Here is a 56,678-nt window from a genome sequence, read left to right as displayed (position 1 = left end):
CGCCCCGCGTGAGCGTCATGCGTCATCCATGGTGATCCGGTGCGTGCGCGCACCAAGCCAGAGCAGCGGCGCACCGGTCGCACACAGCAAAACGAGCAATACCATGTACGCCAGGTAGAGCACGGCGCCGATCGGGAGACTCTCGTTGCGTCCCACGCCGACCACCACCAGCGCCAGCGCCCACCACGTGGCGTGCGTGCCAACGCCGGCGAGACCTTGCACCGGCAGGACGCGCAGCAGGAGATAGACGACAAAGATCGCCAGCGCGCCGCTAAAATCCGTCGGCCGATCGACCCCGGCCAACAACACGCGCAAGCTCTGCAGATTGGCGAACTGACTCGCGGCTGTCGTTATCACCAGCAGCAACCAACTCTGCGGCGCTAGCGCCACGGCGGCGAAGTCATCGAAAATGTGCAGCACGGCAGCCACGGCGTTCCGCAGCGGCGCGGGCGCGTTGGCCGCCTGCTTCCAACCCCTCAGCAGCACGCGGGCACGAGCGGCGAGATGGGAACGGAATGTCACGGCGAGTGCGACGATGCCGATGGCCACGAGCGCGATCGCCACCAGCGCGCGTTGCGCCGACCCCACCGCCACCGCACCGGCCACGAACGCTGCCAGGAACATCACCAAGAGGATCGTGATGTCGAGCACGCGGCCGATCAGCAGCACCGCGGCGGCGCTGCCAACCGGTACCGCCAAGCGGCGACCGAGGAACCAAACGCCGAACACTTCGCCGAGCCCGGTTGGAATGACGGCTGTGCCCAGGTTGTAGATTTGATTGATCGCGTACGCGGTGAACAAAGGCGGACGGGTGGGCAGCATCCAGCGCAAGCGCACCGCGCGCAACCCGCCCGCCACCACCAGCCAGGCGAACGCGAGCGCGACGGCGGAGCCGGGAAGACGGCGCAGCAGACGCGGCACATCGTCGAGCGCCCCCAGCCAGATCAGCCCGGCGACGAACAGCGCCGAGGCACCGAGCGCCGCGACCCACCGCCGGATCTCTGCTGGCGGCCGCACCTATCGCAACCAGGTACTGAAGATCGCCCGCGCGAACCCGACCCCGTACCAGAACGAGCCCGGCTTCTTGCTCTCCCCGCTCAGTCGCCGGCTGACCGTGATCGGCACTTCGACTACCCGCAGTCCCTTCTTCAGCGCGTCGATCAACACCTCCGACGTGTGGAACTGGCGCTGGCGCAAGTCGAGGCGCACGAGCTGGGTGGCGCGAATCGCACGGAAGCCGTTCGAGCAGTCGGTGATCTTCGTCATCGTGAGGAGACTCACCAAGCGATTGAAGAACACCACGCCGGCGGCACGCACGACGCTGTCTCTCTCGTAGACCCCGAGCACGCGCGAACCGTTCACGAAGTCGGCCCGGTCATCGACGATCGGTTGGACCAATCGCGGCAGCTCTTCGGGCGAATGTTGTCCGTCGGCGTCGAGGGTGACGACGATTTCCGCGCCGGCCTCGAGCGCCACATCGTAGCCGGCCTTGAGCGCGGCCGCGCCGCCGCAGTTGATCACTTGCGTCAGCGCTGCTTTGTTCAATCGCCTCGCGACGGCCTCGGTGCCGTCGGTGGCGCCATCCACGACCACCAAGGTCTTCACCGGCAGTCCACACACTTCGCTCGGAATCCGCTGCAACACCTGCTCGATGTTGGCTTCCTCGTTGTATGCCGGAATCACGACGTACACCGGCGCGGACGAGGGGTCATGGAGCTTGCGGAACTCGCGCTTGGCCAGCTCGCGCACTAAGCGATCGACATCGCGTTCGAGTTGGCGATTGCGGGCCAGCGCCAGGTATACCAACGCGTACAAGCTCAACACGGCGAAGATGAGCAGGCCGATCAAGCGCTGGCCGCCGCCCTTTTCGAACGACAGCAGATCGAGCAGGAAATTGAGCGAGTCGGGGAACAGTCCGAGCAGCACGAGCGCGGCCGATACCGAGCTGCCCATCAGCCAATCGAGATTGCGCAGCCGGCCGAAGCCAAAGCGCGCAACGCTGATCCAGCCCAGTCCAACCAGGCCCGCGAGAACACCGACGACGCGGAGCAGGTTCATCTCCTCTATCCTCAGACCCGCTCGCTTCTACTACGGAGTGAGACGAAGCGGCAACCTTACGGCGACGCGATAACGTTGCGCTTGAGATGGCAGCGCAAATCGCCGACCAAATCGACGAACACCAGCCGATCGGTGAAGTGCCACGTGTGCGCCGCCGGGTCGCGCGCGAAGCGGTCATGATAGCGTCCCGCGATGATGACTTGCAGCGGCAACTCGGGTCGCGCCTGCAGCACCGTGTAGTACGACCGCGCGGTCGCCGTCGCGCGCGCCGCATCGACTTCGACGATCAGATTCGTCGTCACGTGCTTGGTACAAGGCGAGCCATCGTAGACCGCGACAGTGTCGCCATACACCGCCAGCACTTCGTCACGACCGCGCCGGACTTCAGGGCGGCGATCGCTGCGGAAGGTCGCACGCGCAAACAAATCCGCGACCCCTTCGAAGTCGCCAGCATCGAGACGCTCGGCGTAGGTGTAGATCAGCGTGCTGAGGTCTTCATGGTCGGTAGCCATGCCGCGCCGCATACACCCTGTCGATGGGCAAGAAAAGGATGGAGGGTCTCAGATGGACTTGTCTCGGGCATCGGTCTCCGCCATACACCAGCGATCGCTGCCGCAAAGGAGATCACCAATGGCCAAACAGATCATCAACCCGACGAACATGGCGAAGCCGACCGGCTACTCATACGCAGTGAAGAAGAGCGGCACCCCGGTGTTCATCGCCGGGCAAGTCGCGCTCGATGGCAGCGGCAAGCTCGTCGGCGAAGGCGACGCCGCCGCGCAGGTGGAGCAGGCATTCCAGAATCTACGAATCGTAGTCGAGGCCTGCGGCGGCTCGATGGACGACATCGTGAAGCTGACAATCTACGTAACCGACGCCGCGTACCGGCCCGCGATCGCCGCCGCACGCCAGCGGCACTTCAAGGAAGGCCAGTACCCGGCGAGCACCTACCTCGTCATCTCGGCGCTCGCCGTGCCGCAGTTGCTAGTCGAGGTCGAAGCGGTGGCGATGATCGAGTAGCGCCACGCGATCCGCCGACGTGGCGCCGAACGTGCGCTGTCGGGGCGATCACAGCGGTCGGGGCAGGAGACTCAGAGGTCGCTTGCTAGCTTCCGACGATCTCATTGAGTCCATCGACGAGCCGGTCCAACTCTTCGGGCGTCACCCGGCCCAATTTCCTACCAAGGCGTTCCACCGAGAGCGTGCGGATTTGACTGATCTTGACCCAAGAACGTTTGGGCAGCCGCACCTTCGTGAGTTCCATCGTGAGCGGAAAGCCAGCGCGCTGCGCTTGGCTTGTCACTGCCATCGCGATGACCGTTCCGGATCGCTCGTTGAAGATGTCGTGACTCACAACCACCACTGGCCGCATCCCCGCCTGTTCGTGACCTCTAGCCGGGCTGAGTTCAGCCCAAACAACATCACCTCTCAGTATTCCGGCCATTCGGCCAGCTCTCCCGACAGCCCTTCGTCTGCGAACGCTTTCTCGACCGCTGGGTCGAGTTTGGCGCACTCCCGGGCGAGGTGCGAGCGATCGAGACGTTCCAGCTTTTCCTTCACGGCCTGTTCGATCGCCTTGCTGCGGTTCGGAAACGCCCGCTGCCGCACAAGACGATCCAGCCGTGTGAGAACACCCTCGTCAAGAGAAACGGCTACCTTTGCCGACGCCATGGACTCACCTCTGGTATGATCGGCTATCATACCGAAGATTCGTGCCGCAAGGAGTGCCGCTGACGTGCGGCGGCGACCGCGGTAGGCGGCGTCGCTGGTCGAGGTCGAAGCGGTGGCGATGATCGAGTAGTCGGTTGCTTGCGCGCGCTCAGCGTGCGCGCAGCCACCGCACGAAGATACCGGCAAGCACCAAGTCACCGCTGGCGGCCAGTACGCCGCGACCCGATGCTTCACCAACAAGCCAGCAGGCGAGAATGATCCCAAACGCTCCCGCCTTGCCGATCGCGGCGAACGCAACCAGCGGCCGATTGAAAGTTGGTTGGCGGGCAAGCCAAGCGTAGGTGCCACCGAAGAGGACGACGAAGAACGCCATGAGCGCACAGTAGAGCGGCGGCACCGACGTGGGTAGACCCGCGAGCTGTCCGAGCACGGACGACGGGAAGGCAAAGAGCAGCGCCCCGCCGAAGTTGTACGCGACGCTCAGCCAGAGGGCGCGCCGCATGAATTCGTCTCGGTCCAAGGTTCCTCTCAACTGCTCACGTTCGCACGGCTAGGCCAATGGCCCCCCGACGTCAAGACCGCCCCGCCCTGTGGCAGCGGCGCGCCTTGCCTTGGCCGCTTTCTTCGGTCATGCCAACGCGAAGAGCTGATGACGCGCGCAAACACCGCAGGCGAGCTCAACAACAGGTCGGATCTCCGCGGACGCTACTGGCTCACGCGCTTCGTCTTCCTGCGGTGGCTCGGATTGATCTACTTCGTCGCGTTCCTCTCGCTCGCGCAGCAGGTGCGGCCGCTGATCGGCGCGCACGGATTGCTGCCGGCCGCGAGCTACCTCGACCGCATCGGTGAGCGCACGGATCGGCTCTCGGCGTTTCTCGCGCTGCCGACGATCTTCTGGGCCGATTGCTCCGACAGCCTGCTCACCACGCTCGCCTACGTCGGAGTCGGCGGGTCCGCTTTAGTGCTGTTGGGTTTCGCCAATGTCCCGCTGCTGGCGCTGCTCTGGTTTCTGTACCTGTCGTTCGTTCACGTCGGTCAGCTCTTCTGGGGCTACGGTTGGGAGATCCTGCTGCTCGAGGTCGGCTTCCTGGCGATCTTTCTTTGTCCGCTCCTCGATCCACGGCCGTTCGCCGACCGACACGCGACGCCGGTCGCATTGATCTGGCTGATCCGCTGGATGCTGTTCCGCCTCATGCTCGGCGCCGGTCTCATCAAGTGGCACGGCGATCCCTGTTGGCACGATCTGACCTGCATGCTGCACCACTACGAGACCCAGCCACTGCCCAATCCGCTGAGCTGGTACTTCCACTTTCTGCCGCCTGCCGTGCATCGCTTCGAAGTCCTCGTCAATCACTTCGTCGAGTTGCTCGTGCCGTGGACGCTGATCGCGCCGCGCCGCATTCGTCAGCTCGGCGGCGGGTTCTTCATCGCATTTCAAGTGCTGCTGATTCTCAGCGGCAACCTGGTCTGGCTCAACTGGCTGACGTTGGCGCTGTGCATCGCCTGCTTCGACGACCAGGCGCTGGCGGCGCTGCTGCCCGCGCGCTGGCGCCGACGCGTGGCGCAGGTCGGACGCGAGCACTCATCGCGTCCGCGGCAGGTCGTGACCTTCGCCTACGTCGCACTGGTCGCGTACCTGAGCATCGGCCCGATCAGCAATCTGATCGGCTCACGTCAGATCATGAACGGCTCGTTCGATCGGCTGCACCTCGTCAACACCTACGGCGCTTTTGGAAGCGTCGGCAAGCAGCGCAACGAGATCATCCTCGAAGGCACCAGCGACGAGTCGCCGAGCGAGTCGAGTCAGTGGCTGCCGTACGAGTTCAAATGCAAACCGGGCGACGTGACCCGCCGGCCGTGCGTAGTCGCGCCCTTTCACTACCGCATCGATTGGCAGATCTGGTTTGCCGCGATGGAAGATCCGCGCGCCAATCCTTGGCTGATCCACTTCATCTATCAACTGCTTCAGGGCGACGCCGACGCGTTGAGCCTGCTGGCGGTCAATCCGTTCCCCGATCGTCCGCCGCGCGTGATCCGCACCGAGCTCTACCAGTACGAATTCACCAAGCCTGGCGATATGTCGGGCGCCTGGTGGCAACGCCGATACGTCGGCAGCTATTTTCCTCCGCTATCGCTCGACAACGCCGCGCTGCGCCGCTTCATCGAGTCTTACGGGTGGCCAACTGACTGATCGGTCAGATGCTCCGGACAAAGGTGGCTCAGTTGTCGTCCACTCCCGGTGGCAGCGTGACGCTCAACACTCCGCTTTGCGTGAAACTTCGAACGACGCGCGGCACGCGCAAGCGCGCGTCGCCTTCGTACAGCGCGCGCAATTCGGTGAAAGCGCCGTCGCCTGCCTGCGTCAGCGCGGCGATCCGATCGAGGTACGTCGCATCGTCCTCGCTGAGATCGCTGTCGACGTTGGACATCATCCCCCACGCATCCCACGGCAACAGCTCGACCCGATTGAGCGCGGCGAGATCGCGCAGCAGGTTGCCGCGGATGAACCACAGGCCGCGCATGTCGAAGATGCCGAAGCGTTGCGGATCGGCCTGTCCCGCGCGACACCGCTGCCACGCCTTGCCGGCAACCAGAAACTGATCGCCGGGAACGTCGAGCGGATCGAACGGGAGCTGCAAGCTCTGGCGCTGCAACGCATCGAGTTGCGCGTCGACCATCACCCAGCGCGCCTGTGTCGGGTTCCAATATTCGGACACCCAGTGGTCGGCGAACTCGCCCGCCAGGAAGTACGCACCGAAGCCGCAGCGCGCACGCGCCGGTACGCCTTGGTGGCGCAGCATCGCACAGAGCAGCGTCGAGAAGTGGCGGCAGTTGCCCACCAACCGCCGATCGACCGGGCGCGCGGTGTTCAACGGACTGGGGTCGAGTTCGCCAATGCGGCCTAGCATCTCGCTCGTCGATCGGAGTTGCACCTCGTGCTGTCGCTCGGGCGGCAGCGTGACGCCGTACCGCTGCGCCCAGTGTACGTGCAGCAAGACGCCTTGCACGACATCACGCAGCGAGGCAACGCCGGCCGGCAGATCGCGAAAACGTTCCGCCAGCGGTCCCGGATCGGTCATCACACCCGGTCGCGTGTAGTACGCCTGTACGTCAGTCATGGGCGAGCACCTACCGCCAACAAGCGTCGCGATGCAAGCAACGCCGCCTCACGATGCGGGCAGGCACGGCTGCAAGTCTTCGTAGTTGCGGAGCGGATAGTCCGCCGCTCGCGGGACGTGCCCGCCCTGACTCGCGAGCTGTCGCGCCGCGTAGGCGCGGAGGACGAGGTAGTCGGGATGCGGCGGCGCATCGACGCCGTTTTGCAACGTCGCCGGCGGCATTGGCGTCTTCGGGCGCTGCGCGGAGGGGAGCTGCCACATGTCCAAGCGCGCGTAGATCCGCTCGGCGCAGTGCGCCAGCTTGGCGCGCACTTGCTCGGCGGTGCCGGTTAGAAAGTTCGGCGGCAGGCGAGCGCTGCCCTGGTGACAGAACGCGCAGTGCGAATAGAACAGCGCCAGCGCGGGCTCGGCGGTCGCGCCGAAATCCGGCGGGCGCGGGACGCCGTCGTTGCCTGTCTCCATCTGAGCGGGGGGCATCCCGGCAGCGTCTTCGCAACACCACGCGCGAGGCGACATGCCGAGTTCAGCTTGCAGCGAGCGCACCACGGTGGCGCGTCGAAACGGCTGTGCCGACAACGCGTCGGAGCTGCCCGCGCGCGCCTGCTGAACCAGCCGCGCCACGGCGGTAGGCACCGTCGCAAAATCCTCGACGATCACCACGGTGGCCTGACCCAAGAAGCTGAACTCGCCAGGAGCGCTGCTCGGCAGAGTGGCCGGCCATTGCAACTCGATCCGCTCGACCGCGTGGCCATCGCTGCGACGCACGTGCAGGCCAGCATCCTCTGATGCGAGGTCGAGCCTGACGATGGATTCATTGCCGCGACGCTCGACAGCCCCAGTGGCCACGCGGACATCGCGGATCTCCTCCGCCTCGGGCATAGTGACGCGCGTCAGCGTGCCGCTCTTCACCGCGTCGTCATCGAAATAGAGCCGGCCGTCGATCTGCACGCGCTCGCCCTCACAGAGCACCTTCATGCGGCCGAGCGCGGAACCCTTGCACGTCGCAGTGAACAGACACGGCGTGGTGTAACGGTGACGGGCGGCACCGTGGGCTTTGCTGGCGAGCGCCTCGTCCAAGGCGCGCACATCGGCGACGGTGAGGAATTCGGTTAGTCCAGTGATCAGACGATCGCTGGCCTCCGCGCTCCATCCCTCCAACGGCGCACGCGGATTGAGCGGGTCGAAGGGCGCAGCCACATTGGCCGCTCGCAACATCTCTGTTCCGACGTCGGCAGCGTCAGCGAGAACGAAGCCCTGCAATGGATTACGATTGGGCAAATCCGGATTCGGAATCTGCAAACCGCCGGGCCAACGCGTGTCAACTTGGTGCGCCACAACCGGAGCGAAGTCCTCGCGGTAGGCACGCGCGCGGCGATCGAATCCGCGGCCGCTACTAAGACGATACTGCAGCGCACCGATCAGTGCTGCGGCACGACACGCGACCGCCGCGTCCTCCGTTTCGCCACAACCTTGCTGCCACAGCCGCTGCACCGCCGCGAAGCGGTCGGCGCGCTCGGCGGCATTCTGAATTGCCAACGGGATGTCGACGCCTTGATCGATCGGCACGGCGTAGAACTCACGCCGCACGCCGTGCAACAGACTCGCTATGGCGGGATTCGCGTTGGTCTCTTGCCACTCGGCGCGCGAGAAGATCGGCGCCTGATTCTGATGACAGGCGGTACACACCGTGCGATTGGCGTAGAACACCTGCGGCGAACCGCCGGGGCGATAGTCCTTCACTACTTGAAACTCGAAACGCGCAGCCGCCTCGTTGTAGCTGATGACTTCCACGACGCTGCCTTTCTCTTGGTAGCCGAGATAGACGCGATCCTTCAGTAACATCCCAGACTGCCCCGGCGGCGCCACTCCCTCACCGTCGACAGCGACGACGACGCGCGGGAAGGCGAAGAATTCGGGCGCCGCCGCTAGCCGTTGCAACGAACGACCAAGCGGAATCAACACGCGCTTGAGGGGCGATGGTCCCCCGGCCGGATGTTCGAAGCGCGCATCGATCGTCGCCAGCAGCGCGTTGAACGGAAACGGGACGTTGTAACGAATCGTGGGTCCGTCCCGCTTGGTGACGAGAAAGTCGAACAGCGAGCGGCCGACGGGCGGCAGGTTGTCGCCCGGTTGCATGGGATCGACTGCCCAGTGCGACGGCTCGGCGGCGCTGGCGGGAGAGCGCAGCCCGAGCAGGGCAACGCCCACCAACACCGTGATGGTCATCCTGAGCGAAGTCGAGGGGCTCAGAATGACAGACACAGCTATTCGCTTCTCACGCACCCTGCGACGGCGCCCTGTTACTTTGCGGTGGCCACTGGCACCTGTGTTCCCATCCAGCAATCCTCGGCGATCGCTTTGTTGTCGTCGAACGCCGGGCCGTCGCGCTTGGCAAGCTCCTCGTTGTAGAGGGTGAAGTTCAGCGCAAACACGCGGCCGAGATAGGCGCGACCAAGGTAGAAGCCCGGGCGTACCATGCGAATTTCATCGCGCACTTGGAAGCCGTTGCGCCCTGCGAGCTTGTCGGGCATTTCGCGATAGCCCTCGACCTCGTCGGTAAACGCGTAATCGATGATGATCGACTCACGTCGGCTATCGAGCAAGCTTTGCCCGCAGTACAGCTTCGCCGGAAACAGCAACCAGGCGTCCTTCCCGTTCACGCTGATCTTCGCAATGTTTTTGAGGTCACCGAGATCGCCGCCAAGCAGGGGGGTGAGCAGTGCGGTGTTCTCGATCCGGTTCCGCAACACGCGTTGATCGCGGTAGAAGACCTTGCCTTGCCACAACGTCTCCGCCAGATGCTGCAGCGCGCCGGCTTTCAGCTCGATCACGGCACCCTTCAGTCCACCGACTTGTTCCGCGATGGTGTCCAAGCCCGTACCCTGCGCGAAGTAGACGCCGCCATCGAACGGTCCATCCGGAATCGGGCCGGCGGTCAACCGCGCGTAGATCTGATCGATCTCCTCCTGGGTGAGGGTCTTGAGATTTTGCGGCGTGAGTTGGTTGCGCTCGGCGCGACTGAGCGGCTGCGTCTGCTCGACCTTGGCGAGATCCATCTTGTCATGGTAGCCCTTGCCGTCGCCGGACGGCGCGAAGCTGACCGCCGGCCGACTGGGTTCGGGATGGCAGCCCATCAACACCGCGCAGACTGCCGCAACTACAAGCAAGTGATAGTGCCCGATTGAATCGACTCGCATGGCTCCCTCCTGTCCGGCTACAGCGTCGCCAGGAACGCGATCAGCGCGTTCTTGTCCGCGTCGGGCAGATCCTCGCCGAAGCGATGGCCGTCGTTCTCCACGCTATCCGTACACGACGAGTACAGCTCCAAGAGCATCGGCAAGCGCGCCGCGACGATGTCGATCATCTTCGTCGGTGCTTTGACGACTTCGAGCGCGATCGCATGGATGTCGTCGGCATAGGTCCTGGCCTTGTCCGGCCCGACGCGTGTCGCCAACCTGGTGCGCAGTGTGTCCTGATTGGTAAGCGCCAGCACCAGATCGATGACGAACTGCTTGTGTTGGAAGTTGCCCATCAACCCGACGTTGGTGCCTTGCGGGATGCGGATGGCCATGCCCTCCGCGTGCTGCGCGCCGAAGATCTTGGGACCGAAATCGACGATGATGTCGGCGTCTAGCTTCATCGTCTTCGGAATGCGCTGCTTCGGATACAACAGCTCATGCATCGAGGCTTTGTAGAGTTTGTAGCGACCCGCGACGCTCGGGTCGTACGGCCAACACGCGGGAGGGTTAGCCAGCAGCTGGCCTTGCGCATCGACATAGGGCGATCGATACAATTCCTCGCTGCCGCAGATTTCGGGTCCGATGCCGTTGTTGTGCATGAACGGCGCATGCGCCCACACGCTCACCAACGAGACGTTGCGATAGTAGCTGCGGCCACCGTCGTCGGGCTCCTTCAGATTCGGGTCGGGCGGCCGCGCATGGTAGGTGTCGGAGGCGTACTGATCCCACACATGGCCCTTCATGTGATTCGAGTGCAGCGCGCGGCAGCGGTTGGTGCCGATCTCGGAGACCAGCAGCGGCTGATCGGTGCTGAGGAAGTCTTTGCGAATGTTGCGGCCATCGAGCGCGACCGTTTCGCGGAAGTCGCGATTGTCGAACGGCTCCGGCTGTGACGAGTGGCAGCGCGCGCAGTTGGCTGCAAACACATGCTTGCCGCGCGACACCGCACCGGCGCCGAACTCGCCGTCGAGCTGCTCGACGAGGTCGCCGGCATCGGGCAGGCCGCGCGCTTCGTAGAGTTCGTTGGCGCGAGTCAAGAGCAGGAAGTTGAGGATGTCTGCCAGCCGGTCTTCAATGGCGCGAAAGTTCGGGCAATCGCGTCGACACTGGCCAATCTCGAACGGCGTCTGACCGAAGTTGCGCTGGGCCGGATCGAGCTGCCGCAGATCGGTGAGGTGATTGAGCCAGCACTGCTCGGAACACGAACCGATGTTGATGTAGACGCGCTGGAGCGCTTCGAGCGGGCCGATGCTGTCCGCACCGTCCTTCAGAATGTGCATGACGGCTTCGGTTTGCGTGCTGCGCAGCCAGCACTTGCCGGTGCGCCCGGGCTCGCACCAACAATCGTCGTTCGCGCCCGCCGGGCACGCCTGCACCTTGCGCCACTTGGTCACCTGTTCCTGAAACGTCGGCCGGCGCGGCAGGTCGAGTAACGCATTCATGGTGCCGGCGTTGTCGATCTGATCGTTGGGCTCGGCGGAGGTGTCGACGGTGCCCGGCCGCGCGTGCGCGAAGACTTGCCATTCGAGCGCGTGCTTGGTCATGCCCGACGCCAGAATTTCGGAGATGTGAAGGTACTGATTCCCGACCGCCGGCAGAATGTTCGCCCACCGCGGATGCGCCGGATCGCTCGGCGGGTGGACCGGATCGAACGCGATGTGACAGGCGCCGCACGCCATGCCGACCAGGAACGGCGGCTCGATCGACCCGTCCGCCATGCGGCTGATGCGTGAGTCGGGGTTGCTCTGATCCGTGCTGAGTTTGCGGTCGAATCCTTCCCAAGTTCCGGGGTGGCCGTTGACCTTCGTCCACGCCGCGGGATTGAAGCGCGGATTGGGAAACTTGCGGAAGCCGAGTGCGCCAGTCGAAGTACCGAACGCGAGGTCGCAGGGATTCTGGCGTTGGTCAGCCGGGCCGTGCGGATCATCTTTCGCGAGCGGCACATCCTTGAAGTCACACGCCGGGTCGCGGTAGCCCGGCTTGCCGACGAACTTGAGGAGATCCTCATCACCGGGACACCAATCGAAGCCGTAGGTTTCGTCGAGGCTCTTGGCCGGACAGTTGGGCGTGCCGGGCACGCAGCAATCCGGGTCGTTGATGAGTCCCCACGTCTTGAAGCGCTGATCGCGCGCGGCGCTGTGCAGCACCAGGAACCAATCGACGAGCACACCGATCCGCTGTTGGAACGTATAGGTGTGAAAGCGTTGATCACCGGCGGTGGCGTAGATCCAGATCCGGCAGCCGGCGCGTTCAGACTCGCTGAGACCCGGCGTGGTATCGCACACGCTGGACTGCGTCGCCGCGAAGCTGGTACGCGCGGCGATGACCAACAACATGATCGCAACCGAAACGATTGAGCGACGTGTCATGCTCCTCTCCTCCCCTGAGGTCCCTCACAGTGTCTTGAGATACTCGATCAACGCATCCTTCTCGTTGGTCGGAAGCTGTGTACCGTACAAGTGCCCCTGATTGCCATTGCCCTTCACCTGGGTATCGAAGCGGACACCGACACGCTCGGCCTCGGCGCCGGTGCTGATGAAGCCAACGTCGACCGGATCGAGCACGTCGTAGCCGCGGTAGAAGACGGTGGGCCGTTGCGCCGGTGGATCGAGCAGCGCACGCAGCGTCGGCACCGAGCCGTTGTGGAGATAGGGCGCGCGCAGCCAGATGGCGTCCATCGGATGGCCGATATAGCCGTTGGTCTTGATCATCGGCGAGCGATCGATGCCGAAACTCTTCACCGTGTTATTGGCGCCGTCGGCCGCCGCCTGCGTCCAGGTGTCGAGGCGATTGCGATCGGTGCCGATCTCGTTGATGTCGATCACCTTGCGCGTGCGCGGGCCGTCTTCGGCGTGGCACTCCGCGCAGTAGCGATCGTACACCGGCTTGCCGCTCGCCACGCGCGTCGGGTCGATCGGCAGTGGATACTTCGGCGGCGGCAACGTGCGCAAGAAGTCTTCCAGCCACTGCATCTGTTTTAGAAACGCATCGTGCGGCGGCGCGCCTAAGCCGAGGGCCGAATCGATGATCACCGAGCGCGCGGAGGTGGTCGCGCCATCCCAGTTCAGCAACTGATCGGGGCGCGCGTGCAGGTTCCAGATCGCGGGAAAATCAGCGGCGCCCACGGTGTCGTCCATCGGCAGGTGCAACATGAAATACTTCGTCAGGTTCATCGGATCGTCGCGACCCGGCGCCCAATCCGGCCAGCCGGGGCGGTTCATCCAGGCGAAACTCTCGCCGCGTTCGATCAGCCGCTTCTTGGTCAGCGGGATGATGACGAAGCGGTACAGCACGCGATCGATCCAGCCCAAGTGGTAGTTCTGCTCGATCTCGGCCAGCAGCGTGTTGGCGCTGAAACGTGGATCGGCGGCGCAGCGAGTGAGGAAGCGCAACAGCGCCTGCGCGTTCGAAGTGTGCGAGGGCCCCCCGGGCACGAAGTGCGGCGTCTCGTCCGGCTGCGTGCGATAGGTCGCGGTGTGGCAGACTGCGCAGTTGTTGCCGACGCGCGGAAATCCGATGATGCGTTTCGGAAAGCCAACCGGGAGTGCGTGACCCTCTTGCCACGGCAGCCCGAGCGCGGCGTAACCGCCGGCACGGGGTAAGTACTCTGGGAACACGCGCGGCAACACCACGAAGATCCAGTACGGAATGCCTTGATCGTTCTCCGCTCCCAGCGAGCCATACATGAAACGCTCGGCGTCGCTGCGGAACGCGTACTTCACCGGCACTTCGCGCAGTAACTTGTACCAGCCGACGTATGCCAACCCGGCGACACCAACGCCGAGCACCGCGAAGATCACCATCGCTACACGCCACCGCGATCGAGTCGGTTTGTCCATCACGTCGCTCCGTGTTCAAAACGTCTTCAAGTATTCGACCAGCGCGTCCTTGTCGGCAGCGCGCAGTTCCGTACCGAAGGCCGCACCTTCGTGCCCAAAGTTGCCATTGCCTGGTTCGCCGGTATCGAACGGGAAGTAGCGATGACCGTTCTCCGCTCCGACATCGGAACGGAAGCCGACGCGGTGAGCATCGTAGACATCGTCACCGCGATAGAAGAACTCTGGCCGCTTCGCGCTCGGTTCCAACAAATCGCGCAGCGTCGGCACCGAACCGTTGTGCAGATACGGGCCGCGCAGCCACACGCCATCGAGCGGCGTGTTGGCGTAGCCGAACGTCTTGCGGAAATGCCGGAAGCGCTCGGCGCCGTAGCCGGCGTAGAGTTGGCTCTGATTCAGCGCCAGCTCGTAGGTGTACGAGTTGAGTCGCCACGGATCGGTTTTGATCGCGGCGATCGGCTCAACAGTGCCGACTTTGCCGTCGCCCGGTCGGAAGTGAGTGCCGTCGGTGGCGTGACAGCCCGCGCAATATTCGCGATAGAGCAGCTGCCCGCGCGCCGCGAGCCCTTGGTTGATGGGATACGGATACGCCGGCGGCTTGGCGTCGAGCAAGTAGCGTTCGACGCGGGCGAGGCTGGCGCGATCGAGCGTCGGCGGGAACGCACCGGTTCCGAATGCGGCGCTGCGGTCGCGCTCGTCGACGATGCTGTTGTTGCCGTCCCAGTGAAGCCGCATGCCTTCGCGCGGGCGTTGATTCCAGACCGACGGAAAGTCGTTGTTGCCGATGAGTTCTTGCGGCGGCGCGTTGTCCATGCGGAAGTTGAGCAGCGCCTTCGGTTGATTGAAAGTGTCGACGCGCCCCGGGCCCCACCACGGCGGATGGTTGGTGAACTGCAAGCGGCTGCGCAACATCAGCAAGCGTTCGCGCACGAGATACACGGCGAGCGGATAGACGACGTAGCGGTCGAGCAGCCCAAGGCGTGCCCCGAGCTGATCGATGGTGAGCATGAAACGTTCGGAGTTGAACTTCGCGTCGAGCGCGATCGTGAAGAGAAAATCTCGGAAGGCGCCAAGATCGAACGTGTTCGCCGGCATTCCCGCGATCACGCGCGGTGGGCTGGCCGGCGTGTCGCGAACGCGCCCGGTGTGACATGCAGCGCAGTTGAGATACACGCGGTCGATCCCCCGATAGTGTCGTTTCGAGATCCCCACCGGCAGACTCTTGTCCGGCAAGTCGTTGCGGTCCTCAAAGATGAACCCCAACGACGCGTAGCCACCGCTTGGATCGGGGAGATACTCGGGAAACAATTCTGGAATCGCGCGCCAGATCCAATACGGCAACCCGGACGCGCGCTCACCGCCGGTGGAGCCGTACTTGAAGTGATCTTCCTCGCCGGCGTAGTCGACCGCCACATCGCGCAGAAACATCCAGGCGCCGTAAGCGGTCGCAAGCGCGAACACGGCCGCCGCGGCGAGCAGCCCAGCTCGGCAACGGGGTCCTGACTTCGTTGTCATGAGAGACCCGGCATCACGTCGGGCACGAGTGGCCGACGAACCAACCACAGCTCGCTCGTCGCGTAACGCCGGCTTTGCCTATGTATATGTAATGGAGCGATCTTCCGAATCGTCATTCCGGCGAACGCCGGAATCCAGGCTCGATCACTCGCCCCCGCATGGATGCCGGCTTTCGCCGGCATGACGGAACCACTGCCGGGACTTCCTGGAAAGAGGCCGTCTCGCGCGAGCGACAGCGGTTCGGGATCGAGTTTCATTGTTCGAGAGTCGCGATCGGTTCGCACCATAAGCGACTTGCCTCCCGTGTCATTGCGATCGTCGAGCGCTCGCCTTCTACTTCGGCCGCCCCGGTCACCGCAAGAGAAGATTCGCCGTGGTCTTAGGCCCAGAGCACGTATGGCATCCGCGATCTCGCCGATACACCCCTCGCGCTTGTCTCGGCCGCTGTTCGCCTGCCGCGAGGAGGGCGTTGACAACTGCCGCTTGTCACCTTCATGATGGTCCGTGATTCAAGGCTTCAGACATAGGGGCCTCAAGCGGCTGTTCGAGAACGGGGAGACCAAAGGCATCCGCCCGGATCACCTCGAGAAGGTAGAAAACATCCTGGCTGTTCTGGATCGCTCCCGTCAGCCTGAAGACATGAACCTGCCCGGCTTCCGACTCCACCCTCTGAAGGGAGATCTCAAGGGCTTTTGGAGTGTGACTGTCCGAGCGAACTGGCGCGTCATCTTCCGATTTCGGGAAGGCGACGCTTACGATGTTGACCTGGTCGACTACCACTAGGAAGGAAAACGGCCATGCCCATGAAGAACCCACCGCACCCCGGCCGGATTGTCCGGCAAGAGTGCATTGAACCGCTGGGCCTCAGCATCACTGAGGCGGCCGAGCGACTCGGCGTGAAGCGTCAGACCCTCAACAATCTCGTCAACGGCAAGGCCGGGATTTCTCCGGAGATGTCGATACGCCTATCCAAGGCCTTCGGCAGCCGCCCAGAGGTCTGGCTCGGCCTTCAGATGCAGTACGACCTCGCCCGAGCAGAGAAGACCGCTCACCGCATCAAGGTCCGCCGGATCACAGCCCCGCCAGCCGGCGCAGAGCGCGCGCTGGCGACGCACCACTGACCTCGTGTGATGATGAAATCATCATGCAAACGGATCACACCGACACCTGCCGCTGAGGGATCGCGGAAGCGCGGTCACCTCGGTGCCCGAACTGCAGCGGCGTCATCTCGACGATTCGATACAGGGCCTCGAACTCCCTGCGGAACTGGCCAAGGGGACACAGCGAAGGGGCGTGGGTCGTGACGTCGCCAGCGCGCCGCTGTGGTTGATAATTTAGACCCCTCAACTCACGGCGATGGCTTACAGACCAGGGTCAGCGTATCGCTGTCGCTCTTCGTGTCCGAGCGCGTGGCCTTGAGGCTGAGCGTCTCGTAGCCGGCGGAAAAGCCCGTCGTCGTTTGCCGCAGCGGTACGGTGATCGACGCGTAGGCGGTGCAGGCATTGGTCGTCGTGAGCGACGGCTGAAAGGCCACGAAGCGGCCTGTGCACACGCCTTTGCCGCTCCCGGGGGTGGAGTCGCAGTCGCTGTTCGCGGTGCAGAATTCGCCGTGGTGCGGCCCGGAGTTCGAGCACGCGCCGCGCACCACGCCACCGATTCCAGTCAGTGCGGCCTCCAAGGCGTCGCGGTTGCCTTGGTCGATGGCATCCTTCGGCTTGACCTCTTTCGGTCGCTGCAGTTGCACGCGCGTGACGTCGGTCGGCGTGCAATTGAAGCGCTGTTCAGCGGCATTGAAGCAGAGTGCGACCTGAAAGGTGCACGCCTTGTCGCCGGTCGCTGTGCCAAAGTCGCAGCCGGGGACGTCGTCGGTGCACTGTAACTGGTTCTTGGGAATACTCTTGCGGTCCCGCGCCGGAACGGGATTCGCCAACCACTCCTGCGTGCAATCCGTACGGGCAACGCCGCCGCCGGGAATCAGCTCGCTCTGGCAGGTCGTTGAGCAACCATCGCCGCTCACAGTGTTCCCGTCATCGCATTGCTCGCAGCCGGGGGCACGTGCCCCGTCACCACAGACTGCAGCGCTACTGACGCTACAATCACTTGACACGAACACGTCTACATGACCGTGTGTGTCACCGGCAACGAGGCTGACATACGACTCGAAGGCCACGTAACGACCGTCGGCACTGATTGAAGCGGCGTTGCCGTAGCTGTTCCGCTACGCACCGGTGCTGTTGACGCTCACCGACGTGGTGGCTCCGGTCATTCGGTCGTGGACGAACACTTCTTCGGAACTGTTTGTGTCACCAGCAACCAGGTTGCTCGCTTCTGACCCAAAGGCCACGTAGCGGCCGTCGGCACTGATTGAAGCGGCATAGCTGACGCCGTTGCCCTGCACACCGGTGCCGTCGACGCTCACTAACTCGGTGGCGCCGGTCATTCGGTCGTGGACGAACACGTCTCCATTCGCGTTTGTGTCACCGGCAACGAGCCTTGCATCCGACGCGAAGGCTACGTAGCGGCCGTCGGCACTGATTGAAGCGGCATAGGCGGTGCCGCTCCCCGCCGCACCGGTGCTGTCGACGCTCCCTAATTCGGTGGCACCCGTCATTCGGTCGTGGACGAACACTGCTACGTAACCATGTGTGTCACCGGTAACCAGGTTGCTGGCCCCCGACCCGAAGGCCACGTAGCGGCCGTCGGCACTGATTGAAGCGGTATAAGTGCGGCCGTTGCTCTGCGCACCGGTGCTGTCGACGCTCACTCGCTCGGTGGCGCCGGTCATTCGATCGTGGACGAATGCGTCTGCAAAGCCGTTTGTGTCACCGGCAACGAGGTTGCTGGCATCCGACACTAAGGCCACGTAATGGCCGTCGGCACTGATTGAAGCGGCATAGCCACCGCTGTTCCCCTGCGCACCGATGCTGTCGACACTCACCCGCTCGGTGGCGCCGGTCACTCGGTCGTGGACGAACGCGTCTGCAAAACCGTTTGTGTCACCGGCAACCAGGTTACTGGCATTCGACGTGAAGGCCACGTAGCGGCCGTCGGCACTGATTGAAGGGCTACCGCTGGAGCTGTTCCCCTGTGCGCCGGTGCTGTCGACGCTCACCCGCTCAGTGGTGCCAGTCACTCGGTCGTGGACGAACACGTCGAGAGAACCGTTTGTGTCACCAGCGACGAGGTTGCTGGCACCCGAATTGAAAGCCACGTAGCGGCCGTCGGCACTGATTGAGGCGGTATCGCTATCGCTGTTCCCCTGCGCACCGGCGCTGTCGACGCTCACCCGCTCGAGGTTGAAGGCGCGCGCCGGGTGCCCTGCCGCCAATACCAGGAGGCAGAGTACCAACTTGACCGCGCCCCCCGAGCGCGGCCACACTCTCCGCCAGCTAGCCGCACGCCCGCGAAGCGCCGTGGTAGGTGGCGGGACCATTCCTCTGCGTGCGTGTGAAGCCTTCGACTCAGTCATCGCCGCCTCCTCTCATTCCGGACAACGATCATCGTGTTCTGTTCAGTCCGTTTCGACCATTGAATCGGATCCGTAAATCATTCGGCTTGATATGTAGCGCGCGGCCTTGTCGGCCGTCAAGATGAAACTACGGGTGTGAGCTACGGATGAAGCGCCAACGTCGTTGTGCGGCAATTCAAGGCTACACACCCGCACCCCATCGAGACTCACGACGCGCGGGGCACCAAGTAGGGCAGGGTTCCGGAAAGCGGCCGGTTGTTGTACTCGCGGTAGCCCTCCAAGACCGCGTTCGCACGCTCATCCGGTCCGTCCGACTCTTCTGCCGGCGGGGCGGACAGAACCACCGAGCAGTTAACCCCGACATTTTCCCTGAGCATCGACACGCGGGGGTGCCAGCATTGAGTCGCGCAGTGCGCGCGTGGTAGTCGCTGCACGAGCATGCTGGGTATCGGCTTCGAGGGTCTCAGAGCCACAACGTCGTCGGGCTCGCCGTGCGCCGCCGCTGTCGCTGCGGGGCGTGCGGATGCGGAGCGTTAGTATGCGCCGGCTGCGCGGGCACTGGTTGCGCCTGACGGATACGCACACCGACGCCCTGCTGCTGATCCTGATCATCGTCGCATTTGTTCCGTTGGTGTTTCTGCGCAATGGCAACGAGCTGTTGCGCGGCACTGACTACGAACAGATGATCGGGTTCAGCCGCCGCTTTCTGTGGCGGACGATCACGCATGAACACACGCTGCCGTTGTGGGCACCGTGGAGTTTCTCCGGCCGGCCGTTTCAAGCCGACCCGTCGTCACAGGTGTTCTATCCGATCGAGTGGTTCCTATTGCCGCTGCTCGAAGGGCTGGGGTTGGTTGTCAGCACCATCATCCATCTTGCCATCGCCGGTACCGGGGTGTTGGTGTTGGGGCGCGCGTTGCGGATGCGACGTTCGGGAGCGATGTTCGCCGCCATCGCGTTCGCGTGCTCGGGCTACTTCGTTGCGCGCGCCTTCGTCGGACACAGCATGTTCGTGCAATCGGCGCCGTATCTACCGTGGGTGCTCGCCGGCATCGAGGTGGGCACTCGCGACGGGAGCTGGCGACCGTATCGGCGCGCCGGCGTCGCCTTCGCCCTGCAGATTCTGACCGGTTGCATTCCGGTGGCGTGGATGACCGGCTTGGCCGCCCTGCTCTATCAGGTCCTGCGCATGCCGTTACGCCGCGAAGTCACACCCTGGTGGCTTGCCGCGCGCGGCCTGTTGATAGTGTTCGGTGTCGGCGTGGGTCTATCGGCCGTCCAGTTGCTGCCAACCGCCGAACTCGCCCGACTCAGCATTCGGGCCGCGGCCGGTCCGGAGTACGCGGCAGAAGTGGGATTTCCGCCGAGTCACTTTTTGCTGTGGCTGTTTCCCAGTCTTCCGCTCAGCGGCTTCGGCTTTCGCTGGGAGACGAATTCGTACGCCGCCGTGCTCACGATCCTCGCCGCGCTCTGCGCATTGCCGCAGTGGCGCGACCCGCGCGTGCGCGCCTTCGGCGGACTGTTCGCGCTCGGCACCGGCCTCATGCTGGCCGACGCGACGCCGTTGTTTTGGCTTTGGTACTACGCGGTGCCAGGCTACGCTTCACTGCGCGTCCACGCGCGTGAGGCCCTGATGTGCTGCTTGGCGCTGTGCATCCTTGGCGGTCTCGGCTTCGATCGGCTGCAACACCGGGAGGTTGGACGTTGGGTGGTCGTGCTCGGCGGTGCCCTCGCGATCGCCGGCCTGATAGCCGGCATCCCCTGGTGGCAGGCGGCGCTGTTGGTTCTCAGTCCGCTGGTGCTACACGGGTTGCGTCGACGTCCCGCGTGGCTGGTGCCTGGTGCTCTCCTGCTGCTGCTTGTCGATCTCACCGCCAATGCGCTGCACTTTCCGACCCTGTTTCAGTTTCTGCCGGGCAAGCCCGAACGCGAAGCCGCGCTGCTGCAGCAACTCACCGCCGACGTCGATCTCTATCGCGTATGGCTGCCACCGGGGGTGATTCACCGCAACGCCGGATATGCGATCGAGCGCTCGACCGTCGACGGCATTGCGCCACTGGTCCTACGCGACTACGCCGATCTCATCTCGGCGCTCACCGCTACGCCGTGGTATTCGGTGTCGCCCAACTCCATTCCGGACGCCGCGTTCACCTCGCGCCCGACTCCATTTGTGCTATCGCTCCTCAACGTCCGCTACACCATGACTCGCGACCCCACCGGCTGGCGGTGGGAGTTCCTCAGCGATCCGAACGCGTCGGGTCCGGTGATGCAACCCGGAGATTGGCAAGTACTACCCGATCGCGACGCCGTCATTGCCGCGCTGCGCAGCGGCGACTTCGATTCCCGTCAGCGCGTTCTGTTCGAGGAGGCGCCGTTCGAACAGCCGCCGCGCGCGTCCAGCAGTATTGGCTCGGCGCGCGTGACTCATTACGGCGCCAATTCGATCAGTGTCGACATCGACCAGACCCGCGACGGATTCGTGGTGCTAAGCGAGATCTTCTACCCCGGGTGGCAGGCCGAATTGGACGGACGACCGACTCGCATCTATCGCGCCGATGGCGTACTGCGCGCGGTCTTCGCTCCGGCGGGACGGCACGAATTGCGATGCGTATTTCGCCCGGTGCCGCTGCAGATCGGCGCCGCCATCACGCTGGTGGCATTGCTGGCTCTGGCCGGCTCGTACCGTTGGCGCGAGATCAAGCAATGAGTTGTCGTGTGCGGCCACAGCGCCTATAACCAACCCGCATCTCCTGAGGAGGAGCAATGACCACGGACGACAAGTTGCGACTAGCGGTGAGCGTGGCGCGCGCGGCCGCGCACTCGGGCGAGTATCGCCGACTCGACAAATTGATCGAGATCGTGTTTCGCAAGCTCAACGAACTGGTGCCGGGCGACCACGAAAGCGCCGCCCACGAAGCGGAGAAGGAATTCAAGTTGTGAGAGGGTCACACTGGCTGCGGAGTGCGGCGACGGTGTTGGTGATGCTCACCAGCGCTGGCGCGGCCACAGACCTCGCGACGGCCAACGCGGACGGCGTCAGCGGCATCGTGTGTTCCACTCGCGTCGAGGGCAGCACCGTACGGTTGCTGTTCGATGACGATCCGCAGAGCGTGCAAGTCGTCTTGATCCTCGGCTGGTTGGATCACTTCCCGCCCGCACCCGAACAGTATTACGTCGGCAAGTCGCTGACGGTGCGCGGGTCAGTACGAAAGTTCCGCGAGGTGTCCGAGATCGCCGTGCGCGATCCAGCCGACATCACGGTTCACGGTCTGCCCGCTGATGCGCCCCAGGCCGCGGACCGCGAGAGTGAGATCGAGCGACTGCACGATCAAGTCCGCAGCTTGCAACGGCGGGTGCAGGAACTCGAACAACACGAGCCGGCACCATGAAGGAAGAGACCCGACAAATCCTCGTGACCTTCGGGCTCGGCATTCCAATTGCCGCGCTGCTCACGTATATCCACTTCCGCATCCTGCGGTATCTCAACAAGCGCAAACAGCGCGAGCGCGAGTGAACGCGCAGATCCCGCGCAGATCCATTGATTGATTCATTCGTTTGGGAAGGAACCCTATGGCAGCAGCATCGACAAAGCGAAAAACGCCCGTGGCCAAGAAGGTTGCCGCCAAGAAGCCGGCAACCAAAGTGCGCGCACGACGGGTGACGGCGAAGCCCGCGGCGCGCGCGGCCGTAAAACCGAAACGCGCAGCGGCCACGACGAAGCCGGGCCGCGCGAAGGCAACGACAAAGCGGTCGCTGCCAGCAGCCGGTGGAGCGCGGCGCGCGATCTTCATCGACGTCGAGAACACCAGCAGCGAGGTCGATCTCATGCGGGTCATCGATGCGCTCGCCGTCGACCGCACCGTGCAGCCGACCGAAGTCACGGCGGTCGGCAACTGGAAGTCGGTGGCGCAAGGGTTGGCTCGGCGGCTGGCCGCGCTCGGCGCGCAACTCGTCCACAGCGCGCCGGCGACTGGCGTGCGCGATTGGAGCGATCTGTGGATCGCCGTCGCCGCCGGCTGTTGGCTCGGCCAATCGTCGCCGGGCGATCGCTTGGAGATCATTTCAGCCGACCGCGCCTTCGATGCGGTTGGCGACCTCGCCGCGGTGCGCGGCGTGACCTTCCAGCGGCTCTCCTACAAGACGGTCGCGGCATCAACAACCGCGTCGTCCACCTCAAGTAGTGAACCGCGCCGGCACAGTCGCCGCGGCGGCCGCGGCCGGCGCCGGCCCAGCACGGCGGCACATACGACGCATGCGCCACAGTCGCAGTCGGCTTCGCATCCTGTTGCGCATCCCGCCGTTCATCCCGCGCCACATCGACCGCGCCTCACCGAGTCCTCAATTCCAACCGCGCAGCTCCAAGAAGAAGGGCGTTCCGCCTCGCACGAACAGATCGCCGCCGTGATCGGACGGTTGGCGGGCGGTGATCCCCATCGCTGGGTCAATCTCGACGTGCTCGCCAATGCACTGAAGAGCGAAGGCTTCACCCGACCGCCGGGTTCGCCGCGACTGGTCACCCGGTTGCGTAAGTTGAAGGACATCGAACTCAGCCCCAACGGGATGGTGCGCGTCGGTAGCAGCGCGCAAACAGCGGCGGAGAGTGACATTGCTGTTGTAGCTGTCGCACCCGAACCTGGCGCAGCCGAATCCGGCGCAGCCGAATCCGACGCGCCAGAAGCCGATCCGCCCACCACAGCCATGGCCGCGCCGCGGCGGCGATCACGCCGGCGCGGTGGGCGCGGCCGGCGGCGTCCCAACCAGTCCGGTACTGGTGCCACGCTCGATGGCAACGTGGTACCGCCACCGCCCGATGAGGACAACGACGCCAACGGCAACCGCGTCTAAATTTTTCTCGTCGAGACGGTTTCGCTCTTGACTGTCGACCGATCGGTCGGTAATCGTAGACCGAACGGTCGGTCAAATGGCGCACGCCCAAGTTGTTGAAGTCACCCCGCGTGACAAAATTCTGGAAGCCGCCGAGCATTTGTTTGCTCGGCGCGGCTTTGCCGGCGTGGGACTGAGTGAGGTCGCCGAAGCGGCGGGGCTCAGCAAGTCGTCGCTGTTCCATCACTTCAAGAGCAAGGTCGATCTCTACGCCGCGGTAGTCGGACGCATCCTCGACCACATCGACCTGCGCATGACGCGCGCGCTGGCGGCCGGCGGCGATCCGCTCACGCGTATCGATCGCTGGCTCGACACGTTGGTCGATTTCCTTGGTGAGAGTCCCTCGCACGCGCGCTTGCTGTTGCGTTCGCTGTTCGAGGACGACGACCTCACCGGCACCAGCGAAGAAGAGCAGCACGTCGATGCCACCACCAAGCGTTTGCTCGCCACCGCGGGCGATCTGTTGCGCGAAGGCATGGCGGCGGGTCACTTGCGCGCCGCCAACATCGGCCACACCTTGCAGAGTCTGATCGGCTTGACCATCTATCACTTCGCATCCGGGCAGCTCGGCGAGGATCTGCTCGGCCGCTCGCAGTTCACGCCGATTGAGATCAAGCGACGCAAACAAGAAGTCAAAGCGCTGCTCCGCCACGGCTTGGCCAGTGGCCGCGCTCATTCTGATCACGAGGAGGATTGAACCGAATGACGAACAAAATTCTACCCGATCACCGGCGCGCCTTTGGCGAGTTTGCCGTCGTCGACTTCGTCGACGAACAGGAAGTCGCCAAGCTGCGCAGCAAGCTCGACGTCGACGTGCCGCTCGATCTCCATTGGACCTGGGAGTACGGCAGCGAAGTCGAGGAGCTGCGCAACCTCTACGAGCGCGGCAAGAAGGGCCAGTGGAACGCCGAGACCGACATCGACTGGTCGATGCCGTTCCCGCGCAACGAGTGGTTCATGCCACAGATGGGCGCGCTGATGTTGCCGTCGATCCTCACCACCATGGGTGTCGACGAAACCACCTGCCGCGAGTCAGCCTGGGATGAGTTCGCGCACCTGATCTCGCAACTGCTCCACGGCGAGCAGGCGGCGATGCAGCTGTGCGGCCAGCTCACCAACGCCTGCCCTTTGATGGATCAGAAGTTCTACGCCGGGTCGCAGGTGATCGACGAAGTACGTCACGTGGAAGTGCTCTCCAAGTTTCTGCACCGTAAAATGGGCACGCTGCACCCGATCGATCCGACGCTCAAGATCCTGCTCGACATGCTGCTCGAAGCGCCGACGTGGAAGCTCAAGACGCTCGGCATGCAGACACTGTTCGAGGGCATGGCGGTCGGTATCTTCGACACCATCTCGAAAGCCACCACCAACCCGCTGCTGAAGGACATCATCCGCCGCGTCCAACTCGACGAGTCGCGCCACGCCGCCTTCGGCATCCTTTGCATGCGCCAGGTGGTGAAGGACTGCACACCCGAAGAGCTGCGCGAGATGGAGGACTTTGCGTTCGCGATCCTCGAAGCGCTCAACGCCAATCAGCAACTCGACATGCTGCGGCTGCTCGGGCCGAAGTACGGACTCGATCCCGACAACGTCGTGCAGAGCACGCTGGCGATGCCGGAATGGCCGGCGCTCAACAGCGAGATCTTCATGCACACGGTGATGCCGAACCTGTTTCGCCTCGGCCTGATCACCGAACGCACCGAGCCCGAGTACCGCCGCATCGGCATGATCCACGGCGACCGGTTCGAGGCGCAGTCGGAACTTTCCATCGCCAGCTAGTTTCCCTCCGCAACACCCGCGGGAGCCGGCATCCCCCCTCCGCCGGCTCCCGCGGTCTTCACGCGAAGTCTACCTCAAGCAAGCATCAGTCGTTTCAAACTCGACCGCATCCCTGATAACCTCCGCGCTGTGGAATCGAGTCCGGCACGGATCCTAACGGCAATCTCAACAGCGACGGCGCGCGATCGCATCTTGATCTCGGCGCGTCACGGAAAGGGGACCGCCATGTCTGAGTCCGGCGACAAGATCGCGGCCCTGCTCGACACCGCCCGGGTGTTCGAGGAGATCGGTGTCACCTGCGCGCTGATCGGCGGCGTCGCCGTCGGCATTCACTCAGGCGTGCCGCGGGCCACCGCCGACACCGATATCGCGGTGCTGTCAACGGCTGACCAAATCGCGCTGCGTTAAGCACTCATCGCCGCCGGCTTTCAATTTAGAGGAGACTTCCGTCACAGTCTGAACTTCCGGCACCGCAGCGGCGAGCCAGTTCAGATCGTGTTTGACGCCGCGTTCGATCCGATGATCGAACGGGCCGAACGATTCCAAGTCGGGGCGATCTCGATTCCCATCGTGCGCAAAGCGGACCTGATTGCGATGAAGGAACGCGCCGCCGCCGACCCCGCACAGCGGCGGAGCAAGGCACTCCGCGACCAAGCCGACGCCGAACTGCTCCGCGGCGATGTCCCCGATCCGGACGAAGGGTGGTAGCACCAAGTCCGCCCCGGTCGAGTGGTCAGTGCCAGCTGTCAGCGATTGTCCAGGCTCGCCGGGCCGGCCCCGAAATAGGCGATGAGCAGCGCCGCGCCGAGGAGTGCGAGGTTCTTCATGAACATGGCTTGCTGCGTGTGGATCAACAGCGGTTCCTTGACGGTCCAGAACGCATGCATCATGGCGGTGACCGGAACCAAGAAGGCCACCAGCAACCACGCGCCGATCCTGGTCTGATAGCCGACGAGGATGCTCACCCCGCCGAGCGCCGACATCACGCCGGATACCGGGACCAGCAGGCCCGCCAATGGGACCCCAAGCTCGGCAGCGTGGGCGATGCCCTCGCCAGTGAAGTGCCGCGGAGCGGCCGCAATAAAGATCGCAGCAAACAAGATCCGTCCAGCCAACACCAGGTAGCTCATCGATCCATCCTCCCTTCGACGGCCGGGGTAGAGCGCCGACCGCTAATGATATATCTATCATCAGTGTTCGACGAATACAATGAAGGAACAAACCCCCTGCTGTTGTGACGATTCAGCAAACTCGCCAAGTCGGCAGGCCGGGGAGTACTTTGGAGTGAGGGAGACATCGTGCTATCGAAGCGCGGTGCTCGTGGTGTCCGATTCCGGTAGCTTTCCACATAGTGAGCAGTCTCTAGCCGTGCGACGTATGCCATCGGGAGCCGATCGTGCAGTGAGTGTTGGTGTGGCTGGCCTCCCACAATGAGCGACCGTCCAAGCTCAACGAACTCCCGGCCACAGAATGCGATGGCCGCCGTTCGAGTTGCGTGGGCGGCTTCCGACGACGGGCCGATCCGGAGCAGCCCGTGGTTGGTGCTGGGCGCATCGGTGGCGGTCGGGCTGGTTTCGGCCCTGTTTGCACTACCACACGCCCTCTCGGCTTGGTGGCTGTCGCCCGACGCGATTGAACACCTCGCGATTGCCAACGCCTGGCGTCACGGCTCCGGGTTTGTCGACCCGGTGCAGTGGAACTATTTTCTGCAAGATCACTTCGCCCCTCTTCCGGCCTTTGCGGAACGTGCGCCCGTCGTGCCCGTCCTCTTCGCACTGGCGTTTGAATTCGGCGCAACGGTCTCGAATATCTCGCCGCTACACGCGATCTGGGCCAGCACAATCATCGCGCTGACGGTGCCTGCGGCATGTCAGTTCATGCGTTTGCCGGCCGCCACCGCCACCGCCCTGCTGATCGGGCTCTCGCCCGGATGGATTTTGTTGGCACGATACCCGTGGACCGAGTGTACCGCCTTCGGCGCCTATTTGCTCATACTCGTCAGCGCACGGGGAGTGATGCGTTCAGCATCCGGCGCAATCCTGTGCGCACTGGCGACTGAGCTCGCGTGGGCGACCCGACCGAACTTGGAGGCAATAGCGGTGGCGGTGATCGTCGCGGCGGTGTGGGAAGTTGGCTGGCGGCGCAGTGTGCGGCACGCCGGGCTGTGGATCTATGCCCTCGCCCTCATCGCGCTTCACCTCTCCATCGGAATCCTCGTGAAAAGCATCACCGGCTTGGCGCCGTACGCCGGCTACGCCGTCGGAGAAGTCTTGCGCGACACCGACGCATTTCATTACCGGATGGAGTACCTTGGCCCGTTGACCTTCGTCCGCACTCACGCAAGCGAGCTCCTCCCGAGCATGAAGGTCGGCTTCGATATCCTCTGTCAGAAGCTCTACGGAGATGGAACGTTCCACCATCTGGGTTGGCTGTTGCTTCCGGCGCTGCCGTACGCACTGGCAAGCCGCCGCGCTGGGTCATTCGAGCAGCGCATCAATGCGTTTTCCGCGCTCGGCCTGTCGGTCGTCGTAGTCGCCGTTGGGCTGCAGTCCTTCGACGCCAACCGCTATCCGCTTTTCGGCGCCACCGGCGCAGCGCTGTGCGGGATGGCCATGATCGACGATCTCGCCCTACTCGCCGGGGAGTACTTCCGCGGCATACTGGGGCGAGCGACGGTCACGCTCTTCGCGCTCTTGCCGCTTGTGGGCGCTGTGTTGTTGATTTGCTTCACGACGGCGAGCCAAAGTCTCCAGGATTCGCGTGCCGCTTGGCAAAGCTACCAACAAAGGGGAACCGTGGAGTTCATCGATTGGGGACTCAATGGGTCGACCCAACAGTTTTGTCGGCATATGGATAGAGATGCCATCGTCGCGGGGGCCAACCCTTGGAGCTATACGTTTTGGTGCGGAAATGCGGCGTTGTTCCTGCCGATTGATCTGGGCACGGTCGAGTGGCAGCAGCGCTTCATCCGCGAGCGGCATCCCCGCTACTTCATTTCTGACGGTGGGTACTTTTACTACTGGCTGCAACACTCCAAGCTGCTGACAGAGGTCGCGCGGTTTGACAGGTTCACGCTCTACAAGGTTCGCGGCCACGGATCAGAGACCGATCCCTGGCAAGCGCCGCCTCCGGTGGCCTGCGCCGGGAAAGATTCAGACTGCACTGAACAACTGGGCCGGTGACCAAGACGGCTAAGCATCTGCGACCCCGCGACACCAAGAGCTGCGGCATGCAGGTCTTCTTCCCCCATCGAACGGTGGGATGGCCTACTCGGCAGGCACGGAGACTCTGCCAATATCACTCTGCCTGTTTGCGCAGGAACGCGGGGATGTCATAGGTACCTTCATCTTCTTCCGAGATCGTGAAGCCGGGGACTTGTTCGACGCGGGCGTCGTGTTTGTCGAGTGCCTTCGGACGCTGCCAGGTCGGCGAGTCCATGTCGTCGATGATGGTGCCCATGTGGACCACCCGGCGCGGAGCGCTCGACGCCGCAACGCGCGGCGCCGGACGCGACGGCTCCGCCACGCGACTCTGGGTACGGCTTGCCGGAACCGTCGGCGCGATCGGTTCGCGGTGGACCTCGCGCGCACCGTGGCCGTTCGCAGGCATTGGGGTCGCGGTCGGGGCCGGCCGCGCCTGCACCGCAGCACCGTCGAAGCCGGTAGCGATCACCGTGATGCGGATCTCGTCGCCCATGGTCTCATCGATCACCGCACCGAAGATGATGTTGGCATCTTCGTGCGCCTCTTCCTGAATCAGCGTCGCCGCTTCGTTGACTTCGTGTAGCGACAACGTCGGGCTGCCGGTGATGTTGATCAGTACGCCGCGTGCGCCTTGAATCGACACATCTTCCAGCAGCGGGCTCGCCACCGCCTTCTGCGCCGCTTCGACCGCGCGCGTCTCGCCGGTCGCTACACCGCAGCCCATCATCGCCATGCCCATCTCGGCCATGATCGTCCGTACATCGGCGAAGTCGAGGTTGATCAGTCCGTGGACCGTAATGAGATCCGAGATACCGCGCACCGCCTGCAGCAACACGTCGTCGGCCTTCTTGAAAGTTTCCAGCAGCGAGGTGTTGCGCGCGGCGACGGCGAGCAGGCGCTGATTGGGAATAGCGATCAAGGTATCGACGGCTTCCTTGAGTCGCTCGATCCCTTCGGTGGCCTGACGCATCCGTTTCTTACCTTCGAACTGAAACGGCTTGGTGACCACGCCGACCGTCAGGGCGCCGAGCTCTTTGGCGATGCGCGCCACCACCGGCGCACCACCGGTGCCGGTGCCGCCACCCATGCCGGCGGTGATGAACACCATGTCGGCCCCGGCGAGCACTTCGCGCATGCGCTCCGCGTCTTCGAGCGCGGCCTCGCGACCGATGTCTGGGTTCGCACCGGCGCCGAGGCCCTTCGTCAGTTGCTCACCGAGTTGTACTTTGACTGGCGCGAGGCTGGCTCGCAGCGCTTGCATGTCGGTGTTGCAGGTAATGAACTCCACACCCGGCAGGCCCGACGCGATCATGGTGTTGACCGCGTTGCCGCCCCCGCCCCCGATGCCGACCACTTTAATCGATGCGCCCACCGCCTCACGTCCTGCCAACTCAATCATCACCAACCCTCCTTGCCCCGCGGGTCCCCATAGCACATGGAGTGCGGCCCGACACGAAAAAAAATGCCCTCAGAAGAACTCTTTGATCCATCCGACCATGCGCTGGCGGACCTTGCCAAAGCCGCGCAGCTCCTCGGCCACCGGCGCCGCCGTATCGCGCGGCTTGGCGCCGTAGAGCACCAGACCGACCGCCGTCGCGAACAGCGGCCCGCCGGCATCCGCCGGCGCGCTACCGCCGTTGCCGCTAGCGCTTGGATTGTTGATCGGCACGCCGAGACGTGCCGGCATCTGGAACACTTGCTCGGCCAGCGCACCGGCGCCGTCCACCATGGCGCCGCCACCGGTCAGCACAATGCCCGAGGTCAACGCGTCCTCGTAGCCGCAGCGCACGATCTGCCGATGCGCGAGCGTGAAGATCTCCTCCAAGCGCGGCTCGATGATCTCGGCCAACGTTTGGCGCTCCAGAACGCGCGGCGTGCGACCGCCGACGCTGGCGACTTCCACCGCTTGGCCGATCTTCGCCAAGCGGATCAGCGCACAGCCATGCCGCTGCTTGAGCAGTTCGGCTTCGCGAAACGGCGTCCGCAAGCCCGCCGCGATGTCGCTGGTGACATGATTGCCGCCGAGACCTAGCACCGCGCTGTGTTTGAGCGCGCCCTGGCTGAAGATCAGCACGTTGGTCGTTCCCGCGCCGACTTCCACCAGCGCGACACCCAGTTCGCGCTCCTCCATGGTCAATACCGCTTCGGCAGCAGCTAGCGGCGCGAACACCAGATCGGCGACGTGCAGACCGCTGCGCTGGCAGCACTTGACGACATTCTGCGCCGAGGCAATCGCGGTCGTGACTACGTGCACCCTGGTCTCCAGCCGCACGCCCGACATCCCGAACGGTTCCTTGATGCCGTCCTGCCCGTCGACGACGTACTCCTGCGCGAGCACATGCAAGATGTCGCGATCGAGCGGTAACGCCACCGCCCGCGCGGCATCGACCACGCGCGCCACGTCGCCAGATGCGACCTCGCGATTTTTCACCGCGACGACCCCATGGCTGTTGAACGACTTGATGTGCGTGCCGCCAATGCCGGCGAAGACGCTGTGGATCTGGCAACTCGCCATCACCTCGGCTTCCTTCACCGCCCGCTCGATCGCTTGCACCGTCGCATCGATGTTAACGACCATTCCCTTGCGCAGACCCGCGCACGGCGCGCTGCCGACACCGGTCACCGTGACCGCCCCGTCATGTACTTCGCCGACGACCGCCGCCACCTTGGCCGTGCCGATGTCGAGCCCGACCAGCAGTTCCCCCTGCGTGTCCCCCCGCTTGGCCATCGTTCAGGTCCGCACTCCCGCTTTGGCGCCGCCGCGCGGGACGAGCGGACTTCCCGGCTGTTTCTGCTTGCCGACTTTGGGTGCCGCAGGTTGCTCGCGCAAGCGCACGATCACTTGATTGGGAAAGCTGGCGTCGAACAACGCCACGCGCGCTTCCTGCCCCTCCCACACCGCCAGCACCCGCGAAGTACGCGTGAGCTTGCCGCGCCAATTGCCCCAACCGAGCACGATCGGCACCGAGCGCCGCAGCGGAACGATGGTGACACCGCGCCGCGCGTCGACGTTGACCTCGGACAGGCCTGCGCCGCAGCCTTCGCGCCGACACAACCTCACCAGCCGGACGGCGCGGCGCAACAGCACCGCGTCGCTGTTGTCGACGGCGCTCGCGCGCAGTCCGGTAATCAACGGCAGGTCACGGCTGTCGCTGTCGTCGAGGCGGTTCATCACCCGTCCGCTGCGATCGACGAAGTACAGATCGTCGAGCACCGCGATGGCAACCGGCGTGCGTTCGCGTACCACGATCACCAAGCGGCTCGGAAAGTCACGGCGGACCTGCGCGTCGCGTAGGTCCGGATGTTCGCGCAAGCGCGCGCGTACCTGCGACGGGTCGGCGTCCCAGATACTCATGCCCGGCCGCAGATCCCCCCAGCGCAGAAGATCCTCGCGGCTGAGATGACTGTTGCCACGCACGCTGACTTCGGTGAGCGTAAAATAGTGATGATGACTAGCAGCGGTCCACACGCGCGGCACCATCCAACACACCGAGGCCATCAACGCGAGCGCAGCACTCACCAGGACACAAGGGAGCGCCAAGCGCCGCCACGGCACGCGCGAGCGCTTGCCAAACATCTTGCGGCGCCGGCGCTTCATGCGCTCGTCCCCCAATCGCCGACCAACTTCACTTCGGGTTGCAGTGTTACCTGGTGTTGCTGTTGCACACCCGCGACGATCTCGGCCATCAACGCACGGACGTCGGCGGCGGTCGCGCCACCGGCGTTGACGATGAAGTTCGCGTGCTGCTCCGACACCATCGCGCCGCCGACCCGACGACCTTTGAAGCCGGCGGCCTCGATCAATCGGCCGGCATACTGTCCCGGCGGATTCTTGAAGATCGAGCCGGCGTTCGGGTACCCGAGCGGCTGGTGCGTTTCGCGCCGGCGTTTGTACTCCAGCTTGCGCGTTCGCACCGCCTCGGCATCGCCGGGCAGCAACCGCAGCGCGAGGTGGGTGACAACGAAGCCACGCGGCAAATCAAAGTGGCGATAGCCGAACCGGAGCACCTCGCGCGGCAATCGTTGCGGGCCGCGCTCGGCATCGACGCCTTCGATGGCTTCGATCACCTGCGCGATCTCGCCGCCGAATGCGCCGGCGTTCATCAGCAACCCCCCACCGAGTGAGCCCGGGATACCTTCGGCAAACTCGAGGCCGGCGAGCGCACGGTGCACCGCTTCGGTCACCAACTTCTTGAACGGCGCCGCCGCGCCGGCGTACACGTGCGTGCCCGCACCGTTGGGATGCCACTCGATCTGCGCGAACGTACGTCCGAGCTTCATCACGATGCCGCGTACGCCGCGATCGCTCACCAGCAGATTGGTGCCGCCCCCCAATACGAACAGCGGCGCCGCGGCGCGGTGGGCCGCGCTCAGCACCTGCTGCACTTCCGCCACGCTGTCGACTTCCACCCACACATCGGCAGGGCCACCAATACGAAACGAAGTGTGGCGGCTGAGCGGTTCGCCGGCACGGGCACGCGCGCCAAAGACTTCGCGCAGGGAGTTGAGAAGCGCTTCGGTCACTGCATCGTCCACGCGTGCGGTGAGCCGGTGAGCGCGCGCACCAACTCTTCGCCGGCTTGATAGATATCGCCGGCGCCCAGCATCAGCACGAGATCGCCGGGGCGCACGCGCGCCTGCAGCTCCGGCACCACCTGATCGCGCTGCGGAACGTAGCTAGCTTCGATGTGGCCACGACGGCGCAGCGCCCAGTACAACACTTCGCTCGTCACGCCCTCGATGGGCGCCTCGCCGGCGGCGTAGATTTCGGTCAGCACCAATTCATCCGCGGCGTCGAAGGCGTCGAGGAAGTCACCGAACAGATCGCGCGTACGGGTAAAGCGGTGCGGTTGGAAGACGACGACCAAGCGGCGCCCGAATCCTTCCCGCGCCGCCGCGATGGTGGCGCGAATTTCTTCCGGATGATGACCGTAGTCGCTGACGACCAGCACCCCGCCGGCCTCGCCACACACCTCGAAGCGGCGATGAATGCCGCCGAACTCGGCCAAGGCGTCGCGGATCGCGCCAAGCGACACGTCGAGCTCCATGGCCACGGCGGTCGCCGCGAGCGCGTTGAGGGCGTGATGCCGGCCCGGCATGCGCACCGCCAGTTCGCCCAACGACTCGCCGTGAGCAACCACCTCGAAGCTGGTCGTCATGCCGGTCACCGAGAGGTTGCGCGCAACGAAGTCGGCTTCCTCGGTGGTTCCGTACGTGATCACGCGCTTGCGCATCTGCGGCAACAACGCGCGCACGGTGACATGGTCGAGGCACACCACCGCCGCGCCGTAAAACGGAACGCGATTGGCGAACTCCAGATACGCCGCCTTCACGCGATCCATGTCGCCGTAGTAGTCGAGGTGTTCGGGGTCGATGTTGGTGATCACCGCGATCGTCGGCGACAGGAGCAAGAACGTCCCGTCGCTTTCGTCGGCCTCGACGACCATCAGCTCGCCCTGCCCAAGGCGCGCGTTGCTGCCCAGGCTGTGCACCCGGCCACCGATCACCACGGTCGGGTCGAGGTCGGCGCGGCGCAAGATTGCGGCGATCAACGACGTGGTGGTGGTCTTGCCGTGCGTGCCGGCAACCGCGATGCCCCACTTCAAGCGCATCAGCTCGGCGAGCATTTCAGCGCGCGGAATCACCGGGATCTTCAACTCGCGCGCGCGCACGACTTCGGGGTTGGAGAATTTCACCGCCGACGAGATCACCACCACATTGACATCTGGCGGCACGGCCGCAGCCGAGTGGCCGATGGTGATGCGCGCGCCAAGCTGCGTGAGTCGCCGCGTCGTGTCGCTCTCGCCGATGTCGGAACCCGTAACCTGGTGCCCGAGGGTGAGCAGCACCTCGGCGATTCCGCTCATGCCGATGCCGCCAATGCCGACGAAGTGAACGCGCCGTGGCTCGGTGAACAACTTAGGCATGCCTGGCCTCCTGAGCGATCACTTCGCGGCAGACTGCAAGCACGCGTTCGGCCGCATCCGGAACCGCGAGTTGCCGTGCCGCGCTCGCCATCGCTTGGCGCCGCGCCGGATCGGCGGCAAGGGCGCTGACGCGTTCGGCGACGAGCGCGCCGGTGAGGTCGCGATCGAGAATCATCTCGGCCGCTCCGCGACGCACCAGCACCTCGGCATTGGCGCGCTGCTCATCGTCGGCGGCGAATGGATACGGAATCAGGATCGCCGGCTTGCCGAGCGTCGTCAGCTCAGCCACCGTCGTGGCGCCGGAGCGACACACGACGAGATCGGCGCGCTCGTACGCAGCGCCCATGTCGTCGATGAACGCCGAGACGTCCGCCTCCACACCGGCCTCGGCGTAGCGCGCGCGAACCAATTCGAGATCAGCCGTGCCGGTCTGATGAACCACGTGGAGTTGCGGAACCCGCTGCGACAACGCTGCGGCCGCGTCGGTCATCGCGAGATTCAGATGATGCGCGCCTTGGCTGCCACCGAAGATGAAGAGCGTGAAGCCGACGCGGGGCGTCACCTCGGAAGAGCGCAGCGTCCGAACTGGGTTGCCGGTGAGGGTCGCGCGGCCGGCGGGAAAGAACGTCACCGCGTCGGCGAAGGCGATGCACACGCGATTAGCCAAACGTGCGAGACGGCGGTTGGTCAACCCAGGGTGCGCGTTCTGCTCCAGCAATACGCGCGGGATCCGCCGCAGCCACGCGGCCAACACCATCGGTGCGGACGCGTAGCCACCGACTCCAACCACCACCTCGGGGCGGAACTGACCGAGGACCCTCCATGCTCGCAGCAGCGACACCGGCAACCGCCACGCGACATCCAGCACGCCACGCCAGCCGTGACCACGCAATCCGCGCATCGGCAACGCGATAAAGTTGAACGGTGTCGACGGGATCACCCGAGCCTCGATGCCGTAGCGGCTGCCGACAAACCACACCGTATCGCCCGCGGCGTCCGCGGCTTGGGCCACTGCCAATCCCGGGAAGAGATGCCCGCCCGTCCCGCCGCCGGCCACGATCATGCGCATCCTCAACCAGTCTGCCGCGACAGCGCGGCCAACAAGCCGACTTGGACGAGCGCCACCATCATGGCGGAACCGCCACTGCTCAAAAATGGAAGGGCCAAGCCTTTGGTAGGAAGCAGTCCCAACACCACCCCCACGTTCACCACCGCTTCGAGCAATAGCACCAAAGTCAGCCCGAATGCCAGTAAGCTTCCGAACCGATCGGGGTGTCGCAAGGCGACCCGGAAGCCGCGCATGCCGAGCAGCCCGAACAGCGCGAGTACCAGCAGAACCCCGAACAATCCGAGCTCCTCACCCACAAGGGCAAAGATGAAGTCGGTGTGCGCCTCAGGCAGGAAGAAGAGCTTCTGTTTGCTCTGGCCCAGCCCGACGCCCGTGACGCCGCCCGAACCAAACGCGATCAACGATTGCACGAGTTGGAAAGCGATGTCCTTGCTGTACTTCCACGGATCGAGGAACGCCATGATGCGCCGCATGCGGTAGCCGGCGTGCATGATGGTGAAGGTGGCCAGCAGAATCCCAGGCACGGCAAGCGCCAGCAGGTGCAGCACGCGCGCGCCACCGGCAAACAACATCGCCATCAGCAACAAGCCGAGGATCGCCGCCGTCCCGAAGTCCGGCTGCACCACGATGAGCGCCATGCACACGCCAACGACGATCAAGTGCGGAAGAATGCCCATCGTGAACGAGGCCATCTTCTCGCCGCGGCGCGCAATCGATTGCGCGAGATAAATCGCCAGCGCAATCTTCACCCACTCCGAGGGCTGGATCGAAAAACCGCCGATCCCGATCCATCGACGCGCCCCCCCGCGCACCAGGCCCACGTGCGGAATCAACACGAGAGCCAGCGAGATGATCCCGAGCAGCAAGAGGACATGAGCACTCCGCTCGAGTAGCTCGATGCGGATCTTCGACACCGCGACGGCGAGCGTTCCACCCATCACGATCGAGAGCAGGTGTTTGCGAAAATACAGATATGGATCGCCGCTGCGATCGAGCGCGTAGAAGTAGCTCGCGTTGAACACCAACACGATGCCGAGCCCGACCAGACCAGCCACTGCAATCAGCAACCACCAGTCGGGCCGGTGCAAGCGTGGCATCACCACGCGCCGCTGCAGCGTACGCCAGCCTGGCAGCGCGAGCGTGCTCACAACGCCTCCACCAGCTCGCGGAAGCGCCGTCCCCGCGCCGTGTAGTCGGTGAATTCATCGAAGCTGGCACAGCCCGGCGACAACAGCACCGTGTCACCGGGCCGCGCGGTTGTCGCCGCGGCCGCCACGGCGTCGGTCAAGCTCGCCACCTCGACCATCGGCGCCGCACCGGAAATCTGCGCCGCAATCGTCACGCCCGCCTTGCCGAACAGCACCACTTGCTTCGCCCGCTTGGCGAGCAACGGGCGCAGGACGGAGAAGTCGCTGCCCTTGTCGTAACCGCCGAGCAGGAGAATCACGTTGCCGGCGAAGCTTTCGAGCGATTTGATCACGGCGCCGACGTTGGTGCCCTTCGAGTCGTCGAAATAACGCACACCGGCGCGCTCGCGCACGAGTTGCAAGCGGTGCAGCAAACCTTCGGCCTGTTCCAGCACGCGCTGAATCGCATCGGCAGGCACACCCCAGAGCGATGCAGCAGTCACCGCCGCGAGCATGTTCTCGCGGTTGTGAGCGCCCTGCAGTTTCACACCGGCGAGGGCGAACCGACGTGCGTGCGGATCCGGTCCCCAGTAGACGAGGTCGTCACCATCGACAAAGGCGCCAAACTCAACCGGCTCGCGGCCAAACGAAACGCAGTTGGCTCGGGTGCGCAGCCGCTGCTCCCAGACCCAAGGATCGTCGCGGTTCAGCACCGCAAGATCATCGGATTGTTGGCGCGCCAACAACGCCGCCTTCGCCATCGCATACTCGGCTACCGTAGGGTACCGATCGAGATGATCAGGCGTGAGATTGAGCAGCACTCCAATGCGTGGCCGAAAAGTCTGCACCCACTCGAGTTGGAAACTGGAGATCTCCGCAACGGCGGCGCGATACGCAGGGGCATCGACTTGCACGGCGTCGATCAGCGGAGTGCCAAGATTGCCGCCAACGAAGATCGGACCACCGCTCGCCTTCAGCATCTCGCCCAGCAACGTGGTGGTCGTGCTCTTCCCGTTGGTGCCGGTAATCGCCAGCAGCGGGCACGGCAGAAATCGATAGGCGAGTTCGATCTCACTCATCACCGCGATGCCGCGCGCCACCGCGCGTTGCAGCAGCAGGTGTGTGCGCGCGACGCCGGGGCTCGGCACCACGAGATCGATGCTTCGTAGCAGCACCTCGCCGCCGTCGTCGACAACACACTCGACCTTTGGCGGCAGCGTCAACTGCGCCAGCATGGCGGCGTTGCGCTCGATCACGCGTACGATGGCACCGCGATCGATCAGGAACCGCGCGGTCGCCTGCCCGGTTCGACCGCCTCCGATCACGACCACGCGTTGGCCGGCGAGGTTCATCCGTGCGCCTACCGTAACTTCAGCGTGCTGAGCGCCGCGATCGCGCAGATCGCCGAGACGATCCAAAAGCGGACGATGATTTGCGGCTCGGGCCAGCCTTGCAACTCGAAGTGATGATGGATCGGCGCCATGCGGAAGATGCGTTTCCGCCGCAACTTGTACGACCCGACCTGCAGCATGACTGACAGCGCCTCGACAACGAAGATGCCACCGGCGAGCACGAGCACCAGCTCTTGCTTCGTCAGCAGCGCCACAATGCCGAGCGCCGCGCCCAGCGGCAACGCTCCCACGTCGCCCATGAACATCATCGCCGGATACGCGTTGAACCACAGAAATCCGAGGCCGGCGGCAACCACCGCGGCGCAGAAGATCGCCAATTCGCCGGCACCTGCGACGTACGGGATTTGGAGATACTCGGCGTTCTTCACATTACCAGCAACATAGGCAAACACGACATACGCACCCGCCGTCGTCATGACCGGACCAATCGCCAGTCCATCGAGACCGTCAGTGAGGTTCACCGCGTTGGAGAACCCGACCACGAAGACCGCCGCGAACGGGATGTAGAACACACCAAAGTCCGGGTGAAGATCCTTGAAGAACGGAAAGCTCACCGTGGTGGTGAACCCGGGCTTGAAATAGAGAAAGATCGCCGCCGCGAATGCGAGCGCGAACTGGCCCATCAGCTTCTGGCGTCCCGACAGCCCGGCGGAGTTTTTCTGGACAAGCTTGCGGTAGTCGTCGAGAAAGCCGATGACGGCGAATCCGAGCGTCACCACGATCACCAGCCACACGTAGGTGTTGGTGAGATCGGCGAGCAGCAGCGTCGCGAGGATGAGTGAGAACAGAATCAACGTACCACCCATTGTCGGCGTTCCCGCTTTGATCAGATGGCGTTCCGGACCGTCGGAGCGCACAACCTGGCCGATCTGGTGTTCCGTCAGGCGGCGGATCAGCCACGGCCCGAGCAAGAAGGAAATGGCGAGGGAGGTCATAGCCGCCATCAGCGAGCGAAAGGTGATGTAGCGGAACACGTTGAACACACTGTGTTCGCTGTGGAGCGGATAGAGGAGATGATACAGCATCACGAGCGACCCCCCGCCTCCTCCAACAACCGCACCACTTCCGCCATGCGCGAGCCGCGCAGGCGCACGACCTCTTCGGTCGCCTGACCGCGCGAACCTTTGACCAGGATAACGTCGCCGCTTTGCCAGAGCGTTGCCACCGCGGCGGCGGCCTCCGCCGGATCCGCGCACACATGCACGGCTGCGTGGCTAAGTCCGCCGGCGCGCGCGCCGGCGGCCAGCGCGTCCCCGTAGGCGCCAACCGTGACGAGCACGCGCACACCGAGTTGCGCGGCGAGTGCGCCGATGTGCTGATGCAACGTGTCACTCTCTGCGCCGAGTTCGCGCATCTCCCCGAGCACGGCCACCGGCCGGCCCGATTGGCGCGTCAACACGCGCAGCGCCGCTTCTACATTGGCCGGATTGGCGTTGTACGAATCGTTGAGCAGTGTCGTCCCATTGGCCAGCCGTACCACCTGCATTCGCTTCGGCGGCGCCGCGACTGCGTCCAACCCCGCAGTGATGGTATCGAGATCGAGGCCGATTGCGTGAGTGACCGCGGCGGCTGCCAGCGCGTTGGCGACGTTGTGCAGACCGGGAATACGCACGCGAACCTTTGCGATGCGACCGCCAACGCAGAGATCAAACGCGACGCCGTCGAGGCCGAAGTCGGTCACCGCGCGCGCTTCAACCTCACCACCAGTCCCGAACTCGATGCAGCGTCCTGAGAAACTCGCAGCGATCTTCATCACCCACTCATCGTCGCGGTTGACGGCGATGGTGCCGTCGCGGCGCATGCCGGCGAACAGTTCACCCTTCGCCGCGGCCACGCCAGCCAGACTGCCGCACCCTTCGAGGTGCACGGGGCCGACGTTCGTTACCACCCCGACATCGGGATCGGCGATCGCCGCAAGCTTGGCGATCTCGCCCGGTTCGCTCATGCCCATTTCCAGCACCACCACCGCCTCGTGACCGGTGAGCCGCAGCAAGGTGAGCGGGACACCTATGAGATTGTTCTCCGTCCCAACTGTCTTCAGAACCTGCGATCGCGGCGGCGCAAAGATCGCGTGGTCGCAGATGGCGGCAACCATTTCCTTCGTAGTGGTCTTGCCGTTACTGCCGGTGATGGCGATGACGCGCGGCGCCAGTCGGCGGCGCGTCCACGCCGCGAGTTGACCGAGCGCCACGAGGGGGTCCGAGACAACTATGGCGTCGACAGCGGCCACGTTGTTAGGCACCGCGCGTACAATGGCGGCGCGCGCACCGCGCGTGAGGGCGTCGGCGGCGAAGCGATGACCGTCGTGGGTCGGACCAGTGAGCGCAACGAACAGCGCGCCAGGCGCAAGCCGGCGTGTATCGGTGGAAACCGAATCAAAGATCAGCGGGCGCGCAAGTCCGGAGGCGACCACGCCACCAGTCACGGTGAGTACGTCGGCGAGCGTCCAAGTCATCGAGGGAGCACAATCGAGCGCCAGCTCCGCGTTCTTCATATCTCAAAGTGTGGGCGTGCCAAAGACCAGGCGCAACGTACGGTCAGTACCGGCGGCAGCGCCCGGCGACGGGTCCTGTGCGACCACAAAGCCGCTGCCTTCGATGCGAACGTCCCAACCGGCGCGGTGCGCGCGCACCAAGGCTTCGCGCATGCTGAGGCCGAGAAAGCTCGGCATGCCGCCACCGGTTTCGACCACCTTCCACACCACCGGCTGCGCGGTGAGCGCCGCCATCTCGGGCGCCGGCAGCGACGGGGTGGAGGGGCGCAGGCCTAGTCGCCCCAATCCGTACTCGGCGATGCGTTTGAACGCTGGCGCCGCGACCAATCCGCCGTAGGTCATCCCCTTCGGACTGTCGATCACAACCAAGATCACCAAACGCGGATCTTCGGCCGGTACGTAGCCGATGAACGACGACATGCGCCCACGCGCGGAGTAGTGGCCGTGTTCGACCTTCTGCGCCGTGCCGGTCTTGCCAGCGACGGTGAAGCCCTCGACGTTCGCCTTGGTGCCGGTCCCACCTTCGACCACGCGTTCGAGCAATGTGGTGAGCGTCCGCGCGGTGCGCGGCGAAATCACGCGGCCGACGGCTTCGGGGTGCTGCTCTCGCAGCACGCGACCGTCTTCGCCGACGACGCGCTGAACCACGTAGGGTTTGAGCAGCATGCCGCCGTTGGCAATTGCGGCATACCCGCGCACCAACTGCATCGGGGTCACCGCGATGCCCTGGCCGAAACTAGTGGTGACAAGATGGATGCGACCCCATTTCTCGACTGGACGCAACAACCCCCCGACTTCGCCTGGCAGGTCGACGCCGGTTGGCTTTCCGAAACCGAAGGCGTCGATGAGCGCGGCCAAGCGCGTCGCGCCGACGCGTTCGCCGACTTTGGCGGTGCCGATGTTGCTGGAGTGTTGAATCACTTCCGCAAACGACAGCCACCCGTAGCGCTCGTGATCGTGCACCACGCGATGGCCGATCGCGTAGCTGCCGTTCTCGCAGTAGATGCGGTCCTCGGGTTTGACCAATCCAGCTTCCAACGCTGCGGCTGCGGTGAAAATCTTGAACGTCGAGCCGGGCTCGAAGGAGTCGGTGATCACGCGATTGCGGCGACTCGCGGCCGGTGCGGCTGCCGGATCGTTGAGATCGAATGACGGTTCGTTGGCCAGCGCGAGAATCTCGCCGGTGCGCGGATCGAGCACAATCGCCACGCCCGCTTCGGCTTGGTGCTCGCGAACCGCCTTTCCGAGTTCTTCTTCGGCCACATGCTGCAGCGGGCCGTCGATCGTCAGATCCACGCGCGCGCCAGAATGTTGTCGCGACGGCGCAGCCGCGTTCACCATCATCGGCCGGCCGCGGGCATCGCGCTCGGTGCTAACGGATTCGACAGCGGACAGCAGACTGTGATTGTAGCGCAGCTCGATACCCTCGATGCCCTGCGCGTCGACGTTGGTGAAACCCAAGAGGTGCGCTGCCAGTTGGCCGTGCGGGTAGTGGCGGCGCCGACTCGGCTGGCTGCCTACGCCTTGCAAATGGAACGCGGCCAGCTCCGACCATCGATCGAGCGGCATCTGTCTATCGAGCCAGACAAACGGCGCGGTACTCGCGGTTTTGGCCACAATCTCCGCCACCGGCATTCTCAGCATACGAGCGAGCACCGGCACCGACTCCGCGCCGGTAAATTCGCGCGGGTGCACGAAAACCGCTGCCGCATCCACGGTGAGGGCCAGCGCTTCACCGTTACGATCAACGATCGGGCCGCGCAGTGGAGGCTCTGCCGTGCGCTGTTGGTGTTGCTTGGCGGCGAGTTCCTTGAGCTCCGGTCCGAGAATAACCGTGAGGTAGACGGCGCGTCCGAGAACGACGACGAAGAGGGTGAAGAACACCACCGCCGTCGCTGCCATGCGGTCGCGCGCCGCCGACACCGTCATGGCAACACGGCGTCCTGTCCGCGTTCCGGTCGCTGTAGGCCGAGCCGTAGGTGTGCTTCCTGTTCCAGTCGGCCCGGCGTGTCGGCGGCGGCAGCTTCTACTGCGAGTTCCTGCCCCTCCTGCCCCAACCGCTCCACAAGCTGGCGCGTCGCCGACAGCCGGTAACCGACATCCACCACCAACAACCGCATCCACACATACCCCAATCCAACCACCACACCCACGAACACCAAGATTCCAATCCACGCCGCGAGCGCGCGCACTTCGGCGCTGACTGCTTCGCGAATGTTCGTCGGCCTCCAGCGCGTTTCCCGCAGCGCGGCTTCGACTGGGTCGCGCCGCGCCAGCACACGCTGATCGATCGACAGCGGTAACATCTCTAGATCTCCAACTCCGACAACGAGTCGGGTTTGGCCATCAATTCCTGTTCGGCATCCGCGAAGACCTTTGCCCACGCCTCGCGGTCCCAGATGCGAAATTTCTCACCCGCGGCCGTGAAGGTTATCTCGCGCTTGAGCGCGGCGTAGTCTCGCAACGTCGGTGGCAACAGAATGCGACCCTGCTTGTCGAGCTGACACTCATGCGCACCGGCAAAGTAGTAATTCTGGAACCGCATCATCTTGGCGTTGAACTGCGGCCGCGCCCGCAGCCGCTCCTCCAATTGCGCCCACGCCGCGTGGGGATACACATCTAAGCAACGCAGCGCGTCGACGAAAAAATTGGTGAGCACAACCCGATCATCACCAGCGGCAACCAAGGCATCGCGGAACCGAGCGGGCACACTGACTCGCCCTTTGTCGTCGACCGTGTGTTCGAACGTCCCGCGAAACATGTCCCACCGACTGGGCCGTTGTGGCCCGTTACCCCAACATCCTCCACTTCATCCCACTCCCGGGGGCGACATATAGAAGGGCTGGCGACGCGTGTCAAGAAAAAAATGGTAATTTTCGAGAGGAGTTAGGCCCGTGCTCAGTTGTCGACGAGCGGCCAATTCGGCCCGAACAGGTGGTGCCGGAGGGAACGGCTGATTAGGCTTGCTCGCCCCTTCCCACCAAGCGCGCGAGGTACTCGACGCTGGAACCCGGGCCGCCCCAACGGCAGCCGGGGACCACCCGAAACTCCGGGTAGTCCGCTCGCAGTTGCGATACTTCCGTCAGCAAGCGTGACTCGACAGTGGTGCGGCAGCCGTTCCTCGGTTGCTACCTCTACTGTCATTGCTCCTGAGAAGTAGAGCGCGTTGACATCAACTAGTGCGACCGCTATCTGTACGCGCTCACGGTGACGCGGGGTGGAGCAGTCCGGTAGCTCGTCGGGCTCATAACCCGAAGGTCGGAGGTTCAAATCCTCCCCCCGCAATGACTCGACGCCCTGATGCCCTAGCGGCATCGGGGCGTTCGTGCTTGTGAAGCCGCAGGAGATCCTATGGCTACCGGTTCCCCACACTCATCGTCACAACCCGACAGCGAAGTCGTCGCCATCCGCAGCGGAGAGGACTTCGATCACCAGCGCGTCTCGGCGTACTTGAAGGGCAAGCTGCCCGGCTCGGACGCTTCGCTTGAAGTCGTACAATTCGCCGGCGGGCACGCCAATCTCACCTATCTGCTCCGATTCGGTAGCACCGAATACGTGCTGCGGCGGCCGCCAAACGGCCCAGTGGCAGCTGGCGCTCACGATATGGGGCGCGAGTTTCGCGTGCTCTCACGTTTACCCGATGCCTATCCGCTGGCGCCGCGCGCGTACGTGTTCTGCGATGATGCTTCGATCATCGGGGCGCCGTTCTTTGTGATGGAGCGGCGGCGCGGCACCGTGATCCGTCGGGCTATTCCGCCTGAGTTTGGTGGTGGTAATGATGCCGCAATCAATCGACGCATCAGCGAAGTTCTCATCGATGCGTTGGCCGATTTGCACAAAGTTGATCAGCGCGCCGCCAGCCTCGCGGATCTGGGCAAGCCTGACGGCTTTCTCCGGCGCCAGATCGACGGCTGGACCGCGCGCTACGTGCGCGCGCAGACGAAGGAGATGGCGGTGGTCGACGAACTATCGCGGTGGCTGCGCGAGCACCTGCCCGCGTCACCGGTGCCAACGTTGGTGCACAACGACTGGCGCCTCGACAACGTGATGCTCGATAACCGCGATCCAGGCCGCGTCGTCGCCGTGTTCGATTGGGACATGTGTACGATCGGCGATCCGCTCGCCGATCTCGGCACGCTGCTTTCACTGTGGATCGAAGCAGGTGAAGGTCTCGGAGGTGGCGCCCAAGGCGGCGGCATGCCGTCCAACGTCCCGGGCTTCCTCACCCGCCGTGAAGCCGTCGAGCGCTACGGCCAGCGGCGCGGCGTCGATGTTTCGCAGGTGCCGTACTACTACGTCTTCGGGCTCTTCAAGATCGCCGTGGTGGTCCAGCAAATCTACCACCGTTTCCACTTGGGACAGACCAAGGACGAACGCTTCCGCTCCTTCGAGCAAGTTGCCGAGTTGTTGTTTTGGATGGCGAAGAGCCGAAGCGAAAACCTCACCATCTGAGCTACAGCATCGACTTCGTCCAACCACCGTCTACGTTGAAACAGTCGCCGGTGATCCACGCCGCGCGATCGGAACATAAGAAAGTCACCAATCCAGCGATATCTTCCGGCTCACCGACGCGGCCCAGCGGAAAACTGCGGCGCGAGCTCCAATACGCGTTGACCGCTTCAGACGCGCTCATTCCTTGCGTTGATTGGCCTGCCTCTTCGAGCCGGCGCACGGCGGTCTTCTCGATCGCCGGCGTGCGCGTGAGCCCGGGGCAGACGATGTTGACGCGGATGTGATCGCCTCCAAAACTGTTCGCCAGCGTCTTGCTCAGACTGATCAAGCCCGCCTTCGCTACGTTGTAGTGCGGCACCACCACATCCGGCTGATGACCCGAGGTCGAGCCGATCATGACGATGCTGCCGCCGCCTTGGCGCTGCATGTGTGGAATGGCAGCGCGCGAGCACCACACGGCGCTCATCAGTGTCTGCTCCCACACGCGTTGCCAGTCGTCGTCGGACAGCGCGAGAAACCCCGCCGGCCCAGACGCGCCGCCGGCGTTGTTGACGAGCATGTCCAATCGACCGAAACGTCGTACCGCTGCGTCGATCAACGCATCGGCTCCCGCGCGCGTGCCCACGTTGGCCACTACCGCCTCGATCGGCGAACCCATCGTAGCGAGTTCGGCGCGCGCCTGTTCGAGTCGCTCACCTCCGCGCGCGCCAATCACCACTGACGCGCCTTCGCGCGCCAGCGCCGCGGCGATGGCCTTGCCGATGCCGGCGCTCGAGCCGCTCACGACGGCAACCCGTCCGCTGAGTCCCAGATCCATTGGCCTAGACGGAGGAGATATGAGCGCCGCCGTCAGCGTAGAAAGTATGGCCGGTGAGATAGCGCGCGTCAGCCGACGCGAGAAACACCGCAACCGGCGCGATGTCTTCACCGGGATCGCCAAGGCGGCCGATCGGTCGCTCAGCCATGATCTGCGCGAACCGCTCGGGATCGCGGGCCGCGTAGTCTTGGCCACGGCGCGTCAGCGCCGCCGGGGCGATCGCGTTCACCAGGATGTTGTACTTGCCCCACTCGCGCGCCGCCGTGCGGGTGAGCGCCAGCATCGCCATCTTGGTTGCATTGTAGGGACCGAGCCCCGGATCGCCGCGCTCCGCCGCCAGCGACACGATGTTGATGATCCGTCCCCCGCGTTCGCGCAGCAACGGAAACGCGGCCTGCATCGCCCACAGCGCGCCCTTCGCGCCCGAGGTGAACACGCCGTCGAATTGTTCGTCGGTGACGTTCTCCAGCGGCGTGTGCGGCGCGTAGCTTTGCGCGTTGTGCACGAGGATGTCGAGCTGGCCGAAATGCCGCCGCGCCGCCGCGATCATGTGCTCGACCTGTGCCCGAACTCCCGTGTCGACCTCGACCCCGGCGGCGACACCGCCCGCTGCAGCGATCTCACCAACCGTGCGTTCAACGCGATGGGGTTTGAGTTCCGCGACCAGCACGCGCGCACCTTCCCGCGCATAAGCGAGCGCGATCGCGCGCCCGATCCCCTGCCCCGCCCCGGTTACGATCGCCACCTGATTCGCGAGCCGCATGATGGAGCGGGTTATAGGTAGAGGCACCTGGTCGACGCAAGGCCGCTCGACCTTACCGCGCTATGGACTACCTCACGGCCGCCATGGCGTGTTTGCACTGGTAGTGCAAAATGATTATGGTGCCGCCCATGCCCAGTATCGCTGCGGTTCGAGATGCGCGGACCGATGGTCGCTTGGCGCGCAGCGCCGGCACGCGGGCGGCCGTGGTCGACGCGCTGCTCGCGCTGCTGCATGAGGGCGAACTGCGGCCGACTGCGCCGCGGATCGCCGAACGCGCTGGCATCTCGCTCCGCTCCGTGTTCCAACATTTCCCCGATATGGAAGCGATCTACGCAGCGGTGGCGGAGCGGCAGACCGAACGTATCCGTGCGCTGACCAGTCCAATTCCGCCAACCGCATCGCGACCTGAACGAATCGGTCAGTTCGTCGCCCAACGCGTACGGATGTTCGAGATGATCGCGCCGGTGCGGCGGGTCGCGTTGCTGATGGAACCGTTCTCGCCCGCGATCGCGTCGAACCTGCGGCGCATGCGTCTGCTCGCGCGCACCGAGGTGGAGCGAGTCTTCGCCAGCGAGTTGGCCGCGCATCGCCAACGCGAACGGCGCGAATTGGTCGCCGCTCTTGACGTCGCCAGCAGTTGGGCGACGTGGGATCCGTTACGGCGGCATCAAAGTTTGACGGTCGAACAGGCGCGGCACGTCATGACTCGTCTGCTCACCGCCCTGCTGAACCATAGCGACTGATCAAGGAGAGCAAGATGGAAACTGTGCGCACACCCGATGAACGCTTCGCCAACCTGCCCGGCTATTCGTTTGCGCCGCACTACGCCGAGGTCGACGGCCTGCGCATCCACTACGTCGACGAGGGTCCGCGCACGGCGGCTCCGGTGCTGCTGCTGCACGGCGAGCCGTCGTGGTCGTTCCTCTACCGCAAGATGATTCCGATCATCACCGCCGCGGGTCATCGAGCGATCGCGCCGGACCTCGTCGGCTTCGGCCGCTCGGACAAACCGGTGCGGCGTGAGGACTACACCTATCAACGACACGTCGATTGGATGCGCGGTCTGATCGAGCAATTGGATCTGCGCAACATCACGCTCGTGTGTCAGGACTGGGGAGGGCTGATCGGCTTACGCTTGGCGGCCGAACACGAAAATCGTTTCGCGCGCGTCGTCACCGCAAACACCTTCCTACCGACCGGCGATACGTCGCTCGGCGATGCGTTCCTCGCCTGGCGGAAGTTCTCGCAAGAGACGCCGGAGTTTCCGGTCGGCGGAATCGTTCGCGGAGGCTGCGCAACCGAACTGTCGCCCGCGGTCATCGCCGCCTACAACGCCCCCTTCCCGGACGATCGCTACAAAGCCGGCGCGCGCCAGTTTCCGGTGCTGGTGCCGATCGCGCCCGACGACCCCGCCGCCGTTCCCAATCGCAAAGCGTGGGAAGTGCTGCGCCGCTGGCAGAAGCCATTCCTCACCGCCTTCAGCGATTCCGATCCAGTCACCGGCGGCGCCGATCGCTTACTGCAAGATGCGATTCCCGGCACCAAGGGACAACCTCACACCACCATCATCGGCGGCGGACACTTTCTGCAAGAAGACAAGGGCGAAGAGTTGGCGCGCGTTGTCGTCGACTTCATCCGCCGCACCTAGGGAGGAGCGCCATGGCGAATACGCACCGCATCTTCGGCAACGAGCTGTCGCCGTATTCGGTCAAGGTCCGCTCGTACTTCCGTTACAAGCAGATCCCGCACGAGTGGATTCTCCGCAATAGCACCAACGAAGCCGAGTTCAGCCAGTACGCCAAGTTGCCGTTGATCCCGCTGGTGGTCACGCCCGACGCGCAAGGGGTGCAGGACTCGACGCCGATCATCGAGCACTTCGAAAAGCTCTTTCCGCTGCCGTCGATCCACCCCAGCGACCCGGCGCTCGCGTTCATCTCTGCGCTGATCGAGGAGTACGGCGACGAGTGGGGGAACAAGTCGATGTTCCACTACCGCTGGTGGTACGAGCCCGATCAGCAATCGAGCGGCGAGCGCATTGCCCGCAGCATGATGCCCGGGATCAGCGACGACGTCTTGCCGGGTGCGATCGAAATGGTGAAGGGTCGCATGATTCCGCGGCTAAAGTTTGTCGGCTCGAGCGCGGAAACCAAGGACATCATCGAAGGCTCGTTCAAGCGCCAGCTCGCCATCCTCGACAAGCATTTGGCGCGGCGGAAATATCTCTTCGGCGCGCGGCCAGCGTTTGGCGACTTCGGTTTGTATGCGCAACTCTACGAGTGCTCGACCGATCCCACGCCCGGCGCCATCATCCGCACGAGCGCGGGCAACGTCTTGGCTTGGATCAACCGCATGCTCGATCCGAAAAACGAAGGTGAGTTCGAGTCCTGGCCCGCACTCAAGCCCACGCTGATGCCGCTGCTGAGGGACGAGATCGGCGCCATCTTCTTCCCCTGGAGCCAAGCCAACGCCAAGGCGATCGCCGCTGGCGAAAATGAATTCTCGTTGACGCTGGCCGGCACACCATACGCGCAAGAAGCACAGAAATACCACGCCAAATCGCTCGCCGCGCTGCGCGCACGCTACGCGGCAGTGTCGGACAAATCCGCACTCGATCCGATTCTGAGAGAAGCGAACTGCTACCTGGCGCTGTCAGTCCAACCCTGACCTGACAGATGCCTCTCACCGCGAAGGCACGAAGACACCGAGAAACGAGTCGTCGGAGTTTTCCTCGCCCGCCTCATAGGCATCGTCGAACGGCAGCCGCGCGTAGTATCCCCTCTGCGTCCCCCGCATCGATCTGCGCCGGATTGACGAAGCGATACTCGTAGCGGAGAAAGTACTCGATCAATTCGGCGATCCAGTCCGGACGGAATCGCCGAGCCACAACACACGCCGACGGATTACATGAAGTTGCGGTGCGCAGGCGCTTGAAGGGCCGGGAGAGTCTAGTGTATGGAGCGAGCATGACGCGCGGCGTGTTGACTCCCTAAATCTCGAGTGGGCGGCCGGATGCATTGGTGCGCGGAATTTGAAGTTGGCCGGCGATCGATTCCCGGAAGGAACTGAAATTTGGAACTTGCCAAGTTCGCCATCCAGTATCTCGGCGCACCCTCGGTCGTGCTCGCGGCAGCAGCATGGCTCTGCCGAGAGATCGTGAAGCAGTCTCTCAGAATCCAGGGCGACCGCTTCAAGAGCAGTCTTGAGCACAAATCTGCGCTAGCGATCGAGCAAGTTCGGCAGGAAGCACACAAGCAGCTCGAAGCGGCGCGCCACGCGTTCAGTCTCGATCTCGAACGACAGAAGTCACGATTTGTTCGCCTTCAGGACGAGCGCGTCGCGCCTCTGCTGATTCTCTATTCCGCTGTCTCCGGAATGGCATTGCGAGCCCGGAATCTTCAAACGATCCTTGAAAGCCTCCCCGACAGCGATGTCACTTCCGACGTCGAACAACTTGAGGCCCTCTTCGGACCCGCTGAGAAGGCATATCTGCAATCGCTTCTCTTCCTCCCGGAAGAGATAGCAGCCGCGGTTGAGAAGCTAATCTCAGGCATTCGCGACGCAGAGCTTCGCCACTACATCGAACTCACCCATCAATCACAAGACCCGGTCGCGGCAAGAGCACAACTAAAGCATGGTCTCAAGGGGGACTTCGACAAGCAGACGCGGTCCCTTGCTCGCCAGTTGCGTCAGCTCCTCGGCGTTGAGAGCATCGAGTCTCTGTCAGCCAATGCCAACGTCGCCGGCTAACGCAGCGCTGGAAGTGATCGGCTTGAGCAGAGTCGCGGCCAGCTGACAGTTGAGCGACCCGCTCTTGAGGACCAAGACTTTACTCGATGGCATTCGAAGAAGAATGGCAGCGGCTCCGCGAGATTGGCGTGCATGGTTACTTTGAGTACGCGCATGCGTCCGAACGCTGGTCGAAAGCCGTGGACGGTCATTTCGCCACCGTTCGTGTACCGGACAAGTACGGCGTTTATCTGGTGCGTCGGGTCGAAGACAGCGAGATCATTTACGTCGGGCGGGGTGGCAGCATCGATTCAAACGGGCGATTTAAGGAGCAGGCAATTCCGGGCCGTCTAAAAGCTCCGCGTCGAGACAGGATCAGGAGGTGTGATATCCCTGCCAATCGTTGGTTTCTCGATTTGCGTGCTGCAGAGGGCGCTCTTCGGATCGAGTATATCATTCTTGGAAAGGTGCCGAAGAGCCCCGCACTTGCCGAGGCGCTGTTGCTGCAGGCGTTTCTCGATAAGCATGGTATCTTGCCTAGGTACAACAACGTCTTTTGAGCCCGGCTAACATCCGGCTGTACCTAACGGCACCTCTCGTCGATCCCTTCAAATGCGGCCCGCCGCGAACGGGTGCAGCGCGTGCGCAAACGTGTGGTTCGGTTCACATGCAAACAGGACGGCTGACTTCCGTCACGGCAGGCCGAGCTGGCGCTTGGCACCGCCGGTGTGCGACACGCCATCATGCTGACTGAAACAGCCCGCCGCGCCGCCAACAACTTCTTGCATCGCTCGTGCAAGTAGGTTAGCGGGTCTCTCCCGTTCCGAATCTCTCACGGGAGAAGAGGAGGAGGACGCGCGATGGGCCGCAAGATTCTCTTCATCACCACCGACCAGCAACGCTACGATGCGCTGGGCTGCAACGGCGGCACGATTGCCAGGACGCCGGTGGTTGATCGTCTCGCCGCGACAGGCGTCAACTTTCGCCGCGCGCACAATCAGAATGTCGTCTGCATGCCGGCGCGCTCGACGATGATCACGGGACAGTACGTGCGGACGCACGGCGTGTTCGCCAACGGCGTCGCACTGCCCGCCGATGCGCCTAGCGTCGCCGCCTACTTGCACGAGCAGGCCGGTTACCGCACGGCATTGCTGGGCAAGGCGCACTTCGAACCCGCCTTTGATCCGAAAGAGAAATGGTTCGAGAACCGTATGGCTGGCGAAGATTCGACCGGCCCCTTTCGCGGCTTCGAGCATATGGAGTTGGCGATGCACGGGCCGATGGGCGGCTGGCACTACTCGCGTTGGTTGCAGCAGAATCATCCCGACGAAGTCAGCGGCTTCGCACCGTTGCTCAGCGCGCAAGGCGGCGGCGATACCAACGCTCCCGAGGTGACGTACAATCCGATCGCCCGCGAGCACTACCACACCGACTGGGTGGCGGACCGCACCATCGCCTACCTCGATTCACTCGCGCCGCAGGAAGACTGGTTCGTGTGGATGAGCTTTCCCGATCCACATCATCCGTGGGACCCGCCCGCGTCGGAGGCCCGGCGCATCAATTGGCGCGATCTCGATCTGCCACCGGGTCATCCCGGTTCCGACGAAACAGTCAGAAAAATCCTCGCGCAGAAGCCGCGCCATTGGCTAGCGTGGTACGAGGGCAAGTTCCGCAACAACGAAGGCGGGCCGATGACGTTCGTGCCCAGCCAACTCACCCACGATCAGATCCGCGAGGTGAACGCGCTGACGCATGTGGAAAACGAACTGATCGACGAAGCCTGCGGCCGCGTCCTGCGCCGCATCGCCGAACGCGGGTGGGATGCCGACACCGACATCTTCTTCACCACCGACCACGGCGAGTTCCAAGGCGACTATGGCCTGCTCTACAAGGGGCCGTACCACGTGAACTCACTGATGCACATTCCGCTGATCTGGCGCCCCGCGCCGTCAGCGCGCGTGACGCCAACGGAAGTCGCCGAGCCGGTCGGCCAGCTTGATCTCGCGCCGACGTTCTGTGGCATCGCCGGCGTGCCAGTGCCGGCATGGATGGACGGCACCGCACTGCCGACCGCGCCGGGCTCCGGCCGCGAACGCGTCATCACCGAGTGGGACAGTCAGTTCGCCGAGGTCGGCATGCACTTGCGGACGATCTATCGCGACGGATTCATCTGCACCGTCTACGAGCCGTCGACGAGCGATATCGGCTTTAGCCTGGAGCGACTCTACCGCACCTTCGGCGCCAATCTGCCGCTGCCCGATTTTCACTACGACGGCAGCGAAGGCGAGTTGTACAACGTGAACGACGACCCGTGGCAGTGGCGCAATCTGTGGAGCGATACGGGCTACGCCAAGTTGAAGTCGGATCTGATCGCCGACCTCTACTATCACCTCCCGAAGCCCCGCGATCCGCAGCTCAAAGTGCAAGCCCCGGCGTGAGGTCGTGTGATGACGTACGAACGAAGGCCTCGATACGGTTCGCTTCGCTCACTACTCGGGCAAACGGATTCTTGAAGAATGTGAAGAGCAACCGTTTCCCCGAGTAGCCGTTCCTGAGTAGAAGCCGAAGGCTTCGTATCGAAGGGCGGCGTATCGAGGGGCTGCTTTCGCCAAGCTGAACAGAGGTAACGAACGATGCCGACTTCCCAACCGTACCGCTTCTACGCCAGCGAGATTTCCTACTTCTCCGGCAAGGTCCGGCCGATGTTTCGCTACAAGGGCATTGCGTACGAAGAAATCGCGCCAACGCCGCAGGCGTATCGCGAGGTCATCATCGCGCGCACCGGGCTGGCGTTCATTCCTGTGGTTGTCACGCCCGACGACATCGCGTTGCAGGACACCAGCGAGATTCTCGACGAGTTGGAGCGGCGCTTCCCAACGCCGCCAGTGTATCCGCCGACGCCTGTGCAACGCGTGGTTGCCTACCTGATCGAAGTCTACGCCGACGAATTCGGCGTTTTGCCGGCGATGCACTACCGCTGGAGCTTTCCCGAAAGCGAAGCCAAAGCCCGCGCCGATTTCGCCGCCGCCACGGGCAACCCGGCGACCGCTGGCCCGTTCGCCGATCGCATGAAGGGCAGCCTGCCGCTGCTCGGGGTGTTGCCGGAATCAATCCCCGCGATAGAGGCGCACCTGCGCGAGTTACTCGACATCCTGTCGCGTCACTTCGAGCTGCACGACTTCCTCCTCGGCAGTCGCATGTCGCTGGCGGACCTGGCGTTGATGGGCCCAATGTACGCGCACCTCTACCTCGACGCCGTACCCAGCCGCTTGCTGCGCGAGACGGCTCCGCGCGTGTGTGATTGGATCGAGCGCATGAACCATCCCGTGCCACGCAGCGGCGAGTTCGTCCCCGGCGATGCGATTCCGCCAACGCTGTTGCCATTTCTGCAACTCATCGGCCGCGACGCTGTGCCGTTTCTGCTCGACAACCTGCGCGCGTTCGAGAAGTGGGTGGACGCCAAGCCCGCCGATATGACCGAACCGCCGCGCGGCGTCGGCATGCACGAGACGGCACTGCGCGGTGCGCGCTTCCAACGCTTCACCAGTCCCTATACTCAATGGATGGTGCAGCGCCCGCTCGATGCGCTGTACTTCCTCTATCCCGCCGCACAGCAACAGGTCCGCGCCGCGCTCGCTGCTACGAGCCTGCTCCCGCTGCTCGACTTCACCCCGTGCCACCGCCTCGGCAAGCAGAATTTCAAGCTGGTGTTCGAGGCATAACGCCGTGGCTCAAGAGCGGCGAGCACCAGGGGAAGTGGGCTGCTGCTTGCCGTCGTTTCCAACCGCTGAGTTAGGTACCTGACTCACTTGCTTATCCTTTCCTCTTGGTCGGAACCCCTGCAGGAATTTCGCCGTCTCATCCTCATACCACTTGATTGCACGATCAACGCGCTCAAGATCCTCTTCTGTAAGCCACAGATCTGCACGTGTGCGAGGATGCGTGACGCGGTTCCGAATCGCAATTGCGTCGAGAAACGCCCGCCATCCCTCATCGCCGAAGTTGGGTTCAAATGGAGCATCCGCACAGCGACCCAGAAGCTTGAGCAATAGACGGACGCTGTCCTTCAACCGCAAAGGACGCCGGACGGCGCGAGCCCTGCCTTTCGTATCGACCTGGAATTGAACCCCGTGGAGAACGAAGATTTCGGGCACGCTCAAGTGCTCAACTCGCCCGGTTTTGTCAGCTGCAAGGAGAACATCGCTGAGAGCATGGTTCATTCCCTCTATGAAGGAGAGCATCACCCGGATGTATGCGCGTCGAGCAGATCCATTTTCGTCGCCAACGTCGACCCGAGTAGCAACCCATTCGCGGTCGGCAGTGAGGCCATAGGCGAGTACACCGAGGCGCAGCAGCGCACCTCCGACCGGGTCCAGTTGAGATTCGTCGATTGCGTTACAGTTCCGTTCCATGGCGATCTGTGCGCACCCCCTCCAAATTCCTCACCAGACGGTCCACGTCAAGCCACGACCTCTCATACGCGATTATCTGATTCGCTGGCAGACAGGTCTTAACGCGCCGCTGTTGATACACCTGTATGTCACGAACATTCCGGATAATCCGCTCTCTGGCGCTCGTCGGATCGATTCTGCCCTTCAATGCGAGGTACGCGGGACAATATACTCGTGCCGAGATTCGGATCGCCCACGCTAGATTCCTGTCCTCCCGCTCTGGGTGAACGAAGAGACCTTCACACTCCTCTAGAAACGGTAGGCCAGCCTCCGATATGAAGCCCATCTTTTCCAAATCGGAGACCTCCTGGACTATCAACCGAACCTTTTCTTCGTCGTATGTAGCGCGAATCCTTGAGACCGCCACTTCAGGATCCGCTGGGGCATCCAGCGCAAGAATCTGTATACGCCCCAATATGGGATCGGTACTCTGAGCAGCCAATATCCTCATCAAATAGCTCGTACAACCACCTTCGAGCAGAACGGGGTGAGCCCTAGCTTCAACAGGGATCGTCGATTTGAGCCATGCTTCGTATTTTGCGGGACCGCTAACCTCCCATGGCGAAAGCACCTGATACCCCTTGTGCTCCCCTCTGAGGGCCTTCTCGTCGAAGCCAACGCCCTCTTTCAAATGATTGTATCGTTGCAGCTGGTCGAGGGGCAGAGTTATAGCCCCCGTCTGCACAGCCGCTGCTGCGCCGACGGCCGTCTTCCCAGTACACGTCGGACCCGCCAGTGCAACGATTGGCCACATGTCGGTTCAGGTTTCCCGCTTGGTGAGTGTAGCCGTTCCCGCAACGGAGGGGCCGGTGAGATGAAACCAATTCCCTCGAACGATCAGGGTAGGAGAACCACCAGAGACTATGCCCGAGAAGGCGCACTCACTGGCGTCCAGCTGGCCGTTATCGTTGATCGCCGAATACCCATAGATGAATACGAAGCGGTGCGTAGGGGGATCGTAGCTCGCAAACCTCGAGTAAATCTCGCCTAGCTGCTTGCCGGACTCGCCCGTGATTGTGCCCGCAATGGCGATGTGCGCCTGCCGGACGTAAAGCAAGAGGTCGCCGCTGCTTCTCTTGCCGGAAATCGACGTCGCTGACTCAAGGGTCCACCGGCCCGAGAGCTTCGAGTATTCACTGTTGGCTGATGCGGCTTCGATAGGATTCGGCAGGATCCGAAGGACTTCCTTCGCGATCACGACACGCTCATTCTCGCCAAAGTATTTGAACAGTACGTAGGCGACAAGGGCAGCTGCTGCGAGCATTGGCAGCACAATGAAGAAAAGCCACCAATATGGGGACGAAGTGCTCGTTCCACTGGCGAGGGCTCCAAGCACGCCGCCGGCACCGAGAGTCGTGATCGCCAGGATCAGGTCCGTGGCTTGGAATCGTGCCCCATCGACCGACGCGAGCCGGTCCCGACAGTACCTGAGGTCCCTTTCCCTGATTTCAAACATCACTTCGACGTCAGCGGGCGGCCTATCGTGTGTCTCCATGTGATTCTTATCGTGTCGAGATCTCGTTGAGAGCCTAACGAGCTTGTAGAAAAACCATTTGGCCGCATGGCCTCCGTCTCGGGAGGCGCTGATCGTGGATTGGGTGAATCATTCGCTGTGGTCGGTCGGTCTGTTTCCGACGTGGCGTCGTGCTTGGCTGCGGATCGTCCGG

56 protein-coding genes and 1 tRNA gene (1 of these 57 running past the window's edge) are annotated in these 56,678 nt (G+C 63.8%); 22 read left to right on the top strand and 35 right to left on the bottom strand.

Annotation, left to right across the window (positions count from 1 at the left end):
- The 4 genes in view from HYR72_13365 to HYR72_13350 are tightly spaced (at most 56 nt apart) and all read right to left on the bottom strand, a layout consistent with a single transcriptional unit that may run on beyond the window.
- Positions 1-19 carry the 5' end (the start) of a hypothetical protein gene (locus HYR72_13365; protein ID MBI1815962.1) on the bottom strand. Its footprint begins 2,126 nt before the window's first position, so 19 of the gene's 2,145 nt are visible here — the first part of the coding sequence; its start codon is at positions 17-19; the stop codon falls past the left edge of the window.
- Positions 16-1,017 carry a flippase-like domain-containing protein gene (locus HYR72_13360; protein MBI1815961.1) on the bottom strand — a complete coding sequence of 334 codons (1,002 nt, stop codon included), beginning with the start codon at positions 1,015-1,017 and terminating at the stop codon, positions 16-18. The genes HYR72_13365 and HYR72_13360 overlap by 4 nt, the downstream gene beginning before the upstream one ends.
- Complete coding sequence (locus HYR72_13355; protein MBI1815960.1) at positions 1,018-2,058, bottom strand: glycosyltransferase; 1,041 nt, start codon at positions 2,056-2,058, stop codon at positions 1,018-1,020.
- Between the two features lie 56 nt (positions 2,059-2,114).
- Positions 2,115-2,570: a nuclear transport factor 2 family protein gene (locus tag HYR72_13350; GenBank protein MBI1815959.1), complete on the bottom strand. Its 456-nt coding sequence runs from the start codon at positions 2,568-2,570 to the stop codon at positions 2,115-2,117.
- 118 nt (positions 2,571-2,688) lie between these two features.
- Here HYR72_13350 and HYR72_13345 point away from each other — a divergent pair, with 118 nt between their 5' ends.
- Complete coding sequence (locus HYR72_13345; protein ID MBI1815958.1) at positions 2,689-3,078, top strand: RidA family protein; 390 nt, start codon at positions 2,689-2,691, stop codon at positions 3,076-3,078.
- Positions 3,079-3,163: 85 nt separating this feature from the next.
- Here HYR72_13345 and HYR72_13340 read toward each other — a convergent pair whose 3' ends face one another.
- From HYR72_13340 to HYR72_13330, 3 genes are all read right to left on the bottom strand, one after another.
- Positions 3,164-3,502: a type II toxin-antitoxin system PemK/MazF family toxin gene (locus HYR72_13340; GenBank protein ID MBI1815957.1), complete on the bottom strand. Its 339-nt coding sequence runs from the start codon at positions 3,500-3,502 to the stop codon at positions 3,164-3,166.
- Positions 3,487-3,729 (bottom strand): ribbon-helix-helix protein, CopG family, encoded by a 243-nt coding sequence (locus HYR72_13335; protein MBI1815956.1) that lies wholly within the window; start codon positions 3,727-3,729, stop codon positions 3,487-3,489. Before HYR72_13335 ends, HYR72_13340 begins: the two co-directional genes overlap by 16 nt.
- Positions 3,730-3,877: 148 nt before the next feature.
- Complete coding sequence (locus HYR72_13330) at positions 3,878-4,231, bottom strand: hypothetical protein (GenBank protein MBI1815955.1); 354 nt, start codon at positions 4,229-4,231, stop codon at positions 3,878-3,880.
- 147 nt (positions 4,232-4,378) lie between these two features.
- Between HYR72_13330 and HYR72_13325 the strand changes: the two genes are divergently transcribed.
- Positions 4,379-5,920: a lipase maturation factor family protein gene (locus HYR72_13325; GenBank protein ID MBI1815954.1), complete on the top strand. Its 1,542-nt coding sequence runs from the start codon at positions 4,379-4,381 to the stop codon at positions 5,918-5,920.
- Positions 5,921-5,948: 28 nt separating this feature from the next.
- On the opposite strand, the gene HYR72_13320 is transcribed toward HYR72_13325, so the two are convergent.
- The 6 genes from HYR72_13320 to HYR72_13295 are packed head-to-tail and all read right to left on the bottom strand — an operon-like array spanning position 5,949 to position 15,438.
- The gene (locus HYR72_13320; protein ID MBI1815953.1) at positions 5,949-6,848 is read right to left on the bottom strand and encodes a transglutaminase domain-containing protein; all 900 of its coding nucleotides are present in this window, start codon (positions 6,846-6,848) and stop codon (positions 5,949-5,951) included.
- Between the two features lie 48 nt (positions 6,849-6,896).
- The gene (locus HYR72_13315; GenBank protein ID MBI1815952.1) at positions 6,897-9,110 is read right to left on the bottom strand and encodes a hypothetical protein; all 2,214 of its coding nucleotides are present in this window, start codon (positions 9,108-9,110) and stop codon (positions 6,897-6,899) included.
- Between the two features lie 38 nt (positions 9,111-9,148).
- Positions 9,149-10,045, bottom strand: coding sequence for a hypothetical protein (locus HYR72_13310; GenBank protein ID MBI1815951.1), 897 nt, complete (start codon positions 10,043-10,045; stop codon positions 9,149-9,151).
- A gap of 17 nt (positions 10,046-10,062) precedes the next feature.
- Positions 10,063-12,456, bottom strand: coding sequence for a cytochrome c (locus HYR72_13305; GenBank protein ID MBI1815950.1), 2,394 nt, complete (start codon positions 12,454-12,456; stop codon positions 10,063-10,065).
- A gap of 24 nt (positions 12,457-12,480) precedes the next feature.
- Positions 12,481-13,926 (bottom strand): hypothetical protein, encoded by a 1,446-nt coding sequence (locus tag HYR72_13300; GenBank protein MBI1815949.1) that lies wholly within the window; start codon positions 13,924-13,926, stop codon positions 12,481-12,483.
- Between the two features lie 15 nt (positions 13,927-13,941).
- A complete protein-coding gene (locus tag HYR72_13295; protein ID MBI1815948.1) occupies positions 13,942-15,438 on the bottom strand; it encodes a cytochrome c in 1,497 nt (498 codons plus the stop codon).
- Between the two features lie 504 nt (positions 15,439-15,942).
- Here HYR72_13295 and HYR72_13290 point away from each other — a divergent pair.
- Together HYR72_13290 and HYR72_13285 are read left to right on the top strand one after the other, a co-directional pair.
- Positions 15,943-16,221, top strand: coding sequence for a type II toxin-antitoxin system RelE/ParE family toxin (locus HYR72_13290; GenBank protein ID MBI1815947.1), 279 nt, complete (start codon positions 15,943-15,945; stop codon positions 16,219-16,221).
- Positions 16,222-16,235: 14 nt separating this feature from the next.
- Complete coding sequence (locus tag HYR72_13285; protein MBI1815946.1) at positions 16,236-16,559, top strand: HigA family addiction module antidote protein; 324 nt, start codon at positions 16,236-16,238, stop codon at positions 16,557-16,559.
- Positions 16,560-16,786: 227 nt separating this feature from the next.
- Here the strand turns inward: HYR72_13285 and HYR72_13280 are convergent, their stop codons facing one another.
- Both HYR72_13280 and HYR72_13275 read right to left on the bottom strand, forming a co-directional pair.
- A complete protein-coding gene (locus HYR72_13280; GenBank protein ID MBI1815945.1) occupies positions 16,787-17,629 on the bottom strand; it encodes a DUF4215 domain-containing protein in 843 nt (280 codons plus the stop codon).
- Between the two features lie 27 nt (positions 17,630-17,656).
- Complete coding sequence (locus HYR72_13275; GenBank protein ID MBI1815944.1) at positions 17,657-18,817, bottom strand: PD40 domain-containing protein; 1,161 nt, start codon at positions 18,815-18,817, stop codon at positions 17,657-17,659.
- A 628-nt stretch (positions 18,818-19,445) separates the two neighbouring features.
- Here HYR72_13275 and HYR72_13270 point away from each other — a divergent pair.
- The 8 genes from HYR72_13270 to HYR72_13235 all read left to right on the top strand — a co-directional run bounded on the left by HYR72_13270 (position 19,446) and on the right by HYR72_13235 (position 26,278).
- Positions 19,446-21,614 (top strand): hypothetical protein, encoded by a 2,169-nt coding sequence (locus HYR72_13270; GenBank protein MBI1815943.1) that lies wholly within the window; start codon positions 19,446-19,448, stop codon positions 21,612-21,614.
- Positions 21,615-21,670: 56 nt separating this feature from the next.
- Positions 21,671-21,847 (top strand): hypothetical protein, encoded by a 177-nt coding sequence (locus tag HYR72_13265; GenBank protein ID MBI1815942.1) that lies wholly within the window; start codon positions 21,671-21,673, stop codon positions 21,845-21,847.
- Positions 21,844-22,296: a hypothetical protein gene (locus tag HYR72_13260; GenBank protein ID MBI1815941.1), complete on the top strand. Its 453-nt coding sequence runs from the start codon at positions 21,844-21,846 to the stop codon at positions 22,294-22,296. Before HYR72_13265 ends, HYR72_13260 begins: the two co-directional genes overlap by 4 nt.
- A 214-nt stretch (positions 22,297-22,510) precedes the next feature.
- Entirely contained in the window at positions 22,511-23,752 is a 1,242-nt protein-coding gene (locus tag HYR72_13255; GenBank protein ID MBI1815940.1) for an NYN domain-containing protein, read from the top strand.
- 76 nt (positions 23,753-23,828) lie between these two features.
- Positions 23,829-24,488, top strand: coding sequence for a TetR/AcrR family transcriptional regulator (locus tag HYR72_13250; protein MBI1815939.1), 660 nt, complete (start codon positions 23,829-23,831; stop codon positions 24,486-24,488).
- Positions 24,489-24,493: 5 nt separating this feature from the next.
- The gene (locus HYR72_13245; protein ID MBI1815938.1) at positions 24,494-25,570 is read left to right on the top strand and encodes a hypothetical protein; all 1,077 of its coding nucleotides are present in this window, start codon (positions 24,494-24,496) and stop codon (positions 25,568-25,570) included.
- Between the two features lie 225 nt (positions 25,571-25,795).
- Positions 25,796-25,978, top strand: a complete 183-nt coding sequence (locus tag HYR72_13240; GenBank protein MBI1815937.1) for a hypothetical protein — start codon at positions 25,796-25,798, stop codon at positions 25,976-25,978.
- An 87-nt stretch (positions 25,979-26,065) separates the two neighbouring features.
- Positions 26,066-26,278 (top strand): hypothetical protein, encoded by a 213-nt coding sequence (locus tag HYR72_13235; GenBank protein ID MBI1815936.1) that lies wholly within the window; start codon positions 26,066-26,068, stop codon positions 26,276-26,278.
- Positions 26,279-26,316: 38 nt separating this feature from the next.
- Here HYR72_13235 and HYR72_13230 read toward each other — a convergent pair whose 3' ends face one another.
- Positions 26,317-26,700 carry a DoxX family protein gene (locus HYR72_13230; GenBank protein ID MBI1815935.1) on the bottom strand — a complete coding sequence of 128 codons (384 nt, stop codon included), beginning with the start codon at positions 26,698-26,700 and terminating at the stop codon, positions 26,317-26,319.
- Positions 26,701-27,045: 345 nt separating this feature from the next.
- Between HYR72_13230 and HYR72_13225 the strand changes: the two genes are divergently transcribed.
- Positions 27,046-28,752 (top strand): hypothetical protein, encoded by a 1,707-nt coding sequence (locus HYR72_13225; protein MBI1815934.1) that lies wholly within the window; start codon positions 27,046-27,048, stop codon positions 28,750-28,752.
- A 115-nt stretch (positions 28,753-28,867) separates the two neighbouring features.
- Here the strand turns inward: HYR72_13225 and ftsZ are convergent, their stop codons facing one another.
- From ftsZ to mraZ, 13 genes are all read right to left on the bottom strand, one after another.
- On the bottom strand, positions 28,868-30,172 hold the full coding sequence (gene ftsZ, locus HYR72_13220; protein ID MBI1815933.1) for a cell division protein FtsZ: 1,305 nt from the start codon (positions 30,170-30,172) through the stop codon (positions 28,868-28,870).
- A 69-nt stretch (positions 30,173-30,241) separates the two neighbouring features.
- Positions 30,242-31,501: a cell division protein FtsA gene (gene ftsA / locus HYR72_13215; GenBank protein MBI1815932.1), complete on the bottom strand. Its 1,260-nt coding sequence runs from the start codon at positions 31,499-31,501 to the stop codon at positions 30,242-30,244.
- 3 nt (positions 31,502-31,504) lie between these two features.
- The gene (locus HYR72_13210; protein MBI1815931.1) at positions 31,505-32,371 is read right to left on the bottom strand and encodes an FtsQ-type POTRA domain-containing protein; all 867 of its coding nucleotides are present in this window, start codon (positions 32,369-32,371) and stop codon (positions 31,505-31,507) included.
- Entirely contained in the window at positions 32,368-33,297 is a 930-nt protein-coding gene (murB, locus tag HYR72_13205; GenBank protein MBI1815930.1) for a UDP-N-acetylmuramate dehydrogenase, read from the bottom strand. The genes HYR72_13210 and murB overlap by 4 nt, the downstream gene beginning before the upstream one ends.
- A complete protein-coding gene (locus tag HYR72_13200; protein ID MBI1815929.1) occupies positions 33,294-34,691 on the bottom strand; it encodes a UDP-N-acetylmuramate--L-alanine ligase in 1,398 nt (465 codons plus the stop codon). Before HYR72_13200 ends, murB begins: the two co-directional genes overlap by 4 nt.
- Before the next feature lies 1 nt (position 34,692).
- Positions 34,693-35,763 (bottom strand): undecaprenyldiphospho-muramoylpentapeptide beta-N-acetylglucosaminyltransferase, encoded by a 1,071-nt coding sequence (gene murG, locus HYR72_13195; GenBank protein MBI1815928.1) that lies wholly within the window; start codon positions 35,761-35,763, stop codon positions 34,693-34,695.
- 8 nt (positions 35,764-35,771) lie between these two features.
- Positions 35,772-36,917, bottom strand: a complete 1,146-nt coding sequence (gene ftsW / locus HYR72_13190) for a putative lipid II flippase FtsW (protein ID MBI1815927.1) — start codon at positions 36,915-36,917, stop codon at positions 35,772-35,774.
- Positions 36,914-38,248 carry a UDP-N-acetylmuramoyl-L-alanine--D-glutamate ligase gene (gene murD, locus HYR72_13185; protein ID MBI1815926.1) on the bottom strand — a complete coding sequence of 445 codons (1,335 nt, stop codon included), beginning with the start codon at positions 38,246-38,248 and terminating at the stop codon, positions 36,914-36,916. Before murD ends, ftsW begins: the two co-directional genes overlap by 4 nt.
- An 8-nt stretch (positions 38,249-38,256) precedes the next feature.
- Positions 38,257-39,333: a phospho-N-acetylmuramoyl-pentapeptide-transferase gene (locus HYR72_13180; GenBank protein MBI1815925.1), complete on the bottom strand. Its 1,077-nt coding sequence runs from the start codon at positions 39,331-39,333 to the stop codon at positions 38,257-38,259.
- Positions 39,333-40,763: a UDP-N-acetylmuramoyl-tripeptide--D-alanyl-D-alanine ligase gene (locus HYR72_13175; GenBank protein MBI1815924.1), complete on the bottom strand. Its 1,431-nt coding sequence runs from the start codon at positions 40,761-40,763 to the stop codon at positions 39,333-39,335. The genes HYR72_13180 and HYR72_13175 overlap by 1 nt, the downstream gene beginning before the upstream one ends.
- A 42-nt stretch (positions 40,764-40,805) precedes the next feature.
- A complete protein-coding gene (locus HYR72_13170) occupies positions 40,806-42,731 on the bottom strand; it encodes a PASTA domain-containing protein (protein MBI1815923.1) in 1,926 nt (641 codons plus the stop codon).
- Positions 42,728-43,108, bottom strand: a complete 381-nt coding sequence (locus HYR72_13165; protein ID MBI1815922.1) for a hypothetical protein — start codon at positions 43,106-43,108, stop codon at positions 42,728-42,730. Before HYR72_13165 ends, HYR72_13170 begins: the two co-directional genes overlap by 4 nt.
- A 2-nt stretch (positions 43,109-43,110) precedes the next feature.
- A complete protein-coding gene (mraZ, locus tag HYR72_13160; GenBank protein MBI1815921.1) occupies positions 43,111-43,563 on the bottom strand; it encodes a division/cell wall cluster transcriptional repressor MraZ in 453 nt (150 codons plus the stop codon).
- Positions 43,564-44,013: 450 nt separating this feature from the next.
- On the opposite strand from mraZ, the gene HYR72_13155 reads away from it, so the two are divergent.
- Together HYR72_13155 and HYR72_13150 are read left to right on the top strand one after the other, a co-directional pair.
- A tRNA-Met gene (locus HYR72_13155) sits at positions 44,014-44,087 on the top strand.
- Positions 44,088-44,153: 66 nt separating this feature from the next.
- Positions 44,154-45,254 carry a phosphotransferase family protein gene (locus HYR72_13150; GenBank protein ID MBI1815920.1) on the top strand — a complete coding sequence of 367 codons (1,101 nt, stop codon included), beginning with the start codon at positions 44,154-44,156 and terminating at the stop codon, positions 45,252-45,254.
- 1 nt (position 45,255) lies between these two features.
- Here HYR72_13150 and HYR72_13145 read toward each other — a convergent pair whose 3' ends face one another.
- Both HYR72_13145 and HYR72_13140 read right to left on the bottom strand, forming a co-directional pair.
- Positions 45,256-46,071, bottom strand: a complete 816-nt coding sequence (locus HYR72_13145) for a glucose 1-dehydrogenase (GenBank protein MBI1815919.1) — start codon at positions 46,069-46,071, stop codon at positions 45,256-45,258.
- A gap of 4 nt (positions 46,072-46,075) precedes the next feature.
- The gene (locus HYR72_13140; GenBank protein ID MBI1815918.1) at positions 46,076-46,834 is read right to left on the bottom strand and encodes an SDR family oxidoreductase; all 759 of its coding nucleotides are present in this window, start codon (positions 46,832-46,834) and stop codon (positions 46,076-46,078) included.
- 128 nt (positions 46,835-46,962) lie between these two features.
- Here HYR72_13140 and HYR72_13135 point away from each other — a divergent pair, with 128 nt between their 5' ends.
- Genes HYR72_13135 through HYR72_13125 form a run of 3 tightly spaced genes read left to right on the top strand, consistent with a single transcriptional unit; the run spans position 46,963 to position 49,498 of the window.
- Positions 46,963-47,577, top strand: coding sequence for a TetR/AcrR family transcriptional regulator (locus tag HYR72_13135; protein MBI1815917.1), 615 nt, complete (start codon positions 46,963-46,965; stop codon positions 47,575-47,577).
- Between the two features lie 14 nt (positions 47,578-47,591).
- Complete coding sequence (locus HYR72_13130; protein ID MBI1815916.1) at positions 47,592-48,482, top strand: haloalkane dehalogenase; 891 nt, start codon at positions 47,592-47,594, stop codon at positions 48,480-48,482.
- Positions 48,483-48,493: 11 nt separating this feature from the next.
- Complete coding sequence (locus HYR72_13125) at positions 48,494-49,498, top strand: glutathione S-transferase family protein (GenBank protein MBI1815915.1); 1,005 nt, start codon at positions 48,494-48,496, stop codon at positions 49,496-49,498.
- Between the two features lie 73 nt (positions 49,499-49,571).
- Here HYR72_13125 and HYR72_13120 read toward each other — a convergent pair whose 3' ends face one another.
- Positions 49,572-49,718 (bottom strand): hypothetical protein, encoded by a 147-nt coding sequence (locus HYR72_13120; protein ID MBI1815914.1) that lies wholly within the window; start codon positions 49,716-49,718, stop codon positions 49,572-49,574.
- A gap of 185 nt (positions 49,719-49,903) precedes the next feature.
- Between HYR72_13120 and HYR72_13115 the strand changes: the two genes are divergently transcribed.
- The 4 genes from HYR72_13115 to HYR72_13100 all read left to right on the top strand — a co-directional run bounded on the left by HYR72_13115 (position 49,904) and on the right by HYR72_13100 (position 54,282).
- Complete coding sequence (locus HYR72_13115) at positions 49,904-50,581, top strand: hypothetical protein (GenBank protein ID MBI1815913.1); 678 nt, start codon at positions 49,904-49,906, stop codon at positions 50,579-50,581.
- A gap of 86 nt (positions 50,582-50,667) precedes the next feature.
- Complete coding sequence (locus HYR72_13110) at positions 50,668-51,120, top strand: hypothetical protein (protein ID MBI1815912.1); 453 nt, start codon at positions 50,668-50,670, stop codon at positions 51,118-51,120.
- Between the two features lie 300 nt (positions 51,121-51,420).
- Positions 51,421-52,998, top strand: coding sequence for a sulfatase-like hydrolase/transferase (locus tag HYR72_13105; GenBank protein MBI1815911.1), 1,578 nt, complete (start codon positions 51,421-51,423; stop codon positions 52,996-52,998).
- 195 nt (positions 52,999-53,193) lie between these two features.
- Complete coding sequence (locus tag HYR72_13100; GenBank protein MBI1815910.1) at positions 53,194-54,282, top strand: glutathione S-transferase family protein; 1,089 nt, start codon at positions 53,194-53,196, stop codon at positions 54,280-54,282.
- 9 nt (positions 54,283-54,291) lie between these two features.
- Here HYR72_13100 and HYR72_13095 read toward each other — a convergent pair whose 3' ends face one another.
- Genes HYR72_13095 through HYR72_13085 form a run of 3 tightly spaced genes read right to left on the bottom strand, consistent with a single transcriptional unit; the run spans position 54,292 to position 56,506 of the window.
- Positions 54,292-54,972, bottom strand: coding sequence for a hypothetical protein (locus tag HYR72_13095; protein MBI1815909.1), 681 nt, complete (start codon positions 54,970-54,972; stop codon positions 54,292-54,294).
- Positions 54,956-55,765 (bottom strand): hypothetical protein, encoded by an 810-nt coding sequence (locus tag HYR72_13090; GenBank protein MBI1815908.1) that lies wholly within the window; start codon positions 55,763-55,765, stop codon positions 54,956-54,958. The genes HYR72_13095 and HYR72_13090 overlap by 17 nt, the downstream gene beginning before the upstream one ends.
- A 6-nt stretch (positions 55,766-55,771) precedes the next feature.
- The gene (locus HYR72_13085) at positions 55,772-56,506 is read right to left on the bottom strand and encodes a hypothetical protein (protein ID MBI1815907.1); all 735 of its coding nucleotides are present in this window, start codon (positions 56,504-56,506) and stop codon (positions 55,772-55,774) included.
- Positions 56,507-56,678: the final 172 nt, after the last annotated feature.

The organism is Deltaproteobacteria bacterium (genome assembly GCA_016178705.1).
Taxonomy (GTDB): domain Bacteria; phylum Desulfobacterota; class Binatia; order HRBIN30; family JACQVA1; genus JACOST01.
The sequence above is the reverse complement of the archived record's forward strand: the minus strand, read 5'-3'. Positions and strand labels throughout refer to the sequence as shown.

What these genes read in the sequence shown, in the direction of transcription:
- HYR72_13140 (MBI1815918.1), bottom strand. Translation starts at nt 46,834, where the DNA reads ATGCGGCTCGCGAATCAGGTGGCGATCGTAACCGGGGCGGGGCAGGGG.
- mraZ (MBI1815921.1), bottom strand. Translation starts at nt 43,563, where the DNA reads ATGTTTCGCGGGACGTTCGAACACACGGTCGACGACAAAGGGCGAGTC.
- HYR72_13130 (MBI1815916.1), top strand. Translation starts at nt 47,592, where the DNA reads ATGGAAACTGTGCGCACACCCGATGAACGCTTCGCCAACCTGCCCGGC.
- HYR72_13320 (MBI1815953.1), bottom strand. Translation starts at nt 6,848, where the DNA reads ATGACTGACGTACAGGCGTACTACACGCGACCGGGTGTGATGACCGAT.
- HYR72_13330 (MBI1815955.1), bottom strand. Translation starts at nt 4,231, where the DNA reads ATGCGGCGCGCCCTCTGGCTGAGCGTCGCGTACAACTTCGGCGGGGCG.
- HYR72_13300 (MBI1815949.1), bottom strand. Translation starts at nt 13,926, where the DNA reads ATGGACAAACCGACTCGATCGCGGTGGCGTGTAGCGATGGTGATCTTC.
- HYR72_13135 (MBI1815917.1), top strand. Translation starts at nt 46,963, where the DNA reads ATGCCCAGTATCGCTGCGGTTCGAGATGCGCGGACCGATGGTCGCTTG.
- HYR72_13325 (MBI1815954.1), top strand. Translation starts at nt 4,379, where the DNA reads ATGACGCGCGCAAACACCGCAGGCGAGCTCAACAACAGGTCGGATCTC.
- HYR72_13210 (MBI1815931.1), bottom strand. Translation starts at nt 32,371, where the DNA reads ATGAAGCGCCGGCGCCGCAAGATGTTTGGCAAGCGCTCGCGCGTGCCG.
- HYR72_13170 (MBI1815923.1), bottom strand. Translation starts at nt 42,731, where the DNA reads ATGACGGTGTCGGCGGCGCGCGACCGCATGGCAGCGACGGCGGTGGTG.
- HYR72_13350 (MBI1815959.1), bottom strand. Translation starts at nt 2,570, where the DNA reads ATGGCTACCGACCATGAAGACCTCAGCACGCTGATCTACACCTACGCC.
- HYR72_13285 (MBI1815946.1), top strand. Translation starts at nt 16,236, where the DNA reads ATGCCCATGAAGAACCCACCGCACCCCGGCCGGATTGTCCGGCAAGAG.
- HYR72_13165 (MBI1815922.1), bottom strand. Translation starts at nt 43,108, where the DNA reads ATGTTACCGCTGTCGATCGATCAGCGTGTGCTGGCGCGGCGCGACCCA.
- HYR72_13340 (MBI1815957.1), bottom strand. Translation starts at nt 3,502, where the DNA reads ATGGCCGGAATACTGAGAGGTGATGTTGTTTGGGCTGAACTCAGCCCG.
- HYR72_13250 (MBI1815939.1), top strand. Translation starts at nt 23,829, where the DNA reads ATGGCGCACGCCCAAGTTGTTGAAGTCACCCCGCGTGACAAAATTCTG.
- HYR72_13105 (MBI1815911.1), top strand. Translation starts at nt 51,421, where the DNA reads ATGGGCCGCAAGATTCTCTTCATCACCACCGACCAGCAACGCTACGAT.
- HYR72_13090 (MBI1815908.1), bottom strand. Translation starts at nt 55,765, where the DNA reads ATGTGGCCAATCGTTGCACTGGCGGGTCCGACGTGTACTGGGAAGACG.
- HYR72_13240 (MBI1815937.1), top strand. Translation starts at nt 25,796, where the DNA reads ATGTCTGAGTCCGGCGACAAGATCGCGGCCCTGCTCGACACCGCCCGG.
- ftsA (MBI1815932.1), bottom strand. Translation starts at nt 31,501, where the DNA reads ATGGCCAAGCGGGGGGACACGCAGGGGGAACTGCTGGTCGGGCTCGAC.
- ftsZ (MBI1815933.1), bottom strand. Translation starts at nt 30,172, where the DNA reads ATGATTGAGTTGGCAGGACGTGAGGCGGTGGGCGCATCGATTAAAGTG.
- HYR72_13180 (MBI1815925.1), bottom strand. Translation starts at nt 39,333, where the DNA reads ATGCTGTATCATCTCCTCTATCCGCTCCACAGCGAACACAGTGTGTTC.
- HYR72_13270 (MBI1815943.1), top strand. Translation starts at nt 19,446, where the DNA reads ATGCGCCGGCTGCGCGGGCACTGGTTGCGCCTGACGGATACGCACACC.
- HYR72_13095 (MBI1815909.1), bottom strand. Translation starts at nt 54,972, where the DNA reads ATGGAACGGAACTGTAACGCAATCGACGAATCTCAACTGGACCCGGTC.
- HYR72_13310 (MBI1815951.1), bottom strand. Translation starts at nt 10,045, where the DNA reads ATGCGAGTCGATTCAATCGGGCACTATCACTTGCTTGTAGTTGCGGCA.
- HYR72_13125 (MBI1815915.1), top strand. Translation starts at nt 48,494, where the DNA reads ATGGCGAATACGCACCGCATCTTCGGCAACGAGCTGTCGCCGTATTCG.
- HYR72_13305 (MBI1815950.1), bottom strand. Translation starts at nt 12,456, where the DNA reads ATGACACGTCGCTCAATCGTTTCGGTTGCGATCATGTTGTTGGTCATC.
- HYR72_13345 (MBI1815958.1), top strand. Translation starts at nt 2,689, where the DNA reads ATGGCCAAACAGATCATCAACCCGACGAACATGGCGAAGCCGACCGGC.
- HYR72_13100 (MBI1815910.1), top strand. Translation starts at nt 53,194, where the DNA reads ATGCCGACTTCCCAACCGTACCGCTTCTACGCCAGCGAGATTTCCTAC.
- HYR72_13295 (MBI1815948.1), bottom strand. Translation starts at nt 15,438, where the DNA reads ATGACAACGAAGTCAGGACCCCGTTGCCGAGCTGGGCTGCTCGCCGCG.
- murD (MBI1815926.1), bottom strand. Translation starts at nt 38,248, where the DNA reads ATGAACCTCGCCGGCCAACGCGTGGTCGTGATCGGAGGCGGTCGAACC.
- HYR72_13265 (MBI1815942.1), top strand. Translation starts at nt 21,671, where the DNA reads ATGACCACGGACGACAAGTTGCGACTAGCGGTGAGCGTGGCGCGCGCG.
- HYR72_13245 (MBI1815938.1), top strand. Translation starts at nt 24,494, where the DNA reads ATGACGAACAAAATTCTACCCGATCACCGGCGCGCCTTTGGCGAGTTT.
- HYR72_13085 (MBI1815907.1), bottom strand. Translation starts at nt 56,506, where the DNA reads ATGGAGACACACGATAGGCCGCCCGCTGACGTCGAAGTGATGTTTGAA.
- HYR72_13355 (MBI1815960.1), bottom strand. Translation starts at nt 2,058, where the DNA reads ATGAACCTGCTCCGCGTCGTCGGTGTTCTCGCGGGCCTGGTTGGACTG.
- murG (MBI1815928.1), bottom strand. Translation starts at nt 35,763, where the DNA reads ATGATCGTGGCCGGCGGCGGGACGGGCGGGCATCTCTTCCCGGGATTG.
- HYR72_13150 (MBI1815920.1), top strand. Translation starts at nt 44,154, where the DNA reads ATGGCTACCGGTTCCCCACACTCATCGTCACAACCCGACAGCGAAGTC.
- HYR72_13110 (MBI1815912.1), top strand. Translation starts at nt 50,668, where the DNA reads ATGGCATTCGAAGAAGAATGGCAGCGGCTCCGCGAGATTGGCGTGCAT.
- HYR72_13230 (MBI1815935.1), bottom strand. Translation starts at nt 26,700, where the DNA reads ATGAGCTACCTGGTGTTGGCTGGACGGATCTTGTTTGCTGCGATCTTT.
- HYR72_13175 (MBI1815924.1), bottom strand. Translation starts at nt 40,763, where the DNA reads ATGACTTGGACGCTCGCCGACGTACTCACCGTGACTGGTGGCGTGGTC.
- HYR72_13335 (MBI1815956.1), bottom strand. Translation starts at nt 3,729, where the DNA reads ATGGCGTCGGCAAAGGTAGCCGTTTCTCTTGACGAGGGTGTTCTCACA.
- HYR72_13145 (MBI1815919.1), bottom strand. Translation starts at nt 46,071, where the DNA reads ATGGATCTGGGACTCAGCGGACGGGTTGCCGTCGTGAGCGGCTCGAGC.
- HYR72_13225 (MBI1815934.1), top strand. Translation starts at nt 27,046, where the DNA reads ATGGCCGCCGTTCGAGTTGCGTGGGCGGCTTCCGACGACGGGCCGATC.